The following is a 57,671-nucleotide window of genomic DNA, read 5'->3' as shown; positions in this document are numbered from 1 at the left end:
GGTGGCGTCCAGGACGACCATCAACTGGGCGAGGCCGATGATCGCCAGGACCCACCATCGGTGGCGGGGGCCCTCGTCGGCGGGCGCGGACCCGACGGCGCGGAGGTCGGTGGCGGTTCCAGACATGGGGACGACTCCCTCGATACGAAACGGTTTCGTACTCGCGGCGAGCCTAGACCTCCGCTGAACGAAACGCAAACGTTTCGATGGGGCTCGCGGGAGCGGGAGGCGCGGCCGCGGGTGCGGCGGCGCGGAAACCCCGGAGGGGAGCGCGGCGGGGGAGTGCCCGCCGCTCAGCCCTCGACGCCGAGCGCGGGCAGCACCACCGCGTCGAAGTAGGCCAGCAGGTACGGCTCGTCGGCGTGCCGGTCCTCCAGCATCGGCCGGGTCAGCAGCGCGCCGGTGATCATCTCCGACAGGAAGCCGGCCGCGGGCCGGTCCGGGGCCAGCTCGCCGCGCTCCACGGCCCGGTCCAGCATCCGGTACAGCGCGTCCATCTCCGGCTGGATCAGCGTCTCGCGCATCGCCCGGCCGAGTTCGGGGTTGCGCTCGGCCGCGTGGGTGATGCCCCGCATCAGCGCGGTGTCGTCGGCCTTCTTGCACAGCCTGCGGGCGACCTCGCGCAGGTCCCCGGCGAGCGAGCCGGTGTCCACGTCCCCCGCCCGCACCGGGTGGTTGTCCCGCAGCGCGGCCACCACCAGCTCCGGCTTGCCCTTCCACTGCCGGTAGAGCGTGGCCTTGCTCGAGCGGGTGCGGGCCGCCACGGCGTCCATGGTCAGCGCGTCGTACCCCACCTCGCGCAGCAGCTCGAGCACCGCGGCGTACAGCTCCCGCTCCCGCTCGGGGGTGAGGCGTGTGCGGCGCGCCGGCCGTGCGGCGTCCGTGGTCATGGTGCGGCTCCCTGTTTGCGAAACGGTTCCGTACACTTAACGTCTCTATCGACCATAGACCACCGACGGCACACCGCGCCCGGACCGGACCGGCCACCCTCCGGCCGCCCCGGGCCGCGCCCGCCGCGCCCAGGGAGGAGACACCGTGGCACGCGGTCCGGCAGCGGGTGAACCGGCGCGCCTCCTGCGCGCCGCGGTGCGCGGAGAGGTGGACGACTCGCCGCGCCGGCGGGCCGAGTACTCCACCGACGCGTCCAACTACCGGGTGGTGCCGCGCGTGGTGGTGGCGCCGCGCGACGAGGACGACGTGCTGGCCGCGCTCGACGTCGCCCGGCGCACCGGGACGCCGGTGACCTGCCGGGGCGGCGGCACGTCGATCGCCGGGAACGCGATCGGGCCCGGGATCGTCCTGGACTTCTCCCGCCACATGAACGCCGTCCTCGCCCTGGACCCGCGCGAGCGCACCGCCCGCGTCCAGCCCGGCGTTGTGCTCGCCGACCTCCAGCGGGCCGCCGCCCCGCACGGGCTGCGGTTCGGGCCCGACCCGTCCACCCAGTCCAGGGCCACCCTCGGCGGCATGATCGGCAACAACGCGTGCGGGCCGCACGCGGTCGCCCACGGGCGCACCGCCGACAACGTCGAGTCGCTCACCGTCGCCGACGGCACCGGGCGGGTGTTCACCGCGGCCAGGGGCCTGGACCCGGTGCCGGGCCTGGACGCGCTGGTCGGCGGGGCGCTCCGGGTGCTGCGCACCGAGTTCGGGCGCTTCTCCCGGCAGGGGTCCGGCTACGGCCTGGAGCACCTGCTGCCGGAGCGCGGCCGGGACCTGGCCAAGGCCCTGGTGGGCACCGAGGGCACCGCGGGCATCGTGCTCGGCGCCACCGTGCGGCTGGTCGAGGAGGCCCCCGCCCGGGCGCTGCTGGTCCTCGGCTACCCCGACATGGCGAGCGCCGCCGACGCCGTGCCCGCGCTGCTGCGGCACCGCCCGCTCGCGGTGGAGGGCCTCGACGCGAGGCTGGTGGACGTGGTGCGGCGGCACCGCGGCGCGAACCGGGTGCCGGGGCTGCCCCGGGGCGGCGGCTGGCTGATGGTGGAGGCCGGCGGGGCCGACGCCGGCGAGGCCGCCGCCGCGGCGCTGGCCATGGCCGCGGACGCGGACGCGCTGGAGCACCGCCTCCTCCCGGCGGGCGAGCAGGCCACCGCGATGTGGCGGATCAGGGAGGACGGGGCGGGGCTCGCCGGGCGCACCGCGCGCGGCCGGCAGGCGTGGCCCGGCTGGGAGGACGCCGCGGTCCCGCCCGAGCACCTGGGCGCCTACCTGCGCCGGTTCGACGCGCTGCTGGCCGCCCACGACGTGACGGGCGTGCCGTACGGGCACTTCGGCGACGGCTGCGTCCATGTGCGGATCGACCTGCCGCTGGAGGCGGACGGGGCGGCCCTGCGGGCGTTCCTGCGGGACGCCGCCGCCCTGGTGTCCGAGTACGGCGGGTCGCTGTCCGGCGAGCACGGCGACGGGCGCGCCCGCGGCGAGCTGCTGCCCCTGATGTACTCCCCGGGCGCCCTGGCCCTGTTCGGCCGCTTCAAGGCGCTGCTCGACCCGGACGGGCTGCTCAACCCCGGGGTGCTGGTGGACCCCCGGCCGGTGGACGCCGACCTCAGGCGCCCGGCCGCCGCCCCGCTGCCCCAGCCGCACCGCCTCGGGCTGCGCGCCGACGACGGCAACCTCACCAGGGCCGTCCACCGCTGCACCGGCGTGGCCAAGTGCCGGGCCGACACGACGGCGGCGGGCGGCTTCATGTGCCCGTCCTACCTGGCCACCCGGGACGAGAAGGACTCCACCCGGGGCCGCGCCCGGGTGCTCCAGGAGCTGGCGAACGGCACGCTGGTGCGCGGCTGGCGGGCGCCGGAGGTCCGCGAGTCGCTCGACCTGTGCCTGTCGTGCCGGGCGTGCGGCAGCGACTGCCCGGCCGGGGTGGACATGGCGGCGTACAAGTCGCTGGTGCTGCACCGGGCGTACGCCGGGCGCCCGCGGCCGGTCAGCCACTACACGCTGGGCCGGCTGCCGCGGTGGACGCGCCTGCTCGGCCGGGTCCCCGGGGCGGTGCCCGCGGCCAACGCGGTGCTGGGCCGCCGGGGCGCGGCCCGGGTGCTGCTGCCCCTCGCGGGCGTGGACGGGCGGCGCCGGGTGCCGCGCCTCGCGGCGGAGCCGTTCACCCGGTGGTGGCGGCGGGAGGGGGGCGGCGACGGCGGGGCGGGCGCCCCCGTGGTGCTGTGGGCCGACACCTTCTGCGACGCCTTCGCCCCGGGGGTGCCCCGGGCCGCGGCGAGGGTGCTGCGGGACGCGGGCTTCGCCGTCACCGTGCCCGACCGGACCGCCTGCTGCGGCCTGACCTGGATCACCACCGGCCAGTTGGACGCGGCGCGCCGGCGGCTGGCCCGGCTGGTGGACGTGCTGGCGCCGCACGTCGCGGCGGGCGCGCGGATCGTGGGCCTGGAACCGTCCTGCACCGCCGTGCTCCGCTCCGACCTGCCCGACCTGCTCGGCGACGACCCCCGGGCCCGCGCCGTCGCCGGGGCCACCCGCACCCTCGCCGAGCTGCTCACCGAGGCCGGGGACGCCTGGCCCCGCCCCGACCTGACCGGGACGCGGGTGCTCGCCCAGCCGCACTGCCACCAGCACGCCGTCATGGGCTTCACCGCCGACCGGGAGCTGCTCACCGCGCTCGGCGCACAGGTCACCACCCTGGCGGGCTGCTGCGGCCTCGCCGGGAACTTCGGCATGGAGCGCGGCCACTACGAGCTGTCCGTGGCCGTGGCGGGCAACGCCCTGCTGCCCGCGCTGCGCTCGGCCGCCCCCGGCACCGTCCTGCTCGCCGACGGCTTCTCCTGCCGCACCCAGGCCGCCGACCTGGCCGGGGCGCACGGCGTGCACCTGGCGGAGCTGCTCGCGGGGGAGCGCGGCTGAGGGCGGGCCGGAGCCGCCCCGGCGCGGCTGGCGGGCCGTCCGGGGGCGGCGGCGGGCGCGCGCCGGGTCCCGGCGGCCGACACGGACCGGCCCCGGTTGTCAGTGGGGAGTCGTACCGTGGTGGCGTGCGACCCACCACAGACATCGAACGCAAGGTGGCGCCCTTCCAGGTCGTCAGCCCCTACCAGCCCTCCGGCGACCAGCCGCAGGCCATCGACGAGCTGGAGCGCAGGATCCGCGCCGGCGAGAAGGACGTGGTCCTGCTCGGCGCCACCGGCACCGGCAAGTCCGCGACCACGGCCTGGATGGTCGAGCGGCTCCAGCGCCCCACCCTGGTGATGGCGCCGAACAAGACGCTGGCCGCCCAGTTGGCCAACGAGTTCCGCGAGCTGCTCCCGCACAACGCCGTGGAGTACTTCGTCTCCTACTACGACTACTACCAGCCCGAGGCGTACGTCCCGCAGACGGACACCTACATCGAGAAGGACTCCTCCATCAACGAGGAGGTGGAGCGGCTGCGCCACTCCACGACGAACTCCCTGCTCACCAGGCGCGACGTGATCGTGGTGGCGTCCGTGTCCTGCATCTACGGCCTGGGCACCCCCCAGGAGTACGTGGACCGGATGGTCCCGCTGCGCGTCGGCCAGGAGATCGACCGGGACGCGCTGCTGCGCCGCTTCGTCGACGTCCAGTACACGCGCAACGACCTGGCGTTCACCCGGGGCACCTTCCGCGTCCGCGGCGACACCATCGAGATCCTCCCGGTCTACGAGGAGCTCGCCGTCCGCATCGAGATGTTCGGCGACGAGATCGAGGCGCTGTCCACGCTGCACCCCCTCACCGGCGAGATCGTCACCGAGGACGAGCAGCTCTACGTCTTCCCCGCCTCCCACTACGTGGCGGGCCCCGAGCGCATGGAGCGGGCGGTCTCCGGCATCGAGCGGGAGCTGGAGGAGCAGCTCGCCCGCATGGAGAAGCAGGGCAAGCTGCTGGAGGCGCAGCGGCTGCGCATGCGCACCACCTACGACATCGAGATGATGCGGCAGATCGGCACCTGCTCCGGCATCGAGAACTACTCGCGGCACATCGACGGCCGCGACCCCGGCACCGCCCCGCACACGCTGCTCGACTACTTCCCCGAGGACTTCCTCCTCGTCATCGACGAGTCCCATGTCACCGTGCCGCAGATCGGCGCCATGTACGAGGGCGACGCCTCCCGCAAGCGGACCCTGGTGGACCACGGGTTCCGGCTGCCGTCCGCCATGGACAACCGGCCGCTGAAGTGGGAGGAGTTCCTGGAGCGCATCGGGCAGACGGTCTACCTGTCCGCCACGCCCGGCGCCTACGAGCTGTCCCGCTCGGACCGGCCGGTGGAGCAGATCATCCGCCCCACCGGCCTGGTCGACCCCCAGGTGATCGTCAAGCCCACCGAGGGCCAGATCGACGACCTGGTGCACGAGGTGCGGGTGCGGGCCGAGAAGGACGAGCGGGCGCTGGTCACCACCCTCACCAAGAAGATGGCCGAGGACCTCACCGACTACATGCTGGAACTCGGCATCCGGGTGCGGTACCTGCACAGCGACATCGACACGCTGCGCCGGGTGGAGCTGCTGCGGGAGCTGCGCGCGGGCGAGTACGACGTCCTGGTCGGCATCAACCTGCTGCGCGAGGGCCTGGACCTGCCGGAGGTGTCGCTGGTCGCCATCCTCGACGCGGACAAGGAGGGCTTCCTGCGCTCGGGCACCTCGCTGATCCAGACGATCGGCCGCGCGGCGCGCAACGTCTCCGGCCAGGTCCACATGTACGCGGACCGGATCACGCCCGCGATGGAGAAGGCCATCGAGGAGACCAACCGCCGCCGCGAGAAGCAGATCGCGTACAACACCGCGCACGGCATCGACCCGCAGCCGCTGCGCAAGAAGATCGGCGACATCCTGGACTCCATCGCCCGCGAGGACGCGGACACCGGCGAGCTGCTCGGCAGCGGGCGCCAGCAGTCGCGGGGCAAGGCACCGGTGCCCGGCCTGTCGGCGAAGGCGGGCGCGAAGCGCAAGGACGCCAAGGGCCTGCCCGCGGAGGAGCTGACCGAGCTGATCGAGGAGCTCACCGCGCGGATGCACACCGCGGCGTCCGAGCTCCAGTTCGAGGTCGCGGCCCGGCTGCGGGACGAGGTGGGCGAGCTGAAGAAGGAGCTGCGCCAGATGAAGGAGGCGGGAGTCGCCTAGCGGCGGCCCGCCGGGGACGGGGGCGGCCGGGCCCGGACCGGCGCTCCCGCCCCCGGGCCGGATCGTTTCCGCGCCCGCGCCCCCGCCCGCCGCGGCGGGCGCTCCGCCGGCGGGTGAAACCTCGCGTGTCCGCTCCCGCGTGTGTCTCAACAGGGCCACAATGGCGACCCGACGCGACGCGTTGTCGGCGGCACTGCGTAGGGTGCCTTGCAACCGCAGTGGCGGGTCCGGCCGCGTGGCCGGTGGTGCACATCTCCATGGCGTGACAACGAACATGGCAGTTCTTCGAGGAGGGGACAGCGCGTGACGGTCAACCTGGCCAAGGGCCAGCAGATCAGCCTTCAGAAGTCCGACGGGGGCACGCTCAACGTCGTGCGGATGGGGCTGGGCTGGAAGGCCGCGCCCCGCCGCGGGCTGTTCGGCAGCCGGACCCGCGAGATCGACCTGGACGCCTCGGCGATCCTGTTCGCCGACGCCCAGCCGGTGGACGTCGTGTTCTTCCAGCACTTGGTGAGCGACGACGGCTCGGTGCGGCACACCGGCGACAACCTGGTGGGCGGCGCCGGCGGCGGCGGGGACGACGAGTCCATCCTGGTGGACCTCCAGCGCGTGCCCGTCCACATCACCCAGATCTTCTTCACGGTGAACTCCTTCACCGGGCAGACCTTCCAGGAGGTGCAGGACGCCTTCTGCCGCCTCATCGACGAGAGCAACGGCCAGGAGCTGGCCCGCTACACCCTCACCGGCGGCGGCCAGTACACCGCCCAGGTGATGGCGAAGGTGTTCCGCTCGGGCAACGGCTGGCAGATGGCGGCCATCGGCGCCCCGGCCAGCGGCCGCACCTTCCAGGACCTGATGCCGGCGATCGCCGCTCACCTGTAGGCCCGTCAGGGCCTCGGCAGGCGGCGGGCGGATCGGCCGGCGGTGCGCGGCCCCCACACCGGGGGCCGCGCACCGCCGCACCCGCACGCGACACGACGCAGCAGCTCACACGCAGAGCAGGAACGAACAGGGGGACCACGATGAGCGCCGAGTTGGCCCGGGGGCAGAACCATCCACTCCCGGACAACCGCCTGGAAGTGAGGATCTCGACCGGGCAGCCGGTCATCTCCGGGGTGACCCTCGGTGACGACCAGGGCAAGGTGCGGGGCGTGGAGTGGGTCGCGCACCCGGGCTCGCCCAAGCTGCCGGGCGTGGAGGTCTCCCGGCAGGCGGCGGCCGACCACCGGCTCGCCGTGGACCTCGGCGCGCTGCCCGACGGCGTGCACTGGGTCAACGTGCTGCTGGCCCTGCCGCCGGCGGAGGGCTCCCCGCTGCGCTTCGGCGCGGTGTCGGCGCCGTTCGTGGCGATCACCGGCCTGGACGGCGCCGAGATCGCCACGTACACCATGACGGACCTGGACCAGGAGTCCGCCGTCGTCGCGATCGAGCTGTATCTGCGCCGCGGCCAGTGGAAGGTGCGCGCGGTCGGCCAGGGCTACGCGGGCGGCCTCGAGGCCATGCTGCGCGACCAGGGCCTGCCGGAGGCGACGTCGCTCGCGGCCACGATCAACGACGCGATCGCCCGCGGCCTGGCCCGCTCGGTGGCGCCCCCGCCGCCGCAGGCCGAGGGCGACAGGGCGCGCAGGGCCGCCACGGTGGCCGGGAACGCCGCGGGCGGCGCGGGCGCGGCCGTCCCGCCGACGCCCCCCGCGACCCCGCCCGCCCCGCCGGTCCCGCCCGCCGCGGACCCGGCCGGCCGGCTCAACTACCAGCACCCGCGCCGCGCCTCCGTGGCGCCGCCCGCCCCGCCGGAGCCGGCCCCGGTGCCCGCCGACCCCTCCCAGCCCGTGGCGGGCAACGCCTCCGGCTGGACGATGGAGGAGCGCCTGTACAACCAGGTGTGGGGCATGTTCGAGGACATGGCCCGCACCACGGCCGCGTACCGCAGCGCCGTCGACTTCGCCCAGTCCCGGCTCGACCAGGAGCTGGACCGGGTGCTCGCCGACCCGGCGAGCCGGGTGGGCTCCGCCGCCGACACCGCCCGCGCCACCGCGCGGGCCAGGCACGACGAGCTGGTGGCGCAGGCCAAGGCGTCCCTGGACCGGGACGTGGCGCAGATCGCGGCGGAGGCGGCCGTGGTCGAGCCCGCGCTGCCGCCGCCGTTCGCCTCCTGGGACAGCGCCGTGTGGCGGAACTTCCAGGTGACCATGGAGACGCCCATGGCGGTGCGCCTGGGCGACCTGCACCTGCCCGAGCACCCGGAGCTGCGCATCCCCATGCTGGTGCGGCTGCCGCTGGAGCGCGGCCTGTGGATCGACAGCGGGCGCTCGCCGAACACACCGATGACGGTGGACTCCGAGCAGGCCAGGAGGCTGGCGATGGAGGTGGCGGTCGCGCTGGCCGTCCGCGTCATGGCGGCCTACCCGGCGGGCGAGTTCACGGTGCACGCCATCGACCCGGCGGGCACCGGCGCGCACGCGCTGGCGCCCCTGGTGAACAGCGGCGTGCTGAAGGAGCCGGTCGCGACCGGCGCCGCGGGCGTCACCGCGATGATCGCCAAGCTGGTGCAGCGGGTGGACCTGGTGCAGATGGCCGTGCGCGGCGGCGCCTCCGACGCGCTGCCGTCCCACCTGGACCTCAGCGAGCAGTTGCTGATCGTCAACGACTTCCCCTACGGCTTCGACGACCGCGTGGTCACCCAGCTCCGCTACCTCGCCGACGAGGGGCCCCGGGTGGGCGTGCACCTGATGATGGTGGCCGACCGGGAGGACGCGCGGGCGTACGGCCCGGTGCTGGATCCGCTGTGGCGGGCCCTCATGCGGCTGACCCCGACCCCGGACGACCACCTCGCCGACCCGTGGGTGGGCCACGCCTGGACGTTCTCCCCGCTGCTCCCGGCGCCGGGCAGCCAGGTGCTGCACCAGGTCGGCGCCCGGGTGGCGGCGGCGCGGCAGGCGTTCGGCAGGTAGGCGTCCGGCAGGCGGGCGCCGGGGCGTGTCCGGCGCCCGTGGGCACGACGGTGAGGGCGGCGGCCCGGCCCACGGCCCGCCGCCCGCAGCCGTTCCGCACGGACGGGGGCGCGGTGCCCGAGCGCGGCACCCCGACAGCGGCGCCCGATCGCACATCCGTTCGAAATGTGATCGAACCAGCCGCCCTGTCCTGCGCCACCTCTTTGCCATCTCTTGGTCTTCATATACAGTTCTTTACGCGGAGGGGAGTACTCCTTTAGCGGAGGACCCGTCATCACGGCTCCGGCGGCCCGCGAGGCCGCCCGGAGCCCGGGTTCCCGGCCCCATGCCCCATCGGCCCAGCGGGTGGAAGAGACCTCCGGCAGCGATCCCGGGCGGACACGACGTGTCCCCCGTGATCCCGCTGACGTTGCCAACGCCCGCAACTGCCGGAGGAGCAGTGGACGTTTCCCTGACTGTATGGATCGCGACCGTGGTCGGCCTGTGCGCGCTGATCGCCGTCGACTTCTTCATAGGACGCAAGCCGCACGAGGTCTCCATCAAGGAGGCCGGTATCTGGACGGGCGTGTGGGTGGCGCTCGCCGTGCTGTTCGGCATCGGGCTCGCCGTGTTCGCCGGCGGCCAGCCCTCGGGTGAGTTCTTCGCCGGCTTCATCACCGAGAAGTCGCTCAGCGTGGACAACCTGTTCGTCTTCGTGCTGATCATGGCGAAGTTCTCGGTGCCCACCATCTACCAGCAGCGGGTGCTGCTGATCGGCGTGCTGATCGCGCTGGTGCTGCGGGCGGGCTTCATCGCCGCGGGCGCCGCCATCGTCAGCAACTTCGCCTGGGTCTTCTACATCTTCGGCGCGTTCCTGATCTACACCGCCTGGAAGCTGATCCAGGAGGCGCGCGCGGACGAGGAGGACGAGGCCTACGAGGAGAACCGCCTGCTGAAGGCGATCGAGAAGCGCGTTCCGGCCACGGACCAGTACCACGGCACCAAGCTGTTCATCAAGAAGAACGGCAAGCGGCTGATCACGCCGATGATGATCGTGATGCTGGCGATCGGCACCACCGACGTGCTGTTCGCGCTGGACTCCATCCCGGCGATCTTCGGTCTCACCCAGGACCCGTACATCGTCTTCACCGCCAACGCCTTCGCGCTGATGGGTCTGCGGCAGCTCTACTTCCTCATCGGCGGGCTGCTGAAGAAGCTGGTCCACCTCTCCTACGGCCTGTCGGTGATCCTCGGCTTCATCGGCGTGAAGCTGGTGCTGCACGCCCTGCACGAGTCCGGGGTGCACGTGCCGGAGATCAGCATCCCCGTCTCGCTCGGCGTCATCTGCACCGTCCTGGCCGTCACCACGGTGACGAGCCTGCGGGCCACCCGCCGCGCCGAGGCCCAGCAGGCCGTCGAGGCCGCGCCGGAGCCGGGCGCGGACGAGGGCGAGAAGGAGCCCGCCGCGCGGTAGCCGCGGCGGCCGGGGAAGCGACCCCCGCGAAGAGAGGGGCCCGCACGGGAGCGCCACCCCGTGCGGGCCCCGCCGCGTGCCCGGCCGTCACCAGCCCCGGGCGCGCCACTCGGGCAGATGGGGCCGCTCGGCGCCCAGGGTGGTGTCGTGGCCGTGGCCCGGGTACACCCACGCCTCGTCCGGCAGCACGTCGAACAGCTTGGTCTCCACGTCCTGGATGAGCTGCGCGAACGCCTTCGGGTCGCGGTGGGTGTTGCCGACTCCGCCGGGGAACAGGCAGTCCCCGGTGAACACGTGCGGGTGGCCCTGCGGGTCGTCGTAGACGAGCACGACGCTGCCGGGGGTGTGGCCCGCCAGGTGCCGCGCGGTGAGCTCGGCCCGGCCGACCCGCACGGTGTCCCCGTCCTCCAGCGGCACGTCCGTCGGCACCGGGATGCCCTCGGCGTCGAAGCGCCCGGCCAGGGTGCGGGCGCCGGTGGCCTCCACCACCTCCGCCAGCGCCTGCCAGTGGTCGCCGTGCCGGTGCGTGGTGACCACCGAGGCCAACCCGTCGGGGCCGATGACCCGCAGCAGCGTCTGCGGCTCGTTGGCCGCGTCCACCAGCATCTGCTCGCCCGTCTCCCGGCAGCGCAGCAGATAGGCGTTGTTGTCCATCGGACCCACCGCGACCTTGGTGATGATCAGATGGGCCAGCTCGCGGACGTCGGGTGGCCCGCCGACTCTCACCTGTCCGTGGTACGCCATCGCGGTGTCCCTTCGTGGTCGTCGTCGCCGGCTGCCGCCGGCCGGTGCCGGATCGTTCAGTGGGTCGCGCGTGGTGATCGTAGACGGCGGCGGGCCCCTGCGGGCCGTACGGGCGGCGCGGGTCGGCCGGGCGGCGGCAGCGCCGGGACGCGGCCCCCGGGGGAGCTCCCGCCGCGAAGTCCGCCGCCTCGGCGCTCCCGCTCGCGTACTGTGGAGTCTTCTCGCCGGCCCCGGCCCGGGTGGGCGTATCGAACAGGGGTCCGGCGCTCCGGGTGACACGGGTGGGCGGGTGGCCGCGCGCCGGCCGGCGCCGGGCCGAAGCGCCGTCCCGGCCCTCTGCACAGGGTTGCCGTGTGCCGTTCCGTGCCCAGTGCCGCTCAGCGGCGCCGGGGCGGGGTGGCCGGCCGGGGAGCCCGCGCATGCACGCCCGCGCCGGGCCGCCCGGCGCGGTGCGCCGAACCCCTGCCGCGCACGGCCGGACCGGGCGGCCGCCTCATTCACACGTGCGAGTGAACATGGGGGAAGCGCTTCGCTATTCGAATGTACGTGCTATACGCTCGTGACTCCGAGGCTGCCCAGGGCGGCAGTGCTCCGACCCGGCGCGCTCACAGCCGGGGCCGGCGCCCACCTTCCGAACGCTCCCCGGCCCGCCGCGTCACCGGGCCCACCGCACACGCCGCCGCCCGGCCCGCGACCCCGGCGGTGGCCGGGCCGGGTTCGGGGCAGGTTCCGGAGCAGGAAGAAAAGCCGGACAGACCCCGTTTAGCATGGCTGGGGGCCCTGCCCCCTGCCGTTGTCAGAAAGGCGCATCAGCGTGGCCGACCGCCTCACCGTCCGTGGCGCTCGCGAGCACAATCTGAAGAACGTCTCGCTGGACCTCCCTCGCGACTCCCTCATCGTCTTCACGGGTCTGTCCGGGTCGGGCAAGTCCTCCCTGGCCTTCGACACCATCTTCGCCGAGGGGCAGCGCCGCTACGTCGAGTCGCTGTCGTCCTACGCGCGGCAGTTCCTCGGCCAGATGGACAAGCCGGACGTGGACTTCATCGAGGGCCTGTCGCCCGCGGTCTCCATCGACCAGAAGTCCACCTCCCGCAACCCGCGCTCCACCGTCGGCACCATCACCGAGGTGTACGACTACCTGCGGCTGCTGTTCGCCCGCATCGGCAGGCCGCACTGCCCCGAGTGCCGCCGCCCCATCGCCCGGCAGAGCCCCCAGGCGATCGTGGACCGGGTGCTCGAGCTCACCGAGGGCACCCGCTTCCAGGTGCTCAGCCCGCTGGTGCGCGCCCGCAAGGGCGAGTTCGTCGACCTGTTCGCCGACCTCCAGACCAAGGGCTACAGCCGCGCCCGGGTGGACGGCGTCACCGTGCAGCTCACCGACCCGCCGAAGCTGAAGAAGCAGGAGAAGCACACCATCGAGGTGGTCGTGGACCGCCTGACGGTCAAGGAGTCCGCCAAGCGGCGCCTGACCGACTCGGTGGAGACGGCGCTGTCCCTGTCCGGCGGCATGGTCATCCTCGACTTCGTCGACCTGCCCGAGGACGACCCGCAGCGCGAGCGGATGTTCTCCGAGCACCTGTACTGCCCGTACGACGACCTGTCGTTCGAGGAGCTGGAGCCCAGGTCCTTCTCCTTCAACTCGCCGTTCGGCGCCTGCCCGGACTGCACCGGCATCGGCACCCGCATGGAGGTCGACCCGGAGCTGATCGTCACCGACGAGGAGAAGTCCCTGGAGGACGGCGCGATCGGCCCCTGGTCGCTCGGCCACACCAAGGACTACTTCTCCCGGCTGGTCGGCGCCCTCGCCGCCGAGCTGGGCTTCCGCACCGACATCCCCTGGGCCGGGCTGCCCGCCCGCGCCAAGAAGGCCCTGCTGTACGGGCACAACACCCAGATCGAGGTCCGCTACCGCAACCGCTACGGCCGCGAGCGGGCCTACACCACCTCGTTCGAGGGCGCCGTCCCCTACGTCAAGCGGCGGCACGCCGAGGCGGAGAGCGACGCCAGCCGCGAGCGCTTCGAGGGCTATATGCGCGAGGTGCCCTGCCCGACCTGCCAGGGCACCCGGCTGAAGCCGATCGTGCTGGCGGTCACCGTCCAGGGCAAGTCCATCGCCGAGGTCGCGGGGATGTCGATCAGCGACTGCGCGGAGTTCCTGCGCGCCCTGACGCTCACCGACCGCGACAAGGCCATCGCCGAGCGCGTGCTCAAGGAGGTCAACGAGCGGCTGCGCTTCCTGGTCGACGTCGGCCTGGACTACCTCTCGCTCGACCGCGCCGCGGGCACCCTCTCCGGCGGCGAGGCGCAGCGCATCCGTCTGGCCACCCAGATCGGCTCTGGCCTGGTGGGCGTGCTCTACGTGCTGGACGAGCCGTCCATCGGCCTGCACCAGCGCGACAACCACCGGCTGATCGAGACCCTGGTGCGGCTGCGCGACATGGGCAACACCCTCATCGTCGTCGAGCACGACGAGGACACCATCCGCACCTCCGACTGGGTGGTGGACATCGGCCCGGGCGCGGGCGAGCACGGCGGCGAGGTCGTCCACTCCGGGCCGCTGAAGGAGCTGCTGGCCAACGAGAAGTCGCTCACGGGCGGCTATCTGGCGGGGCGCAGGTCCATCCCGGTCCCGCAGGTCCGCCGCCCGCGCGACCCCAAGCGCAGGATCACCGTGCGCGGCGCCCGCCAGCACAACCTCAAGGACGTGACGGTCTCCTTCCCGCTCGGGGTGCTCACCGCCGTCACCGGCGTGTCCGGCTCCGGGAAGTCCACGCTGGTCAACGACATCCTGTACACCCACCTGGCCCGTGAGCTGAACGGCGCCCGCGGCGTGCCCGGGCGGCACACCCGGGTGGACGGCGACGACCTGGTGGACAAGGTCGTCCACGTCGACCAGTCGCCGATCGGCCGCACCCCGCGGTCCAACCCGGCCACCTACACCGGCGTCTTCGACCACATCCGCAGGCTGTTCGCCGAGACCACCGAGGCCAAGGTCCGCGGCTACCTGCCGGGCCGGTTCTCCTTCAACGTCAAGGGCGGGCGCTGCGAGAACTGCTCGGGCGACGGCACCATCAAGATCGAGATGAACTTCCTGCCGGACGTCTACGTGCCGTGCGAGGTCTGCCACGGCGCCCGGTACAACCGGGAGACGCTGGAGGTCCACTACAAGGGCAAGTCCATCGCCGAGGTGCTGGACATGCCGATCGAGGAGGCGCTCGGCTTCTTCGAGGCCGTGCCCGCGATCGCCCGCCACCTGCGCACGCTCAACGACGTCGGGCTCGGCTACGTCCGCCTCGGGCAGTCGGCGCCCACCCTCTCCGGCGGCGAGGCCCAGCGGGTCAAGCTGGCCTCCGAGCTCCAGAAGCGTTCCACCGGACGCACCGTGTACGTGCTGGACGAGCCGACCACCGGTCTGCACTTCGAGGACATCAGCAAGCTGATCCAGGTGCTCACCGGACTGGTCGACAAGGGCAACACGGTGATCGTCATCGAGCACAACCTCGATGTGATCAAGACCGCCGACTGGGTCGTGGACATGGGCCCCGAGGGCGGCAGCGGCGGCGGCCTGGTGGTCGCCGAGGGGACGCCCGAGCAGGTCGCGGGGGTCCCGGAGAGCCACACCGGCAAGTTCCTGCGGGACATCCTGCCGGTGGACAGCATCGACGCGGCCCCGGCGCGCAAGCGGGCCGGCAAGGTGCCGGGCCAGTCCCCCGCGGACAAGGCCGCGGGCAACGGCGGCACCGCCCGCAGGACCGCGCCGCGCAAGGCGGCCGCGGGCGCCAAGTAGCCGCACCCCGACCCTCCCGCCGGGCGCGGGCCGCCGAGACGCGGCCCGCGCCCGGCTGTCGGTGCCACTCAGTAGGGTGGAGCCATGGCCGACCCGTCCACCTACCGCCCCAAGCCGGGCGACATCCCCGACTCCCCCGGCGTGTACCGGTTCCGCGACGCCCATGGCCGGGTCGTCTACGTGGGCAAGGCCAAGAGCCTGCGCCAGCGCCTGTCCAGCTACTTCCAGGACGTGGCCAACCTCCACCCGCGCACCCGCACCATGGTCACCACCGCGGCGTCCGTGGAGTGGACCGTGGTCGGCACCGAGGTCGAGGCGCTCCAGCTCGAGTACTCCTGGATCAAGGAGTTCGACCCCCGGTTCAACGTCAAGTACCGGGACGACAAGAGCTACCCCTCCCTCGCCGTCACCCTCGGCGAGGAGTTCCCGCGCGTGCAGGTGATGCGCGGGCCGAAGAAGAAGGGCGTGCGCTACTTCGGCCCCTACGCCCACGCCTGGGCGATCCGCGAGACCGTGGACCTGCTGCTGCGCGTCTTCCCCGTGCGCACCTGCTCCTCCGGGGTGTTCAAGCGCTCCGCCCGGGTCGGCCGCCCCTGCCTGCTCGGCTACATCGGCAAGTGCTCCGCCCCCTGCGTCGGCCGGGTCAGCGTCGAGGAGCACCGGGAGCTCGCCGAGGAGTTCTGCGACTTCATGGCCGGCCGCACCGGCGCCCACCTGCGCCGCCTGGAGCAGCAGATGAAGGCCGCGGCGGCCGAGATGGAGTACGAGCGCGCCGCCCGCCTGCGCGACGACATCGAGGCGCTCAAGCGCGCCATGGAGAAGAACGCGGTGGTGTTCACCGACGCCACCGACGCCGACGTGATCGCCGTCGCCGAGGACGAGCTGGAGGCGGCCGTCCAGATCTTCCACGTCCGCGGCGGCCGGGTGCGCGGCCAGCGCGGCTGGGTCACCGACAAGGTCGAGGCCGTGGACACCGCGGGCCTGGTCGAGCACGCCCTCACCCAGTTGTACGGCGACGAGAGCGGCGACGCCGTGCCGCGCGAGGTGCTGGTGCCCGCGCTGCCCGAGGTGGCGGAGCCGCTGGTGGAGTGGCTCTCCGGGCGGCGCGGCTCCCGGGTGGACCTGCGGGTGCCCCGCCGCGGGGACAAACGGGCCCTGATGGAGACCGTCGAGCGCAACGCCAAGCAGGCCCTGGCCCTGCACAAGACCAGGCGCGCCTCCGACCTGACCACCCGCTCCCGCGCCCTGGAGGAGATCGCCGAGGCCCTGGGCCTGGACAGCGCCCCGCTGCGCATCGAGTGCTTCGACATCTCCCACCTCCAGGGGGAGGACGTGGTCGCCTCCATGGTGGTCTTCGAGGACGGCCTGGCTCGCAAGAGCGAGTACCGGCGCTTCCAGATCAAGGGCTTCACCGGGCAGAACGACGTGCGGGCCATGCACGAGGTGGTCAGCCGCCGCTTCCGGCGCCACCTGGCGGAGCAGCAGCGCACCGACCAGTGGACCGGCGGGGTGAACGGCGCGGACGAGCCCGGGGCCGGCCCCGACGGCGGCCCGGCCGCCCCGCCGGTGGACGGCATCGCGGCGGTGGACGGCCTCGCTTCGGTGGACGGCGCGGCCCCCGCGGCGGGCCCGATCGACCCCGACACCGGCCGCCCCCGCAAGTTCGCCTACCCCCCGCAACTGGTCGTGGTCGACGGCGGACAGCCCCAGGTCGCCGCCGCCAGGGCCGCCCTCGACGAGCTGGGCATCGACGACGTCGCCCTGTGCGGCCTGGCCAAGCGCCTGGAGGAGGTGTGGCTGCCCGGGCAGGACGACCCGGTGGTGCTGCCCCGCACGAGCGAGGGACTGTACCTTCTTCAGCGAGTGCGCGACGAGGCGCACCGCTTCGCCATCGCCTACCAGCGGGGCAAGCGGTCGAAGTCCATGACCGCGGGCGCGCTGGACAACGTCCCCGGCCTGGGCGAGACCCGCCGCCAGGCGCTCCTGAAGCACTTCGGATCGCTGAAGAGGCTGCGCGCCGCCACGGTCGAGGAGATCTGCGCGGTGCCCGGCATAGGCCGCCGCACCGCGGAGGCGGTCGCGGTCGCGCTCGCCCAGGCCGCGCCGGCGGCCCCGGCGGTGAACACCGCCACGGGCGAGATCATCGAGGACGCCCCCGCCGCAGGCGGCGCGGGCGAGTCGACAGGACGGGGGAGCCGGACGTGAGCACAGTCAAGGACTCAGGAGGAGAAGTGAGCACGCCCGAGGCGGGAAGCGAGGCCATCCCCGAACTGGTGGTGATCTCCGGCATGTCCGGGGCCGGGCGCAGCACGGCCGCCAAGTGCCTGGAGGACCTCGGCTGGTTCGTGGTCGACAACCTGCCGCCGGCCCTGATCCCCACCATGGTGGATCTCGGCGCCCGCTCCCAGGGGGCGGTGCCGCGCATAGCGGTCGTGGTGGACGTGCGCGGCCGGCGCTTCTTCGACAACCTGCGGCAGTCCCTCGCCGACCTCGCCACCGGCGGGGTGCGGCACCGGGTGCTGTTCCTGGAGGCTTCGGACGAGGCCCTGGTGCGCCGCTTCGAGAGCGTGCGCCGCCCGCACCCGCTCCAGGGCGACGGCCGGATCGTGGACGGCATCGCCAAGGAGCGGGACCTGCTGCGCGAACTGCGCGGCGAGGCCGACCTGGTGATAGACACCTCCGCCCTCAACGTCCACGAGCTGCGCGCCAAGATGGACGCCCAGTTCGCGGGCGAGGAGGAGCCCGAGCTGCGGGCCACCGTGATGTCCTTCGGCTACAAGTACGGCCTGCCGGTGGACGCCGACCTGGTGGTGGACTGCCGCTTCCTGCCCAACCCGCACTGGGTGCCCGAGCTGCGCCCCCGCACCGGCCTGGACGACGAGGTCTCCCGCTACGTCTTCGACCAGGTGGGCGCCAAGGAGTTCCTCGACCGGTACGCGGAGCTGCTGCGCATCGTCGCCACCGGGTACCGGCGCGAGGGCAAGCGGTACGTGACCATCGCGGTGGGCTGCACCGGCGGCAAGCACCGCAGCGTCGCCATGTCCGCGGGCCTGGCCCGCAGGCTCACGGCGGACGGGGTGGAGACCGTCCTCGTCCACCGCGACATGGGGCGCGAGTGATCCGCGCCACCAAAGGGGCCCGCCAGGGGCGGGACGAGAGCGCAGGAGGTGGGGCGGGCGGCGGACGGGGCGCCGTCGGCCGGGGCGGCGGCGCGGCGCCCGTCCGCGGCCGCATCCCCAGCCTCATGGGCCGCCGCCGGGGCATGCAGCCCAAGGTGGTGGCCCTCGGCGGCGGGCACGGCCTGTCCGCCTCGCTGGCCGCGCTGCGCCGGATCACCGGCGACCTGACCGCCGTGGTCACCGTCGCCGACGACGGCGGCTCCAGCGGCCGGCTGCGCGACGAACTCGGCGTGCTGCCCCCCGGGGACCTGCGCAAGGCCCTCGCCGCGCTGTGCGGTGACGACGAATGGGGCCGCACCTGGTCGGAGGTGATCCAGCACAGGTTCACCAGCAAGGGTGAACTTCACGGGCACGCCGTCGGGAACCTGCTGATCGTGGCCCTGTGGGAGCAACTGGACGACCACGTGGCCGCGCTCGACCTCGTCGGGCGGCTGCTGCGCGCCCACGGCCGGGTGCTGCCGATGTCCGCGGTACCGCTGGCGCTGGAGGCCACCGTGCGCGGCCACGACCCTGAGCGCCCGGAGGCGGTCACCACCGTGCGCGGCCAGGCCACGGTGGCCCTCACCCCCGGTGAAGTGCAGGAAGTGCGGCTGGACCCGCCGGACCCGCCGGCCGTCCCGGAGGCCGTCGCCGCCGTGATGGACGCCGACTGGGTGGTGCTCGGGCCCGGTTCCTGGTTCAGCAGCGTCATGCCGCACCTGCTGGTCCCGCAGCTCGCCGACGCGCTCATACGCACCAAGGCCCGCAAGGTGCTGGCGCTCAATCTCGCCCCCCAACCGGGGGAGACCGACGGGTTCTCCCCGCAGCGCCACTTGGAGGTCCTGGCCGGACACGCCCCTAAACTCGCCATCGACGTGGTCCTGGCCGACGAGGCGGCCGTGCACGACCGCGCCAGCCTGATCCGGGCGGCGCGGCGGCTGCACGGCGCCGTCGAGCTGGCCCCGGTCGCCGCGCGCCCCCGCGAGGGCGAGGCCGTCAGCTCGCGACACGACCCGGAGCTGTTGGCCGCCGCGTACGACCGGATTTTTCGGATGCATGGAAGGATCGGCCCATGGCGATGACGGCAGCGGTGAAGGACGAGATCAGCCGGCTCCCCGTCACCCGGACCTGCTGCCGCAAGGCGGAGGTCTCGGCGATCCTGCGCTTCGCGGGCGGACTGCACCTGGTGAGCGGACGCATCGTGATCGAGGCGGAGCTGGACACCGGTATCGCGGCGCGCCGCCTGCGCAAGGACATCCTCGAGGTGTTCGGGCACGCATCGGACCTCGTGGTGATGGCGCCGGGCGGGCTGCGGCGCGGCAGCAGGTACGTGGTGCGGGTCGTGGCCGGAGGCGACCAGCTCGCCCGGCAGACCGGCCTGGTCGACGGGCGGGGACGCCCGATCCGCGGGCTGCCGCCGCAGGTGGTGTCCGGCGCCACCTGCGACGCCGAGGCGGCGTGGCGCGGCGCGTTCCTCGCCCACGGCTCGCTGACGGAGCCGGGCCGCTCGTCCTCCCTCGAGGTCACCTGCCCGGGCCCGGAGGCGGCGCTCGCCCTGGTCGGCGCGGCCCGCCGGCTCGGCATCGCGGCCAAGGCCCGCGAGGTCCGCGGGGTGGACCGGGTCGTGGTGCGCGACGGCGACGCGATCGGCGCGCTGCTGACCCGGCTCGGCGCGCACGAGTCGGTGCTGGCCTGGGAGGAGCGGCGGATGCGCCGCGAGGTGCGGGCCACGGCCAACCGCCTGGCCAACTTCGACGACGCCAACCTGCGCCGCTCGGCCCGCGCCGCGGTGGCCGCGGGCGCCCGGGTGGCCAGGGCCCTGGAGATCCTCGGCGACGACGTGCCCGAGCACCTCGCCGCGGCCGGCCGCCTGCGCATGGAGCACAAGCAGGCGTCGCTGGAGGAGCTGGGCTCCCTGGCCGACCCGCCGCTGACGAAGGACGCGGTCGCGGGCCGCATCCGCCGCCTGCTGGCCATGGCCGACAAGCGGGCGTCGGAGCTCGGCCTGCCGGGCACCGAGTCCAACCTGACGGAGGAAATGGTCGGCTGAGGGCGGGCCTCCCGCCCCGCCCCCACCGGGATCCGCCCCGTCGGTCCGCGACAATTGCCCCGTGGACGACACCGCCTTCCTCGATCACGTCGCCGACCGCCTCGCCGCGCTGCCCGCCGTGCGGGCCGTCTCGCTCGGCGGGTCGCGGGCCCGGGGCAACCACCGCCCCGACAGCGACTGGGACTTCGCCCTCTACTACCGCGGCGCCTTCCGGCCCCGGGACCTGCGCGACCTCGGCTGGCCCGGCGAGGTGTCCGAGATCGGCGGCTGGGGCGGCGGCGTGTTCAACGGCGGGGCCTGGCTGCGCGTCGACGGCCGCCGGGTGGACGTGCACTACCGCGACCTGGACAGCGTCGAGCACGAACTCGCCGAGGCCCGGCGGGGTAGGTTCCGGGTCGAACCTCTGCTCTTCCACCTCGCGGGGATCCCGAGCTACCTCGTCGTCGGAGAGCTCGCCCTGCACACCGTGCTGCGCGGCACCCTGCCCGCGCCGGAGTACCCGGCCGCGCTGCGGGAGGCCGCGCCGCGGGTGTGGTGGGGGATGGCGGAGCACACCTTCGCCTACGCCCGGGCGGGCCACGCGGCGCACGGCCGGACCGCCCAGTGCGCCGGGCTGGTCGTCCAGGCCGCCGCGTACGCGGCGCACGCGGTGCTGGCCGCCCGCGGCGTGTGGGTGACCAACGAGAAGGAACTGCTCGCCGGGGCGGGCCTGCGCGAGATCGACGACCTGATCACCGCCCCGCCGCGCGAGGGCCTCACCGCCCTGGTGGACGCGGCGCGGGAGCGCTGCGAGCGGGCTGTGCGCGAGGCGGCCGGTCCCGGCGCGCCGTCACCCGTGTAACCGCTTCCCGCCCACCCGTTACAGCCGGGTGACCGCGCCCCTTCCGCGTCCCTCCCACGAGGCGCCCCGGGCCGGGGCGCCGGCGCCGCCCCACGCAGCCGCTCGGCCCCGCGCCGGAGCGGAACGTACACATCCATCTGGCGCCAACAGAGTTCTGCCATTGACAGGCTCATGATCCACCTTCAAGGCTGTCCTCCGTGCATGACCATCACACCAGTCGGATCATCAGTCGGATGGTCCGTCTTGTTCCTGTCGTTCGATCCGGGGGAAGTTCATGAGGCGAAGAGCCACCGCCTTCCTGGCCGCGACCGCGCTCGTGCTCGGCGTGACCGCTGCCATACCGTCCGCCCAGGCCGAGGGCGTCTCCGAGGCCGGGGGCGACGGCCTGTCCGTGTGGACCGCCCAGGTCTCCCGGGCCCAGATGCCCACGCTGCTCGAAGCCGGTGTGGACGGCCTTGAGTTGAGCGAGCAGGTGCCGGCCAAGGGCAAGGCCACTGTCGAGGTCTACCTGACCGAGAAGCAGGCGGCCGAGGTCGAGGCCAAGGGCATCGAGCTGGAGGAGCGGACCCTGTCCTCCGCCGCGGCCAAGCGGGTGGAGCGGGCCGGCGACGGCGTTTTCCGCCCCTACAGCGGCGCCGGCGGCCTGAAGGAGGAGATCGTCCGCACCGGGCAGGCGCACCCGGAGCTCACCAAGGTCGTGAGCATCGGCAAGAGCCTGAAGGGGCAGGACATCCTGGCCGTCAAGGTCAGCAAGAACGCCCGCACCGTCAAGGACGGCAAGAAGCCCTCCGTGCTGTACCTGTCCACCCAGCACGCCCGTGAGTGGATCACCCCGGAGATGACCCGCCGGCTGCTCCACCACTACCTGGACAACTACGGCAAGGACAAGGAGATCACGAAGCTCGTGGACTCCACCGAGCTGTGGTTCGTCCTGGTCGCCAACCCCGACGGCTACGACTTCACCCACGCCGACCCGGACAACCGCATGTGGCGCAAGACCCTGCGCGACAACAACGGCGACGGCAGGATCACCGCGGGTGACGGCGTGGACCCGAACCGGAACTTCGCCTACCGGTGGGGGTACGACAACGAGGGCTCCTCGCCCGACCCGGCGGACGAGACCTACCGCGGCCCCGGGCCCATGTCCGAGCCGGAGACCCGGGCGCTGGACGCCTTCCAGAAGCGGATCGGCTTCGAGTACGGCGTCAACTACCACTCCGCCGCGCAGTTGATCCTGTACGGCATCGGCTGGCAGGTGGCCACGTCCTCGCCGGACGACGTGATCCTCAGGGCCCTGGCCGGGACTCCGGAGAAGTCCGCCGTCCCCGGCTACCGCCCGCAGTTGTCCTCCGAGCTGTACGTGACCAACGGCGAGACCGACGGCCACGCGGCGAACGTCAACGGCGTGCTGATGTTCACCCCGGAGATGTCCACCTGCTCCGTCGCCTCCCGGGTCGACCCGAACGACGAGTGGCGGCCCGAGGACTGCGAGAGCGGCTTCCACTTCCCCGACGACGAGAAGCTGATCCAGCAGGAGTTCGCCAAGAACATCCCCTTCGCGCTGTCCGTCGCCAAGACGGCGCTGACTCCGGACCGGCCGGCCTCGTCGGTCGGCATCGAGGCGCCCGACTTCACGCCGCACGCCTTCACCACCTCCTACGCGGCCGGCGCCGCCCAGCAGGTCGCCGTCACCGCCCGCAAGAGCGTGCGCGACAAGCGGCTGCACTACCGGATCGACGGCGGTCCCGCGCGCACCTCGTTCCCGAAGGCGTGGGCCGGCGGCGAGCGGTTCGGCGGTGAGGACAACCACTACTTCGACGAGTACCGGGCCAAGGTGTACGGCGCCGAGCCCGGCTCGAAGGTCACCGCCTGGTTCACCGGCAGGACGGCGGACGGCAAGCGCACCACCAGCGAGCGGTTCACCTACACCGTCGCCGAGCGGCCCAAGGCCGACACCCTGGTGATCGCCGACGAGGGCGGCTCCGCCGCGGCCGTGCACGCCCGCACCTACGTCCAGGCGCTGCGCGACGCCGGCCACTCCGCCGCCGTGTGGGACGTGGCCACGCAGGGCGCCCCGGACGCGCTGGGGGTGCTCAGCCACTTCAAGGCCGCCGTCTGGTACACCGGGGACAACCGGCCGGGCGGTGACACGCTGCTGGCGGTGCGCTCCTTCGTCAACGAGGGCGGCAAGCTGATCTCCGCCGGTGAGCGCGCGGGCGGCACCTCCACGGTGGGCCCGGCCGAAACCGACGACTTCAGCCAGTACTACCTGGGCGCCGACAGCCGCGCCTCGCTGCGGGACACCACCGCCTTCCAGGCGCTCGGCAGGCTGGACGGGGCGAACGCCGCGCTCGGCGACGCCGAGGGCAACCCGCTGGACGCGGCCGGGGCGTACACCGTCACCTCCGACAGCCTCCCGCCGGAGGAGTTCCCGCAGTTCGCCAGTGCGGCCGCGGGCGACTACCCCGGGGTGAAGACGCCGTTCGAGCCGTACGAGGGCGAGTGGTTCGCCGCGGCCCGGCACTCGGACGACGCCTGGAACCGGCTGACCCGCACGGTGGACCTCACCTCGGTGACCGCCGCCGACGCGCCGAAGCTGAACTTCCGGCTCAGCTACGACATCGAGCCCGGCTACGACAACGTGCTCCTCGAGGCGCACACCGAGGGCGCCGACGACTGGACCACGCTGCCCGAGGCGAACGGCGCCACCGACTCCGAGGTGCCCACCCAGTGCGAGGAGGGCTTCTACGTCAGCGGCCACCCGTTCCTGCGGCACTACCTGACCGTGAACGCCGACGGCTGCACCGCCACCGGCTCCACCGGCGCCTGGCACCGGCTCACCGGCTCCTCCGACGGCTGGCGCGACGTGACGTACGACCTGAGCGCCTACGCGGGCAAGAAGGTCGTGCTGTCCCTGGCCTACGTCACCGACGGCGGCACCGGCGGCCGCGGCGTCTTCACCGACGCCACCCGCCTGGTGATCGGCGGCACCGACTCCGGCACCGAGGGCTTCGAGACCTCCCTCGGCCCGTGGACCACGCCCGGCGCGCCCGAGGGCAGCCCCGGCAACGCGGTGGAGTGGACCCGCTCCCAGGCGCTGTTCCACTCCTCGGCCGCGGTCGTCACCGACGACACGGTCCTGCTGGGCTTCGGCCTGGAGCACGTCACCGACAAGGGCGAGCGGGCCCGCCTGGTCCGCACCGCGCTCGGGCAACTGCTGAAGAAGCAGTGACCTGAGCGGAGGGTGACGCGCGCCCGTGCGCGTCCCTGATCGAACAGGGCCCCGTCCGGACACCGGACGGGGCCCTGCCGCGTCACCCACCCTCTCCCCGCCGGCCTCACGGCGCCCCGCCCACCCCGCCGTTCACACCCCGGCCGGCCCCGCGCGGGGCCGTTGTCCACAGGCGGGGAGTCCAATGCCACCCCGGAAGGTCCGGCGAGGTAGGGTCGTACGTGGTCGGGGACGTCCCATCCATTCGCCGGACGTGGATCCGGCGCGTCAACGAGGAGATCGGTTCGTGACGATCCGCGTAGGCATCAACGGCTTTGGTCGTATTGGCCGCAACTTCTTCCGCGCCGCACTGGCGCAGGGAGCGGACATCGAGATCGTCGGTGTCAACGACCTGACCGACAACGCGACCCTGGCGCACCTGCTGAAGTACGACACCATCCTGGGCCGCCTCGACGCGGAGGTCACCCACTCGGGTGACTCCATCTCCGTCGGCGGCAAGTCGTTCAAGGCTCTCGCCGAGCGCGACCCGGCCGCGCTGCCCTGGGGTGAGCTCGGCGCGGACATCGTGATCGAGTCCACCGGCCGCTTCACCAAGGCCGCGGACGCCAAGAAGCACGTCGAGGCCGGCGCCAAGAAGGTCATCATCTCGGCGCCCGCCAAGGACGAGGACATCACGGTCGTGATGGGCGTCAACGAGGACAAGTACGACCCGGCGAAGCACACGGTCATCTCCAACGCCTCCTGCACCACCAACTGCGTGGCGCCCATGGCCAAGGTGCTGCTGGAGAGCTTCGGCATCGTCAAGGGCCTGATGACCACGGTCCACGCCTACACCAACGACCAGGTCATCCTGGACTTCCCGCACAAGGACCTGCGCCGGGCCCGCGCCGCCGCGCAGAACATCATCCCGACCACCACGGGCGCCGCCAAGGCGACGTCGCTGGTCATCCCCGAGCTCAAGGGCAAGCTCGACGGCATCGCGATGCGCGTGCCGGTGCCCACCGGCTCGGTCACCGACCTCGTGGTCACCCTGGAGCGCGAGGTCACCAAGGAGGAGGTCAACGAGGCCTTCCAGAAGGCGGCCGAGGGGCAGCTCAAGGGCATCCTCTCCTACAGCGAGGACCCGATCGTCTCCTCCGACATCGTCAACTGGCCCGCCTCCTGCACCTTCGACTCCCCGCTGACCATGGCCCAGGGCAGCCAGGTCAAGGTCGTCGGCTGGTACGACAACGAGTGGGGCTACTCCAACCGTCTGGTGGACCTCACCGCCTTCATCGGCGACAAGCTCTGAGCGAGGCGGCCTCACTCCGGCCGCGGTGAGGCAGGGGCTCGTACGGCGGCACCCGCCGTGCGAGCCCTGGCCTGTGCGCGGGCCCGTTCTCCGGGCCCGCCGTCATCCGGGGCCCGCCCGCGCAAGGGCGGTCCCCTCTCCTCCGCCGACGCTTCCGTGAAGGTGTGACCCACGCATGAAGACCATCGACGACCTGGACGTGAGGGGCAAGCGCGTCTTCGTCCGCGCCGACCTCAACGTCCCGCTCGCCGGCTCCCCGGAGTCCGGTGACGTCCGGATCACCGACGACGGCCGGATCCGGGCCGCCGTCCCCACCATCGCCGCCCTCGCCGAGCGCGGCGCCAAGGTGATCGTCGCCTCCCACCTCGGCCGCCCCAAGGGCGAGCCCGACCCCAGGTTCTCCCTGGCGCCGGTCGCCGCCCGCCTGGGCGAACTGCTCGGCAAGCCGGTCGCGTTCGCCGGCGACACCATCGGCTCCGAGGCCGACAAGGCGGTGGCGAACCTCGCCGACGGCGCCGTCGCCCTGCTGGAGAACCTGCGCTTCAACCCCGGCGAGACCGCCAAGGACGACGCCGAGCGCGGCGCCTTCGCCGACAGCCTCGCCCGCCTGGCCGACCTGTACGTGGGCGACGGCTTCGGCGCCGTGCACCGCAAGCACGCCTCCGTCTACGACCTGCCGGCGCGCCTGCCGCACGCCGCGGGCGGCCTGATCGCCACCGAGGTCGACGTCCTCAAGCGCCTCACCGAGGACGTGGCCCGCCCCTACGCCGTGGTGCTCGGCGGCGCCAAGGTCTCCGACAAGCTCGGCGTGATCGACCACCTGCTGGAGCGCGCCGACCGCATCCTGGTCGGCGGCGGCATGAGCTACACCTTCCTCGCCGCCACCGGCAAGGAGGTCGGCGGCAGCCTGCTCCAGGAGGACCAGATCCCGGCCGTGCGGGAGTACCTGGCCCGCGCCGAGGCCAAGGGCGTGGAGTTCGTGCTGCCGGTGGACGTCGTGGCCGCCCCCGAGTTCCCCGACCTGAAGGAGCAGGCCCCCACCAGCCCCGAGACGGTCGACGCGGACGCGATCCCGGCGGACCGGATGGGCCTGGACATCGGCCCGCGCAGCCAGGAGCTGTTCGCCGCCAAGCTCGCCGACGCCGCCACCGTCTTCTGGAACGGCCCCATGGGCGTCTTCGAGCACCCGGACTACGCCGAGGGCACCCGCGCCGTCGCCCGGGCGCTCGCGGACAGCTCCGCGTTCACCGTCGTCGGCGGCGGCGACTCCGCCGCGGCGGTGCGCACCCTCGGCTTCGACGAGGCCGCGTTCGGACACATCTCGACCGGCGGCGGCGCCAGCCTCGAGTACCTCGAGGGCAAGACGCTCCCCGGCCTCGCCGCACTGGAGGACTGACCATGGCGACCCGCACCCCGTTGATGGCGGGCAACTGGAAGATGAACCTCAACCACCTCGAGGCCATCGCCCACGTCCAGAAGCTCGCGTTCGCGCTGAACGAGAAGGACCACGAGGCCGTCGAGGTCGCGGTCCTGCCCCCCTTCGTCGACCTGCGCTCCGTGCAGACCCTGGTGGACGGCGACAAGCTGAGCATCAGGTACGGCGCCCAGGACATCTCCGCGCACGACGGCGGGGCCTACACCGGCGAGATCTCCGGCGCCATGCTCGCCAAGCTGAACTGCGCCTACGCGGTGATCGGCCACTCCGAGCGGCGGCAGTACCACGCGGAGACCGATGAGCTGATCAACGCCAAGGTCAAGGCCGCCTACCGGCACGGCGTCACCCCGATCCTGTGCGTCGGCGAGGGCCTGGACGTGCGCAAGGCCGGCAACCAGGTCGCGCACACCCTCGCCCAGCTCGACGGCGCGCTGAAGGACGTCCCCGCCAAGGACGCGGAGTCGATCGTGATCGCCTACGAGCCGGTGTGGGCCATCGGCACCGGCGAGGTGGCCACGCCCGAGGACGCGCAGGAGGTCTGCGGAGCGATCCGCGCCCGCCTCGCCGAGCTGTACGACCAGGAGCTGGCCGACAAGGTGCGGATCCAGTACGGCGGCTCGGTCAAGTCCGGGAACGTCGCCTCGATCATGGCCCAGCCCGACGTGGACGGGGCCCTGATCGGCGGGGCGTCGCTGGACGCGGAGGAGTTCGTCAGGATCGTCCGGTACCGGGAGCAGTCCGTCGGTTCCTGAGCGGCCCGGGACACGGCCGGGCGGGTGCCTCCGCCCGGCCGGGGCTCGCCGTACACCGGAGTGCAGTCGTACGCTGTCGGGGGCCGGGATCCGCGTCAGGCGGGGGTTCCGGCCCCTACTTCTCCCGCGCGCACGAGCGCATCACACGAAAGAGTTGGTCCAGCCGTGATTATGGGGTTCTCGATCGCCCTCATCGTTCTCAGCCTGCTCATGATGCTGCTGGTGCTCATGCAGAAGGGCAAGGGAGGCGGCCTGTCCGACATGTTCGGTGGCGGCATGCAGGCCTCCGTCGGCGGCTCGTCGGTGGCCGAGAGCAACCTGCGCCGGATCACCGTGGTGACGGGCCTGACGTGGTTCGCGGTCATCGTGATCCTCGGCCTGCTGCTGAAGTTCGAGTAGGAGCGGGGCGGGCTCAGGGCGCGTCCGGGGCCCGGGACGGGACGGTCCCGGGCCGTGGAAGTCGCTCCCGTCCGCCGAAAACTGAAAGCCCGTAGTTGACGCGGCTTATCATGAGGCAACGAGGCGCGCCGCGTCGGCGTAAGCGGGCGGACGCCCTCCGTACACTGGGACGTTCTCACGCAGGTGCCGACCCTGAGGGATCCGGCGGCGCAGCACCATCACGCAGGGAGTTACGACCGTGGCAAGTGGCAACGCGATCCGTGGCAGTCGGGTCGGTGCGGGGCCGATGGGGGAGGCGGAGCGCGGCGAGTCAGCCCCGCGGCTGCGCGTCTCCTTCTGGTGCTCGAACGGGCACGAGACCCGACCGAGCTTCGCCAGTGATGCGCAGATCCCGGACACCTGGGACTGCCCACGCTGCGGATTCCCGGCCGGGCAGGACCGGGAGAGCCCGCCGGACCCGCCGCGCACCGAGCCCTACAAGACGCACCTGGCGTATGTGCGCGAACGGCGCAGCGACGCCGACGGCGAGGCGATCCTCGCCGAGGCCCTGGCCAAGCTCCGCGGCGAGATCTAGCCCTTCCCGGGCGAGGCTTCCTCGTCGTCCTGTGGGTGCCCGTCCCGCTGCGCGGGGCGGGCACTCGCGTGTTTCCGGGGTGGGCCGGGGGAGTGGCGGTGGGGGTCCGGGGGCGCAGCCCTCCGGCCGCCGGAGGCGTCCCCCACCGCACCCCGGCCCCTACGGCGACGCCGGAGGGTACAACTGGGGCGGCAGCTTCCCCGCGGCCGAGCGGTCCAGGAGCCACAGGGTGCGGACGGTGCCCCGGGCCCCCGCCGCGGGCGCGGCCAGTTCGCCGGCCCCGCTGAGCGCTACGGCCACGGCCTCCGCCTTGTCCTCGCCCGCCGCGAGCAGCCACACCTCGCGGGCCGCCCGGATCGCCGGAAGGGTCAGCGAGACACGGGTCGGCGGCGGCTTGGGCGCCCCGCGCACGGCGACCACCGTGCTCTCGGTCTCCCGCACCCCCGGGTGCTCCGGGAACAGGGAGGCCACATGGGTGTCCGGGCCGACCCCGAGCAGCAGCACGTCGAAGGGCGGCACCCCGCCGTGGCCGGGCCGCCCGTGCTCGGCCAGCCGGCGCGCGTACGCCTCGGCCGCCACCTCCGGGTCGTCGCCGTCCCGCCCGCCCGGCGCGGGCACGGTGTGCACCCGCGCCGGATCGACCGGCACCGCGTCCAGCAGCGCCCGGCGGGCCTGCGTGTCGTTGCGGTCCTGGTGCCCCTCGGGCAGGAACCGCTCGTCGCCCCACCACAGGTGCAGCCGCGCCCAGTCCACCGCGTCCCTGGCCGGGGAGCCGGCGATGGCCGCGAGCAGCGCGTTGCCGTTGCGGCCGCCGGTCAGCACCACGTGCGCCGTCCCGGTGGCCGCCTGGGCGTCCACGATCCTGGTGATCAGCCGCGCCGCCGCGGCCTTGGCCATCAGGTCGGGGTCGCGGTGGACGACCACCTGGGGAGCGGTCACCGCCGGGTCCTGCGGCGGGACGCGGCCGGCTTCAGCGGCAGCCGGGCGGTGACGCCGCGCCTGGTGGACGAGGCGGCGGCCGAGGTCCGGCCCGCACCCGCGGTCGCGGCCTCCTCCGCCTTCTCCTCCCCGGCGCCCTCGGCCGGCCCGCCGTCCCCGGCGGGCTCCACCACGGCCTGCGCGGAGCCTCCGCGCCGCCTGAGCTGGTCGAGGCCGAACCGGATCGCGGCGGCGTAGCTGTCGTCCGGGTCCAGGCGCCGCAGCTCCTCGGCGATCAGCTCGCTGGTGCCGCGCCGCTTCAGCGCCACGTGCCGGTCCGGCTGGCCGGGCATGGCCAGCTCCGCCAGCCGCCCGTCCGACCGGTCCAGGCAGATCTGGCCGTCCGCGGTCCGGAGCCGCACCGCGGTCAGGCCGGGGCCCTCGGAGACGTTGCGCTCCACCGGCACCCCGAGCCGCTCCGCCAGCCACAGCGCCAGCAGCTCGGCGCTCGGGTTGTACGCCTCGCCCTCCACGACCGCGGCGGCGATCGCCGAGTGCTTCTGGTCCAGCGCCGCGGCCAGCACGCTGCGCCACGGGGTGAGCCGGGTCCAGGCCAGGTCGGTGTCGCCCGGCGTGTAGGTCTCGGCCCGCCGCAGCAGCGCGCCCACCGGGTCCTCGTTGGCCGCGGCGTCGGTGACCCGGCGCTGCGCGAGGGCGCCCAGCGGGTCCTCGGCCGGGTGGTCCGGCGCCTCGTCCGGCCACCAGACCACGACGGGCGCGTCCGGCAGCAGCAGCGGCAGCACCACGGACTGGGCGTGGCCCGCCAGCTCCCCGTGCAGCCGCAGCAGCACCGTCTCGCCGGTGCCGGTCTCGCCGCCGACCCGGACCTCGGCGTCCAGGCGGGCCTCGGCCCTGGCCCGCGGGGAGCGGCCCGGCCGCTTGATGACCACGAGGATCCGGGACGGGTGCTCCCGGGACGCCTCGCTCGCCGCCTTGAGGGCGTCGTAGTGGTTGCCCTCATCGGTGACGATCACCAGCGTGAGGACCATCCCGACGGCGGGCGACCCCAGGGCCCTGCGGGCCTTGATCAGGGCGGCGTTGATCTGGCTCGAAGTGGTGTTCGTCAGGTCGATGTTCATGGCCGGCGCCAGCTCCGTCCGTCTCGTGCGAGCATCTCGTCGGCGGCGGCCGGACCCCAGGTGCCCGAGGTGTAGGGCTCGGGCCTGCCGTGCTGCTCCCAGTGCTGCTCGATGGGGTCGAGGATCTGCCAGGACAGCTCGACCTCCTGGTGCCGCGGGAAGAGGTTGGCGTCGCCGAGCAGCACGTCGAGCAGCAGCCGCTCGTACGCCTCCGGGCTGGACTCGGTGAACGACTCGCCGTAGGCGAAGTCCATCGACACGTCCCGCACCTCCATGGCGGTGCCCGGGACCTTCGAGCCGAACCGCACGGTCACGCCCTCGTCCGGCTGCACCCGGATCACCAGGGCGTTCTGCCCCAGTTCCTCGGTGGCGGTGGTGTCGAACGGCAGGTGCGGGGCGCGCTGGAAGACCACCGCGACCTCGGTGACCCGCCGGCCGAGCCGCTTGCCGGTGCGCAGGTAGAACGGCACCCCGGCCCAGCGGCGGTTGTCGATCTCCAGCTTGATGGCGGCGTAGGTGTCGGTCTTGGAGTCGGGGGATATGCCCTCCTCCTCCAGGTAGCCCGCCACCTCCTCGCCGCCCTGCCAGCCGTGGGCGTACTGGCCGCGCACGGTGAACGCGCCCAGGTCCTCGGGCAGCTTGACCGACGACAGCACCTTGATCTTCTCGGTGACCAGCGCGTCGGCGTCGAAGGAGACCGGCTCCTCCATCGCGGTCAGCGCCAGCAGTTGCAGCAGGTGGTTCTGGATGACGTCGCGGGCCGCGCCGATGCCGTCGTAGTAGCCCGCGCGGCCGCCGATCCCGATGTCCTCGGCCATGGTGATCTGCACGTGGTCGACGTACGACCGGTTCCAGATCGGCTCGAACATGGTGTTGGCGAACCGCAGGGCCAGGATGTTCTGGACGGTCTCCTTGCCCAGGTAGTGGTCGATCCGGAACACCTCGTGCGGCGGGAAGACCTCGTGCACGATCCGGTTGAGCTCGCGCGCGCTCTCCAGGTCGTGCCCGAACGGCTTCTCGATGACGGCGCGCCGCCACGAGCCGTTCTGGCCCTCGGACAGCCGGTGCTCCCGCAACTGCCGCACGACCTGCGGGAAGAACTTCGGCGGCACCGAGAGGTAGAACGCGAAGTTGCCGCCCGTGCCGCGCTCCTTGTCCAGCTCCTCGATGGTGGTGCGGAGCTTTTCGAACGCGTCGTCGTCGTCGAACTCGCCCGGCACGAAGCGGAAGCCCTCGGCGAGCTGCGCCCACACCTCCTCGCGGAACGGGGTGCGGGCGTGCTGCTTGACCGAGTCGTGCACGACCTGGGAGAAGTCCTCCTGCCCCCACTCGCGGCGGGCGAACCCGACGAGCGAGAAGCCGGGCGGCAGCAGACCGCGGTTGGCCAGGTCGTAGACGGCGGGCATGAGCTTCTTGCGGGACAGGTCGCCGGTGACACCGAAGATCACCAGGCCGGACGGGCCCGCGATGCGTGGCAGCCGCTTGTCCTGGCGGCTGCGCAGGGGATTGGTCGTCACGGTTCACACCCCCGCGGCGGCGCGGGCGCCGGAGCGCCGCGCCGCCTGTCCGGTGAGGTCCGTCATCGTCGCTCAGCCTTTCTTCGGGTTGTGTTCCGAAAGGGCCGCCTCCACGGACTTCAGCAGGTCGTTCCAGGACGTCTCGAACTTCTCCACGCCCTCCTCCTCGAGCCTGGCCACGACGTCGTCGTAGGAGACGCCGAGCCGCTCCAGGGCGTCCAGGTCGGCGCGGGCCTGCTCGTAGGTGCCGTGCACCGTGTCGCCGGTGATCCCGCCGTGGTCGGCGGTGGCGCCGAGCGTGGCCTCCGGCATGGTGTTGACGGTGCCGGCGACGACCAGGTCGTCCACGTAGAGGGTGTCCTTGTACGCGGGGTCCTTCACACCGGTGGACGCCCACAGCGGGCGCTGCCGGTTGGCGCCGGCCCGCTCCAGCGCGGCCCACCGCTCCGACGGCGGGACCGTGCCGTCCAGGGAGCCGAAGACCTCCTCGTACGCCTGGTAGGCGAGGCGGGCGTTGGCCACGGCCGCCTTGCCGCGCAGCTCCTTGGCCTCGGGGGTGCCCAGGGCGTCGAGCCGCTTGTCGATCTCGGTGTCCACCCGGGAGACGAAGAAGGAGGCCACCGACTCGATCGTGGCCAGGTCCAGGCCGGCGGCCTGCGCCTTCTCCAGGCCCTCCAGGTAGGCGTCCATCACCTGGCGGTAGCGCTCCAGGGAGAAGATCAGCGTGACGTTGACGCTGATGCCGCGGCCGATCACCTCGCTGATCGCGGGCAGGCCGGCGAGCGTGGCCGGGATCTTGATGAACAGGTTGGGCCGGTCCACCAGCCACCACAGTTGCTTGGCCTCGGCGACGGTGGCGTCGGTGCGGTGGGCCAGGCGCGGGTCGACCTCGATGGACACCCGGCCGTCGTGGCGGTCGGTGGCCTCGTACACCGGCCGCAGCACGTCGGCCGCGTCCCGTACGTCGGAGGTGGTGATCATGCGCACCGCCTCCTCCACGGTGACCTCGCGCACGGCGAGGTCGCGAAGCTGGGTGTGGTAGCCCTCACCCTCGCCGATCGCCTTCTGGAAGATCGTCGGGTTGGTGGTGACGCCCACGACATGCTGGTTCTCGACGAGCTCGGCGAGGTTGCCGGAGCTGATCCTGGTGCGGCTCAGGTCGTCCAGCCAGATCGCCACGCCCGCGTCGCTGAGGCGCTTGAGTGCGTCCGTCATATGACCTACATCTCCTCGTTGTGTGGTATCGCGCGGCGTTGTGTCGGATCGCGTGGCGTCACTCGGCGGTGGAGACCGCGGCGAGCGACTCGCGGGCGGCCTTCACCACCGCCTCGGTGGTCAGCCCGAACTCCTCGTACAGCACCTTGTAGTCGGCGGAGGCGCCGAAGTGCTCGAGGCTCACCACACGCCCCGCCTCGCCGACGAACTCGCGCCAGCCGAGGCCCACACCGGCCTCCACGGAGACGCGCGCCCGGACGTTCGGCGGCAGCACCGTCTCGCGGTAGGCCTGGTCCTGCTCGCGGAACCACTCCTGGCAGGGCATGGACACCACCCGGGTGGGGATGCCCTCGGCCTCCAGGCGCTCCCTGGCCTCCAGGGCGATCTGCACCTCGGAGCCGGTGCCCATGAGGATCAGGTGCGGCGCGCCGGAGGACGCCTCGGCCAGCACGTAGCCGCCCTTGGCGGTCAGCTCGGCGGAGCCGTAGGTGTCCCGGTCGAAGGTGGGCACGCCCTGGCGGGTCAGCGCGAGGCCGTGCGGGCCGGTGCCGGGGACGTGGTGGCGCTCCAGGATGGTCCGCCAGGCCACGGCCGTCTCGTTGGCGTCCGCGGGGCGCACCATGTTCAGGCCGGGGATGGCGCGCAGGGCCGCGAGGTGCTCGATGGGCTGGTGGGTGGGGCCGTCCTCGCCCAGGCCGATGGAGTCGTGCGTCCACACGTAGGTGACGGGCAGCTTCATCAGCGCGGCCAGGCGGACCGCCGGGCGCATGTAGTCGGAGAAGACCAGGAAGGTGCCGCCGTAGACACGGGTGTTGCCGTGCAGGGCGATGCCGTTCATGGTCGAGCCCATGGCGTGCTCGCGGATGCCGAAGTGCACGGTGCGGCCGTAGGGGTCGGCCTCGGGCAGCGGGTTGTCCGCGGGCAGGAACGACGAGTTCTTGTCGATGGTGGTGTTGTTCGACCCGGCCAGGTCGGCGGAGCCGCCCCACAGCTCGGGCACCACCGCGCCGAGGGCCTTGAGGGTCTCGCCGGACGCCTTGCGCGTGGCCACCGACTTGCCGGCGGGGAAGACCGGCACGGCCTTCTCCCAGCCGTCGGGCAGCCTGCCCGCGGCGATCCGGTCGTACTCGGCCGCCCGGTCCGGGTTGGCCTGGCGCCACGCCCGGAACTGCTTCTCCCAGGCGGCGTGCGCCTCGCGGCCCCGGTCCAGCACCGCGCGGGCGTGCTCGAGGACCTCGGGCTCCACCTGGAAGTGCTTGGCCGGGTCGAACCCGAGCACCTGCTTGGTGGCCGCGACCTCCTCCTCGCCGAGGGCCGAGCCGTGGGCGGCCTCGGTGTTCTGGGCGTTGGGCGCGGGCCAGGCGATGATCGTGCGGGCGATGACCAGCGACGGACGGTCGGTGACCGCCTGCGCCTCGGTGAGCGCGGCGTGCAGCGCGGCCACGTCGATGTCGCCGTCACCGGACTGCTCGATGCGCTGCACGTGCCAGCCGTAGGCCTCGTAGCGCTTGCCGACGTCCTCGGACAGGGCGGTGGCGGTGTCGCCCTCGATCGAGATGTGGTTGTCGTCGTAGACCGCGATCAGGTTGCCGAGCTTCTGGTGGCCCGCCAGCGAGGACGCCTCGGCCGACACGCCCTCCTCCAGGTCGCCGTCGGAGACGATGGCCCAGATGGTGTGGTCGAACGGGGACTCGCCCGCGGGCGCGTCCGGGTCGAACAGGCCGCGCTCGAAGCGGGCGGCCATGGCCATGCCCACCGCGTTGGCGATGCCCTGGCCCAGCGGCCCCGTGGTGGTCTCCACCCCGACGGTGTGGCCGTGCTCCGGGTGGCCCGGCGTGCGGCTGCCCCAGGTGCGGAACGCCTTGAGGTCGTCCAGCTCCAGGCCGTAGCCGGACAGGTAGAGCTGGATGTAGAGGGTCAGGCTGGTGTGGCCGGGGGACAGGACGAACCGGTCGCGGCCCACCCAGTCGGGGGTCGTCGGGTCGTGCCGCATCATCCGCTGGAACAGCAGGTACGCGGCGGGCGCCAGGCTCATCGCCGTGCCCGGATGGCCGTTGCCGACCTTCTGCACGGCGTCCATGGCCAACACGCGGGCGGTGTCCACGGCCCGCCGGTCCAGATCGGTCCACTCGAAGGCTGTGGGGGTCGACTTGGTGCTCACCCTGAGTCAGGGCTCCTCTCACTGTCGAACGCCGCTGACGGCGTGCAATCCGGGCGCTGCCGAGCCTACCGCTGGGGGGTGGGCATCCTTTCGATACTCAGGGCAACCGGCGGGTAGGGGGCTTGATTCCCGGGGCCCGGTACCCGGTTCGTCCCCCGGGGGCCGGCCCGCCGCCCTCCGCGGGGCCCGGCCGGGCCGGGGCGGGGCCCGCCCACGGCCCGCCTCCCGTCGTCCCCCGCGCCCGCTCCCCTCGCGCCCGGAGCGCGTGCCGTCCGGTCACTTGCTCCAGCCTGCCGCCTGCCCAGCCGGGCGGGGTCACGAACACCTCGGATGCCGCGAGGCCCCCGCACGGGGGATCCTCCGGCCCGCGCGCGGGGGCTTCTTCGGTCCGCCCGCGGCGGCGGACGGCGCGCGCGAAACGGGCGACCCCCGGCGCGGGCGCTGGTCGGCGTGCGTCTAAAGTGGCGTGGTACGCGCAGCGAGCGCCCCCGGCCGCACACCGATGTGCCCGGGGCCCGCATGTCTTCAACTCAGGGGTGTTCGTGACGGCCGTCGAGTCCCGGCCCGCAGGGGTCATCGGAGCAAGCCCCCGTAGCCGGCCACTCGGCGCCCGGCTGAAAGCCTTCGTGGCGCTGACCAAGCCCCGCATCATCGAGCTGCTGCTGATGTCCACGGTCCCGGTGATGTTCTTCGCCGCGGACGGCGTTCCCGACCTGCTGCTGGTCCTGGCCACCGTGGTCGGCGGCTATCTGTCCGCGGGCGGCGCGAACGCGCTGAACATGTACATCGACCGCGACATCGACCGGCTGATGAGCCGCACCGAGCGGCGGCCCATCGTCACCGGCATGGTCGCGCCGCGGGAGGCGCTGGTCTTCGGGATCGCGCTCGCGGTGGTGTCCACGGTCTGGTTCGCCGCGCTGGTGAACCTTCTGTCCGCGGCGCTGTCGTTGGCCGCGGTCCTGTTCTACGTCTTCGTCTACACGCTGGGCCTCAAGCGCCGCACCTCGCAGAACATCGTGTGGGGCGGCATCGCCGGCTGCATGCCGGTGCTCATCGGCTGGACCGCGGTGCGCGACTCGCTCGACTGGGCGCCGGTGGTCCTCTTCCTCGTCGTCTTCTTCTGGACGCCGCCGCACACCTGGCCGCTGTCGATGAAGGTCAAGGAGGACTACATCAAGGCGGGCGTGCCGATGCTGCCCGCGCTGGCGTCCAACACCGTGGTCGCCCGGCAGATCGTCGTCTATAGCTGGGTGATGGTGGCCGTGTCGCTGGCGCTGTGGCCGGTGGCGGACACCTCCCTGGTCTACCCGGCCGTCGCCGTGGCGCTGGGCGGGCTGTGGCTGTGGGAGGCGCACGCCCTCCAGCGGCGGGCGCGGGCCGGGGTGGTCGGGGCGAAGCTCCAGGAGATGCGGCTGTTCCACTGGTCGATCACCTATCTGACCCTGCTGTTCCTGGCCGTGGCGATCGACCCGTTCCTGCGCTGATCCCCCCGGCGGGGCGATCACCCTGGCAGCCCCTGTTACCGGCGAGTAGTATCGAGGGCATGGCCGCCACCTCGACCTCCGACGACACGCGCGACGACAGCACCCGCGACGGCGCCGCCCGCGCCGAGCGGCGCGCCGCCCGCCGCGCCGAGAAGCTCGCCAGGGCCGCCCGCCGCTTCGCCGCCGAGCACGGCGGCTCCGCCGAGGGCACCTTGGAGTACCTCGGGCAGCGCGGCACCCGGATCGTGCTGGTGGCGGCGGACGGCGCCTGGGGCGACCTGATCGCCCCCGACCAGGGCACCGCCCGCCGCGCCGCCGAGCTCGCCGGGATCACCGTCCGCGACGCCCTCGACGGCGAGACCGCCGCCAGGCTGCGCACGGGCCCCTACGAGTGGAAGCGCATGGCGGGCATCCAGGGCCCGCGCAAGGCCGAGCCGTACGCGCCCGGCGGCAGCGGCTGACCGGGCCGCGGCCGTCCGGCGGCTAGTCGCCCAGCAGCCGCCACACCCGGGTGGCGATCGCGTGCGGGTCGCCCACGGGGCGGGTCGGATACGTGTCGCGGCGCCGGGTCCAGGCGTCCTCCAGGGCGAACCAGTCCACCGGCTCCGGCTCCCCGCCGTCCGCCAGCGCCTTGCCGAGCGTGTCGAAGAAGGTGCGCCACCGCGGCAGGTAGAACCCGCCCACCAGGCCCGCCCACTCCCGGTTGGCGTAGTCCCGCAGCCCGCCCTCGTCGGCGGCCCTGCGCGGACCCCACACGGTGACGATGGTCCGCGCGTCGAACTCCAGGCGCGCCGCCTCGCGCTCGTCCGCCGCCCAGCGCCTGGCGTCCTCCAGCCAGCGGCCGAGCAGGAACCGCCGGTCGCTGGCGAGCAGCTCCTCCAGCAGCTCCATCGCCGCCAGCCACCGCCCGGTCAGCCGGTCGAGCTCCGCCCGGTCCCGCTCCCCGAAGGCGGCGGCGATTCGCGGCAGCAGCTCCCGGCTGTGGTTGGCCAGCACCTGCCGGGCCACGTCCACCACGTCGAACCGGTACGCGTCGGTGCCGCGCAGCGCCGGGGCGACCCGCAGCAGCTCCCCGAGCGAGCGGGCGAAGCGCCGCCCGTCGTAGCGCATCTCCTGCGGCGACCAGGACGCCGCCGACCGCGTGGTCAGGCTCGGCCGGGCCGCGAACAGGCTGTCCTGCGCCTCGCTCCACTCGCCCTCGGGCAGCGCGTACGCGGTGCTCCTGATCAGCTCCCAGGCGGCGCGGGCGTGCCGGTCCGGGCGGCCGTAGCGGCGGTCGGCCCAGTCCGCGAACCAGCCCTTGTGGTCGATCTCCCCGGGCGTCCACGCCAGCTCCGCGAACAGGTCGTTCGCCGCCGGGTTGGTGCCCATCCCCTCCGGCATCAGCGCGATGCCGTCCAGGGTGCTGCGCGGCTTGGTGCGCCACCGGGTGAACCGCGTGGTCCAGATCCTGGCGTTGGCGCCGATCGTGGTGTGCCCGCCGAAGTTGTAGATGGTGCCGAAGGCGTACGGCGCGCCCAGCCACTGCTTCTCGCGGTCCAGGTCGGGGAACCGGTCCGACAGGCCGTCCACCACCAGCACCCGGCTGCGGTCCACCGCCTCCAGCACGTCCCGCCTGGGGTTGTTCTGCCAGCCCAGCAGCACCCACACCGCGCCGGGCCGGGCCCGCTGGAGCGCGGCCATCACCCCGCGCGCCGCCGGGCCCACCGGCACGTCCCCGGGGGTGCCGCCCTCGTGCAGCAGGTCCATCTTGTAGTGGCCGCTCGAACCGAACAGCTCGCCCTGGTGCCGGTAGAACGCCTCACCCACCCGGGCGAAGTGCGCGCCGGTCGGGTCCAGCCAGTCCGGGCGGGTGAACGCCTTTATCCAGTCGCCCTGCGGCACCGTGTGCGCGCCCGGGTTGCGCCGCGCGAAGTCCGTCGGCACCGTGCCGAACCAGCCCGGCAGCACCGGCTCCATGCCCAGCGACCGCAGCCGCTCGACCACCCGCCGGCCCAGCGAGGTGCGCGCTCGCAGCAGTTGCTTGGACATCGGGCCGCCGAACTCCGACATGTTTTGGAGCAGCCACCACGGCTGGTGCGCCGGCCCCGGGATCCAGCGGCGCGCCTCCTCCTCGGAGTACCCGAAGTCCTGGAGGACGCGGTGGTAGACGGCCTCCTGGCCCGCGGTGACCAGCACCTGGTTGACGCCGTTCAGCGCCAGCAGGTCGATCTCGCGCTCCCAGTCCCGCCAGTCCCGGTACGGGCCGGTGTAGCCCTCGTGGGTGTCGTTGAACGCGAACCGACGCCGCGCCACCGCGGTGCGCCGCAGCTCCCTGGCCGGGGCGGGCAGCCGGTGCGGCAGCATGCCCAGGCTGCTGCCGGGCCAGGAGACGTCCACCCCGGCGGAGTACTTCAGGTACCAGTGGAACCCGGTCAGCACAACGGCCGGCGAGGTCCCGTCCACCGTGACACTCCCGGCCGCGCCGCTCACCCGGAACCAGTCTGCCCCGCCCTCGGCCCGCTGCGCCGCCCGCAGTCGCACCTGCTCCGCGTGGCGGGGCAGCAGCCTGGCCAGCGCCGCCCGCGCGGGCCCGGTATCGAACGGGCCCTCGCCCGCGTCCCCCGGCGGCGCCCCGTCCTCCCGGGGGGCTTCGGACGCCGAGGCAGGGGAGGCGCCCTTGACCGTGGTGGCCGCGGTGATGCCCGCCGCTGTGCCGAGGATGCTGCGCCGTCGGATCACGTTGCCACGCCCCTTCGGTAGGTGACCTCTGCAACGAGTAGGCACGGCGATAAATACCCCGCGCCGGCACCCGAGTCACCAGCCGGACACGCACTGCGTTCCCCTGGCGCAACGCGCGCGCGAACGGGTGGGGGCCGGGTGGCCCGCGGGACCGGGCGGGGCGGGGGAGACGCGGGCCGGCGGGCGGCGCCCAGAGGGGGGCGGCGGCTAGCGGGCGGCCGCCACCGCGGGGTCGGGGGCCGTCGCGCCGCGGTCGGGGGCGGGGACCGCGGCGGGCGGGGCGGCGGGGCGCTCGCGCAGGGACAGGGCGACGCGCAGGACCGCCACCCACACCAGGGCGGCGCCCAGCATGTGGGTGCCGACCAGGACCTCGGGCAGGTGGGTGAAGTACTGGACGAAGCCCACCGCGCCCTGCGCCAGCAGCACCACCGCCAGGTCCCTGGTCCTGGCCCGGGCGGCCGCGGGCGCGCCCACCGCGCGCAGCGTGAACAGCAGCGCCACGGTCAGGCCCACCACCAGGAACGCCAGGTCCACGTGCAGTTGGGTGACGCGCTCCCAGTCCACCCCGATCCGGTGCACCTCCCGCGCGTCGCCCGCGTGCGGGCCCGCGCCCGTCACCACGGTGCCGACGACGATGAGCGCGGCCGTCGCCCCGACCAGGGACCAGGTCAGGTGGCGCACCGGCGCGGGCACCAGCGGCCTGGCCGGCCCCTCGCCCTCGCGGGTGCGCTGCCACATCAGCACGGCCACCGTCAGCAGTCCGACCGCGGCCACGAAGTGCCCGGCGACGATGTACGGGTTCAGGCCGGTCAGCACGGTGATGCCGCCGATCACGGCGTTGGCCACCACCAGCCAGAACTGGCCCCAGCCGAGCCGGGTGAGGTCGTGCCGCCACGGCGAGCGCGACCGGGCGGCGAGGATGGCCAGGCCGACCGCGGCGCTCAGCACGTAGGTGAGCATCCGGTTGCCGAACTCCACCGCGCCGTGCAGGCCCATCTCACTGGTGGGGGTGAGGGACTCCTCGGTGCAGGTGGGCCAGGTGGGGCAGCCGAGCCCGGACTCGGTGAGCCGGACGGCCCCGCCGGTGACGATGATGACGACGGCCATCACCACCGTGGCCAGGGCCGACAGCTCCACGAAACGGGCGGAGGGCTGCCAGCGGCGGGCGAGGTACGCCAGGGGATTCAACGCGGATCGCACCCCGCCATGGTAGGCGCCCGCTTGTGAACGCATTCACGCGCCCCCGCCACCGGGCCGCGCCCCCGGCTCACTCCCACCGGAAGAACCGCCCCGCCGCCGCGATCCCGGCCACCGCCCACACCGCGAGCACCCCCAGGTGGCCCCACGGCATCCCGGCGCCGTCCCGCAGCACCTCCCGCAGCCCCTCGGCGAGCGCGGTGATCGGCAGCGCCTCCAGCACCGGCCGCACCCCCTCGGGGAACTTGTCCACCGGCACCAGCACCCCGCCGGCGAGCAGCAGCAGCACGAACACCAGGTTGGCCGCCGCCAGCGTGGCCTCCGCCCGCAGCGTCCCGGCCATCAGCAGCCCGAGCCCGGAGAACGCGGCCGTGCCCAGCACCAGCAGCCCGGCCACCGCCAGCGGGCTGCCGTGCGGCGACCAGCCGAGCGCCAGCGCGATCACCACCAGCAGCGCCACCTGGAGCGCCTCCACCACCAGCACCGACGCGGTCTTGGCCGCCATCAGCCCCCACCGCGGCAGCGGGCTCGCGCCGAGCCGTTTGAGCACCCCGTAGCGCCGCTCGAACCCGGTGGCGATGGCCTGCCCGGTGAACGCCGTGGACATCACCGCCAGCGCCAGCAGCCCCGGCGCGAGGAAGTCCACCCGCTCGCCGGGCCCGGTGTCCACGATGTCCACGGCGCTGAAGAGCACCAGCAGCACCGTGGGGATGATCACGGTCAGCAGCAACTGCTCGCCGTTGCGCAGCAGCAGCCTGGTCTCCAGGGCGGCCTGCGCCCTGATCATCCGGGACACCGGGGCCGCCCCCGGCGCCGGTGCGAACGTGCCTGTCGCCCGAGTCACCGCAGCTCCCGTCCGGTCAGTTCCAGGAAGACGTCCTCCAGGGTGCGCCGCTCCACCGCGATCCGGTCGGGCATGACGCCGTTCTGCGCGCACCAGGAGGTGACGGTGGCCAGAAGCTGCGGGTCCACCTTGCCCTCGATGCGGTAGCTGCCGGGGGTGACCTCGGCGGCCGCGGTGCCGTCGGGCAGCGCCTTGAGCAGCGACGGCAGGTCGAGCCCCGGGCGGCCGGTGAACCGCAGGGTGTTCTCGGCGCCGCCCTGGCACAGCTCCTCGGGGCTGCCGCGGGCGATCACCCGCCCGGAGTCGACGATGGCCACGTCGTCGGCGAGCTGCTCGGCCTCGTCCATGAAGTGCGTCGTGAGCACGACCGTCGCCCCGTCGGCGCGCAGCTCCCGGACCAGCTCCCAGGTGGCGTGCCTGGCCTGCGGGTCCAGGCCCGCGGTCGGCTCGTCCAGGAACAGCAGCTCCGGCCGGCCCACCACGGCCATGGCCAGCGCGAGGCGCTGCCGCTGGCCGCCGGACAGCCGCCGGTACGGGGTCCGGCCGCAGTTGCCGAGGCCGAGCCGCTCCACCAGCAGGTCCACGTCCACCGGGTGGGCGTGCAGCCGCGCGGTGTGCCGCAGCATCTCCTCGGCGCGCGCCCCGGGGTAGACGCCGCCGGACTGGAGCATCACCCCGATCCTGGGCCGCAGCCGCGCGCTTTCGGCGACGGGGTCCAGGCCCAGCACCCGCACGGTGCCCCCGTCGGGGCGGCGGTAGCCCTCGCAGGTCTCGATGGTGGTGGTCTTGCCGGCCCCGTTCGGGCCGAGGACGGCGGTGAGGCCGCCCTGCCGCACGGTGAGGTCGAGACCGTCAACGGCGGTCTTCGAGCCGTACCGCTTGACCAGCCCGGCGACCTCCACGGCGGCGTGTTCGCGCATGGCACGCAGTCTACGAACCCGGCCGACCGCTCGCGGCCGGGGTCGGGGCGGCGGGCGGTCGCGAGGCCGTCACCGCAGGTCAGCGCGGACTTTCGGTAAGGGTGCCCTTAGTGATGAGGGACACCCGCCCGTCCGGAGGGACGCGGCTTGTCCACGGGAAGAGAATTAAGCAACAATGGCGTTGTGAAATACGTGCGCGAGACGACCAGGGACAGGCAGGCGGCCACCACGGCCGCCCGGCCGGCCCTGGACGCGGCCGCCAGGCCCCAGGCGTCCGCGCCGGACGGCCACGAGGCGCACGGCACCCGCGACCGGGTGGTGCGCTCCATCCTGGACCACGGCCCGTCCACCGCCGCCGACCTCGCCGGGCGCCTCGCGCTCACCCCGGCCGCCGTGCGCCGCCACCTGGACGCGCTGGTGGCCGAGGGCCTGGTCGAGGCCCGCGAGCAGCGCGTCCACGGCGGGCGCGGCCGGGGCAGGCCGGCCCGGGTGTTCGCGCTCACCGACGCCGGGCGCGACGCGTTCCACCAGGCGTACGACCAGCTCGCCGCCGACGCCATCCGCTGGATCGCCCGCACCGCGGGCGGCGGCGAGGCCGGCGAGGCGGCCGTGGCGGCTTTCGCCAGGGCGCGGTTCGCCGCGCAGGCGGAGCGGTACCGGTCCGCCGTGGAGGCCGCGGCGCCGCACGAGCGGGCCAAGGCCCTCGCCGAGGCGCTGACCGCGGACGGGTACGCTGCCACGGCGCGCAGCGCTCCCGCGCCGCCGGTCCCCGGCCGCGGGCCGCGCCCCGCGGGCGAGCAGCTCTGTCAGCACCACTGCCCGGTGGCGCACATCGCCGAGCAGTTCCCGCAGCTCTGCGAGGCGGAGACCGAGGTGTTCTCCCGCCTGCTCGGCACCCATGTGCAGCGCCTGGCGACCATCGCCCACGGCGACGGGGTGTGCACGACGTTCGTGCCGCCCCCCGTCACCGGCGTCCCCCGCCCGGCGGCGCGGGCGGCCCAGCCGTCCACCGGACCGCCCGCGGACCCCGCGTCCGCGAGCACCACGACCGCACCACAGCCACCAGCAAGCAAGACCGCATCTGCCAGCACGGCCGGGAGGAACCCCGCATGACCACGACCGCTCACCCGGAGCTCGAGGGTCTGGGCAAGTACGAGTACGGCTGGGCCGACTCCGACGCGGCGGGCGCCTCCGCCAAGCGCGGCCTGTCCGAGGACGTCGTCCGGGACATCTCGGCGAAGAAGAACGAGCCGGAGTGGATGCTCAAGCGGCGGCTGAAGGGCCTGGGGCTGTTCGCGAAGAAGCCCATGCCGACCTGGGGCTCGGACCTGTCCGGCATCGACTTCGACAACATCAAGTACTTCGTGCGCTCCACGGAGAAGCAGGCCGCCTCCTGGGAGGACCTGCCCGAGGACATCAAGAACACCTACGACCGGCTCGGCATCCCGGAGGCGGAGAAGCAGCGCCTGATCGCCGGTGTCGCGGCCCAGTACGAGTCCGAGGTCGTCTACCACAAGATCCGTGAGGACCTCGAGGAGCAGGGCGTCATCTTCCTCGACACCGACACGGGCCTGAAGGAGCACCCGGAGCTGTTCCAGGAGTACTTCGGCAGCGTGATCCCGGCCGGCGACAACAAGTTCGCCGCGCTGAACACGGCCGTGTGGTCCGGCGGCTCGTTCATCTACGTGCCGAAGGGCGTGCACGTGGAGATCCCGCTCCAGGCCTACTTCCGGATCAACACCGAGAACATGGGCCAGTTCGAGCGGACGCTGATCATCGTGGACGAGGACGCCTACGTCCACTACGTCGAGGGCTGCACCGCGCCGATCTACAAGTCGGACTCGCTGCACTCCGCGGTGGTGGAGATCATCGTCAAGAAGGGCGCCCGCTGCCGGTACACGACCATCCAGAACTGGTCGAACAACGTCTACAACCTGGTCACCAAGCGCGCCGTGGCCTACGAGGGCGCGACCATGGAGTGGATCGATGGCAACATCGGCTCCAAGGTGACGATGAAGTACCCGGCCGTCTACCTGATGGGCGAGCACGCCAAGGGCGAGACGCTGTCCATCGCCTTCGCGGGCGAGGGCCAGCACCAGGACGCCGGCGCCAAGATGGTCCACATGGCCCCCAACACCTCTTCGAACATCGTGTCGAAGTCGGTGGCGCGCGGCGGTGGCCGCACCTCCTACCGGGGCCTGATCGAGATCGGCGAGGGCGCCGCGGGCTCGAAGTCCAACGTGCTGTGCGACGCGCTGCTGGTCGACACGATCTCCCGCTCGGACACCTACCCCTACGTGGACGTGCGCGAGGACGACGTGTCCATGGGCCACGAGGCCACCGTCTCCAAGGTCAGCGACGACCAGTTGTTCTACCTGATGAGCCGCGGCCTGTCCGAGGACGAGGCGATGGCGATGATCGTGCGCGGCTTCGTCGAGCCGATCGCGCGGGAGCTGCCCATGGAGTACGCGCTGGAGCTGAACCGCCTGATCGAGCTCCAGATGGAGGGCGCGGTCGGCTGACCGGCCGTCACGCCGCGGCCCGCCCGGCCGACGGCCGATCCGCCGGCCCGCACGGGCCGGCGGATCCCGGACCCGGCGGGCCCTCCCCGCAAGTCGCCGCACCCCGGCTCCGGCCGGGCAGCTACAGAAAGCGAGCAGTTCACACAGCCATGGCTGACAACACCCCCGCCGGCAGCACCACAGCCGGGTCGATCGAGGTCGGCACCGCCGGCGCCGGTGCCCCGCTGGCCGGCCCCGGCACCGGCCGGGCCACCGCGGCGCATCCCGTCGACGCCCGGGTGAGCGCCACCGCGTCCTTCGACGTCGCGGACTTCGCGGTGCCCAGCGGACGCGAGGAGGAGTGGCGGTTCACCCCGCTGGAGCGGCTGCGCGGCCTGCACGACGGCACCGCCACCGCCGACGGCGGCGGCGTGTCCTTCAGCGTCGAGGCCCCCGAGGGCGTCGCCGTGGAGACCGTGGGCCGGGACGACGCGCGGCTCGGCCGGGCCGGCAAGCCCGTGGACCGGGTCGCCGCGCAGGCGTACTCCTCGTTCGAGAAGGCCACCGTCGTCTCCGTCCCCAAGGAGCGGGTGCTGGACCGGCCGGTGCGGGTGGCCGCGCACGGCGAGGGCGGCACCTCCTTCGGGCACCTGGTGGTCGAGGTCGGCGCGTTCGCCGAGGCGGTCGTGGTGATCGACCACACCGGCGACGGCACGTTCGCGGGCAACGTCGAGTACCTGCTGGGCGACGGCGCCAAGCTCACCGTCGTCTCCGTGCAGGACTGGGCGGACAGCGCCGTGCACGCCGGGCAGCACACCGCGCTGGTGGGCCGCGACGCCTCGTTCAAGTCCGTGATCATCACCTTCGGCGGCGACCTGGTGCGGCTGCACCCCCGGGTCGTCTACGGCGCCCCCGGCGGCGAGGCCGAGCTGTACGGCCTGTTCTTCACCGACGCCGGGCAGCACCAGGAGCACCGCCTGTTCGTGGACCACGACGTGCCGCACTGCCGGTCCAACGTGGCCTACAAGGGCGCCCTCCAGGGCGAGGGCGCGCACGCGGTGTGGATCGGCGACGTGCTCATCCGCGCCGAGGCCGAGGGCACCGACACCTACGAGCTGAACCGGAACCTGGTCCTCACCGACGGCGCCCGGGTCGACTCCGTGCCCAACCTGGAGATCGAGACCGGCGAGATCGTCGGCGCGGGGCACGCCTCGGCGACCGGCCGCTTCGACGACGAGCAGCTCTTCTACCTGATGGCCCGCGGCATCCCGGAGCCCGAGGCCCGCCGCCTGGTGGTGCGCGGCTTCTTCGCCGAGCTGGTGCAGCACATCGGCGTCGAGGACGTCGAGGAGCGCCTGCTCGCCAAGATCGACGCGGAACTGGAGGCGTCCGTAGCATGACCGCAGCCGAAGGCTTCGAGCGTGTCTGCGCCCTCAGCGAGCTGGAGGACGACACCCCCAAGCGGGTCGCGCTGGGCGGCACGCCCATTGCCGTGGTCCGCACCGAGGGCGAGGTGTTCGCGATCAACGACATCTGCTCGCACGCGAACGTCTCCCTCTCCGAGGGCGAGGTGGAGGACTGCGCCATCGAGTGCTGGCTGCACGGCTCCACCTTCGACCTGCGCACCGGCAAGCCGTCCGGCCTGCCCGCGACGCGCCCCGTCCCCGTGTACCCCGTAAAGATCGAAGGGGACGACGTGCTCGTCTCCGTCACCCAGGAGTCCTGAGTTCCCCATGGCAACCCTTGAGATCCACGACCTGCACGTCTCCGTCGAGGCCGAGAACGGCCCCCGGGAGATCCTGCGCGGCGTCGACCTGACCGTGAAGCAGGGCGAGACCCACGCCATCATGGGCCCCAACGGCTCCGGCAAGTCCACCCTCGCCTACTCGCTGGCCGGGCACCCCAAGTACACGGTCACCGGCGGCACCATCACCCTCGACGGCGAGGACGTCCTGGCGATGAGCGTGGACGAGCGGGCCAGGGCCGGCGTCTTCCTCGCCATGCAGTACCCGGTCGAGGTCCCGGGCGTGTCGGTGTCCAACTTCCTGCGCACCTCCGCCACGGCCGTGCGCGGCGAGGCCCCCAAGCTGCGCACCTGGGTCAAGGAGGTCAGGGCCGCCATGGAGCGGCTGAACATCGACCCCTCCTTCGCCGAGCGCAACGTCAACGAGGGCTTCTCCGGCGGTGAGAAGAAGCGGCACGAGATCCTCCAGCTCGAGCTGCTCAGGCCGCGGATCGCGATCCTGGACGAGACCGACTCCGGCCTCGACGTGGACGCGCTGCGCGTGGTGTCCGAGGGCGTGAACCGGGTGCGCGAGACCGGCGAGGTGGGCACGCTGCTGATCACGCACTACACGCGGATCCTGCGCTACATCAAGCCCGACCACGTGCATGTGTTCGCGGCCGGCCGCATCGCCGAGTCCGGCGGTCCCGAGCTCGCCGACAAGCTGGAGAACGAGGGTTACGAGGCCTACGCGAAGGGTGGCGCGTCAGCGTGAGGGAACTGCCGGGCCTGCTCGACGCCGAGGCGATCCGCAAGGACTTCCCGCTGCTGGACCGCACGGTGCACGACGGGAAGAAGATCGTGTACCTCGACAGCGCGGCGACGTCGCAGAAGCCCCGCCAGGTGCTCGACGCGATCACCGACTACTACGAGCGGCACAACGCCAACGTCCACCGCGGCGTGCACACCCTGGCCGAGGAGGCCACGGCGCTGTACGAGGGCGCCCGCGACAAGGTCGCCGCGTTCGTCAACGCCCCCAGCCGGGACGAGGTGGTCTTCACCAAGAACGCCTCCGAGTCGCTGAACCTGGTGGCGAACATGCTCGGCTGGGCCGACGAGCCGTACCGGGTGGACCGGGACACCGAGATCGTCATCACCGAGATGGAGCACCACTCCAACATCGTGCCGTGGCAGTTGCTGGCGCAGCGCACCGGCGCGAAGCTGAAGTGGTTCGGGCTCACCGACGACGGCCGTCTGGACATCTCGGACATCGACCGGGTCATCACCGAGCGGACCAAGGTCGTCTCCTTCGTCCTGGTCTCCAACATCCTGGGCACGGTCAACCCGGTGGACGCCATCGTCCGCCGCGCCCAGGAGGTCGGCGCCCTGGTCGTGGTGGACGCCTCGCAGGCCGCCCCGCACATGCCGCTGGACGTGCAGGCGCTGGGCGCGGACTTCGTGGCGTTCACCGGGCACAAGATGTGCGGCCCCACCGGCATCGGCGTGCTGTGGGGGCGCCAGGAGCTGCTGGAGGACCTGCCGCCGTTCCTCGGCGGCGGCGAGATGATCGAGACGGTCTCGATGAGCTCGTCCACCTACGCCCCGGCCCCGCACAAGTTCGAGGCGGGCACCCCGCCGATCGCCCAGGCCGTGGGCCTCGGCGCGGCCGTGGACTACCTCAACGCGATCGGGATGGACAAGATCGAGGCCCACGAGCACGCCATCGTCGCGTACGCGGTGGAGCGGCTGCTCGAGGTGCCGGATCTGCGGATCATCGGCCCGGTCACCGGCGAGGACCGCGGCGCCGCGATCTCCTTCACGCTCGGTGACATCCACCCGCACGACGTGGGCCAGGTGCTGGACGAGCAGGGCATCGCCGTCCGCGTCGGCCACCACTGCGCCCGGCCCGTCTGCCTGCGCTACGGAATTCCGGCGACCACGCGGGCGTCGTTCTATCTGTACTCCACCCCGGCCGAGGTCGACGCCTTGGTCGAGGGCCTGGAGCAGGTACGGAACTTCTTCGGCTGACGAGGGCGACGAGGGCGACGAGGCTGATGGTGAAGCTGGATTCCATGTACCAGGACGTGATCCTGGACCACTACAAGCACCCGCACGGCAAGGGGCTCAGGGACGGCGACGCGGAGGTGCACCACACCAATCCGACCTGCGGCGACGAGATCACCCTGCGGGTGCGCCTCGACGGCCCGGTGATCGCCGACGTCTCCTACGAGAGCCAGGGCTGTTCGATCAGCCAGGCGAGCGCCTCGGTGCTGAACGAGCTGCTGGTGGGCAAGCAGCTCGACGAGGCGCGCAGGATCCAGGAGACCTTCCTGGAACTGATGCAGTCCAAGGGCGGAGTCGAGCCCGACGACGCCATGGAGGACGTCCTGGAGGACGCGGTCGCGTTCGCCGGGGTGTCGAAGTACCCGGCACGAGTGAAATGCGCTCTGCTGAGCTGGATGGCCTGGAAGGACGCGACGGCCCAGGCGCTGTCCGCCGGGGGCCGGGAGGAAACCGCATGAGCGACAACCCCGTGATCGAGGGCACCTCGGCGGGCACCGCCTCGATCGAGGACCTCACCGAGGCCCTGATGGACGTCGTGGACCCGGAGCTGGGCATCGACGTGGTCAACCTCGGCCTGGTGTACGGCCTGCACGTGGACGAGGCCAATGTGGCCACGGTCGACATGACGCTGACGTCGGCGGCGTGCCCGCTGACGGACGTCATCGAGGACCAGGCCAAGTCCGCCACCGAGGGCCTGGTCTCCGACCTGCGCATCAACTGGGTCTGGATGCCGCCGTGGGGCCCCGACAAGATCACCGACGAGGGCCGCGAGCAGCTTCGGGCGCTGGGCTTCAACGTCTGAGACACGCCGCGCCGTACACGGGAAAGCCATGGGCAACGGTTCACACTGGTGCCCATGGCTCTTTCGCTCTATCAGATCATCGTGGACGCCCGTGACGTCGCGGGCCTGGCCCGCTGGTGGGCCAGGGTGCTGGACCACCGGATCCTGTTCGAGGCGGAGGACGAGGTGGTCATCGGGCGGGACGAGAACTCCTGGCCGGGGATCTGCTTCGTGCCGGTGGAGGAGCGCAAGACGGTCAAGAACCGCCTGCACCTCGACCTCTCGCCCGACGACCAGGCCGCCGAGGTGGCCAGGCTGGAGGGGCTCGGGGCGCGCCGGGTGGACGTCGGGCAGGGGCCGGACGTGACCTGGACGGTGCTGGCCGACCCCGAGGGCAACGAGTTCTGCGTGCTCAGCCCGAAGCGGTCCCTGTCGGGGTGACGCCCGGCGCCGTCCCGTCGTGCAGGATCTCGCGCAGCCACCGGCCGCGGGGCTGGGTGTGCAGGGTCCAGTAGTGCTCGGCGATGTCGTCCGGGTCGAACGGGGTGCCGGGCGCGACGGGGCCGTCCACGGTGACGGTGGCGACGTGGACGCCCGCCGGGCCGTACTCCGCGTCGAGCAGCTCCACCAGCGCCCGCACCCCGGCCTTGCCCAGTGACAGGCTCGTGTACGCCGGTTTCGCCTCGGGCATGCCGCCGGTGACGACGAACGTGCCGCCGCCCGCCCGCGCCATCGCGGGCAGGAGGTGGGCGGCGCAGGTCAGCGCGCCGCCGACGTTCACCGCCCAGGCGTCGAAGTGCTCGCGCAGCGACAGCTCGCCGGGGGAGTCGGGGCGGATCAGCGCCGCGTTGTAGACCACGGCGTCGGGCGGGCCCAGCTCGGCGCCCGCCGCGTCCAGGGCGGCCCGCAGGCCCGCCTCGTCGGTGCAGTCGGCGGTGAGCGCGAGCACCGGCACCCCGGAGGGCTCCACCGCCTCGGCCACGGCCCGCACCGTCCCCGGGGTGCGGGCCACCAGCGCCACCGGCAGGCCCTCCCGCGCGAACCTCAGCGCGACCGAGCGGCCGATCCCCGGCCCGGCTCCGACCACGACGACTCCCGGCATGCCCCGCTCCTCACCTCGTGCGCCACTGGCAGGAGGAGGGTAAGGCCCGACACCGGTGTCGGAGTCAAGATCGGCCGCGCCGGGGCCCGCCGCCCCGCGCCCGCTACCCCTGCCGCGTCCGGGCCCTCAGGGCCGCCTTGCGGGCTTCCTTCGCCACCGCGCCGTCCGGGTGCAGGCGGCCCAGCGCGTCCAGGACCTCGGCCGTCGCCGGGTGGTCCACCTTCCAGGCTGCGGAGAAGAAGGACTCCGGCTCCTCCCGGACGGGGATGCCCCGCACCAGCTCGGCCAGCAGCTCCTCGTCGTCCTCGGCGAGCTGCGCCGCCAGGGTGTCCACGGTCAGCCAGAACACCATGTCCTCCGGCGGCGGGGGCACGTCCGGCGCGCGGTGCTCGGTGAGGCGGACCCGGGCCAGGCCGCCGAGGTGGCGGTCGTCGAGCACCTCGCGCAGCGCGGGGTCGCCCTCCGGGCCCACCAGGGCCAGCGCCTGCTGGCAGTACAGACGGCGGCGCGGCGCCCACGGGTCGTCGCCGCGGGCCGCGTCCAGCAGCTCCCGGGCGGCGTCCACCGGCCGGCGGCGGCTGATCCACTCCTGCGCCTCCAGGCGGGCGGCGCCGTCCGGGTAGGCCGCCATGGCGTCGAGCAGCCGGTCCGCCCCGGCGCCGGCCAGGTCGCCGACGGCGGGTGCCGCCACCCCGGTCTCCAGCAGGCGGCGGCGCACCCCGTACACGCCCAGCGGGGTGAGCCGCACCACGCCGTAGCGGTCCACGTCGTCGTCCCCCTCGGGGCCGAACCGCCCGGCGTCGTCCGCCTCGTCGTCCTCCTCGACCAGCGCGGGGTCCACCGGCAGGTAGTCCACGATCCCGATCCCGGTGATCCGGCGCAGCACCGTGTCCAGCCGCATCATCACCGACGAGACCTCCTCCAGCGCCTCGTCGGTGGGGGAGTCCATGTCGTCGGGCACCACCATGGACGCGGCCAGCACCGGCAGCGGCACGTCGTGGCCCCCGGCTCCGGGCGCCGCGGCGGGGTCGGCCTCCAGCGCGGAGATCAGGTACAGGTTCTCCAGCGCGGCGTAGCACAGCTCGGCGTCGGCCTCGAGGTCGAAGTCCTCCTCGCCGTCCTCCGCCGCCGCCAGCATCACGTCCACGTCCGGCAGGCTCGCCTCGGCGACCACCGTCTCGGCCGCCTCCCACCACAGGTCGAGCAGTTCCTCGGGCTCGCCCGAGTCGACCACGGACAACTGCGCGCCCGGGGTCGCCACGTCCTCGTCCACGTCGATCAGGCCCAGTTCCTCGGCGACCGACCAGGGCAGGTACAGCTCGTCCAGCTCCTCGGCGTCGCTGAGCGCGCCCAGCACCTGCTCGCGGCCCGCCTCGGGGAGCAGGTCGAGCTCGCGGGCCGCGCGGCGGGCGTCGCCCAGGTGCGGCAGGCCGTCCCGGGTGACGGGCAGGCGGGGGGCGGTCCAGCGCGCCAGGCGAACGGCGGCGTCGAAGGTGGGTGTCCGGAGGGCGAGGTGCGCCAGTTGCGGCGGGGGCGGCAGGGCGACGGGCGGCATCGCCGTCTCGGGGTCGGTGAAGGCGTCCGTCTCGGGCCCGTGGACGTCACTGTCGGCGGGGCTGCGTCCGGCCATGCGGGGGTTCTCCTCGATGGGTGGGTGACCGCGGTCCACCCTAGTGCGCCGGTGCGCGCCCCTGCCGGGAACCGTACGCATCGCGCCGTCCTGTGAGGCCGGCCCGCGGGCGGCCCTTGACAGGAACACCGCCACGGCAGGAGATTGACGCGCGTAGAAACCCGGTGGCCACCCGCCGGTCACCTCCGTGCGCTACAACTCCCCTCCATCGACGGTGTCCCGGCCCGCCGTGGCGGGTGCCCGCGCGGCGGCGGGGGCGCGCCGCCGGCGGGTGGGACCGCCCGCCGGCGCCGCCGCCCGTCCGAAATCCGTCCACCGTGCCCGCACACCGCCTCCTGGGGGGAACCGACATGCCGCACGACCCGATACCCGTCCCGCCCCGTACCGCGCGCCGCTCCGCGCCGCCGCGCAGAACCCTGTCCGTCGCCGCCCTGTCCGCCGCGGCGCTCGCCGCGGGCCTGCTGGCCGCGCCGCACACCGCCGCCGCCGACGGGGTGCGCGTCCACGACATCCAGGGCGACACCCGCGTGTCCCCGCTGGCCGGCAAGCGGGTGGCGGACGTGCCCGGCACGGTCACCGCGGTGCGGGCCTTCGGCTCGGCGCGCGGCTTCTGGATCCAGGACACCGCCCCGGACGCCGACCCGGCCACCAGCGAGGGCGTGTTCGTCTTCACCGGCTCCACCACCCCGGCGGTGGCCGTCGGCGACGAGGTGCTGGTCTCCGGCACCGTCACCGAGTACTACCCGGGCGGCGCCTCCTCCGGCGTGCAGTCCCTCACCGAGCTGACCGGCGCCACCTGGACCGTCCGCTCCACCGGCAACCCCCTGCCCGCCGCGTTCGCCCTGGACCGGCGCACCGTGCCGGACCGCTACGCCCCCGAGGCGGGCGGCGGCACCGTCGAGCCGCTGACGCTGCGCCCCGGCACCTTCGCGCTGGACCGGTACGAGTCGCTGGAGGGCATGCGGGTGCGCGTCGGCGACAGCCCCGTCATCGGCCCGTCCACCGAGTTCGGCGAGCTGTGGGTGACCGTGGAGCCGCGCGAGGTCCGCACCGCGCACGGCGGCGCCCTGTACGACTCCTACACCGCGCAGAACCCCGGCCGGATCAAGGTCACCTCCCTGATCCCGTTCGCGCAGCGCCCCTTCCCGCAGGCGAACGTGGGCGACGAGCTGACCGGCACCACCGAGGGCCCGCTGGACTACGACCAGTTCGGCGGCTACGAGCCCCAGGCGACCGCGCTCGGCGAGCTGTCCTCCGGCGGCCTGGCCCCGGAGCGCACCCGCCCGCAGAAGCGCTCCGAGCTGGCGATCGCCACCTACAACGTGGAGAACCTCTCCCCGCGCGACCCCCAGGCCAAGTTCGACCGCCTGGCCGGGGCCGTGGTGGAGAACCTGGCCTCGCCCGACATCCTCACCCTGGAGGAGATCCAGGACGACAACGGCCCCACCAACGACGCGGTGGTCTCCGCCGAGGCCACCCTGCGGCGGTTCGCCGACGCGGTCCGCGCGGCGGGCGGCCCCGACTACCAGTGGCGGCAGATCGACCCGGTGGACGACCGGGACGGCGGGCAGCCCGGCGGCAACATCCGCGTGGCGTTCCTCTACAACCCCGAGCGGGTCTCCTTCACCGACCGGCCCGGTGGCGACGCGACCACCCCGGTCGCCGCGGTGGAGCGGGACGGCGAGGCCGCGCTGTCGGCCTCCCCGGGCCGCATCGCGCCCGCCGACCCGGCGTGGCAGGCCAGCCGCAAGCCGCTGGTCGGCGAGTTCGTCTTCCAGGGCCGCACGGTGTTCGTGATCGCCAACCACTTCAACTCCAAGGGCGGCGACCAGGGCCTGGACAGCCGCTTCCAGCCGCCGACCCGCTCCACGGAGACCCAGCGGATCCAGCAGGCCGCGCTGGTGAACGCGTTCGTCAAGGACCTGCTGGCCATCGACCCGAGGGCGAACGTGGTGGCCGCGGGCGACTTCAACGACTTCCCGTTCTCCCCGGCGATGCGGACCCTCACCGCGGACGGCGCGCTGAAGGACCTGGTGGAGAAGCTGCCGCGCGGCGAGCGGTACTCCTACGTCTTCAACGGCAACTCGCAGACGCTGGACCACATCCTCACCAGCCGCGGCATCAAGGACCACGACTACGACATCGTCCACATCAACGCCGAGTTCGCCGACCAGGCGAGCGACCACGACCCGCAGGTCGTCCGGATCCGGCCCCGGGGCTGACCCCATCGCGCCGCCGCCCCTCCCGGGGCGGCGGCGCCGCCGGTGACGGCACCGCCCCGGGCGGGCCCCAGGGACGCGCCCCTACGGGCGGAACGCCCGCAGCGCCGCGGCCACCAGGCTGTCGGCGTACTCGGGGGTCAGCGGCCCGGTGCGCAGCAGCCACCGCTGGTACAGCGGGGCGTACAGCACCTCCAGGAACAGGTCGAGGTCGGCGTCGGCGGCCAACTGGCCGGCGTGCTGGGCCGAGCGCAGCCGGGCCTTCTTCGCCTCCTCCAGCGGCGCGGCGAGCCGCTCGCGGTAGGCGGCGGCGAGCTCCGGGTCGTGGATGATCTCGGTGTTGAGCGCGCGGACGGGGGCGTCGAACGCCGGGTCGGCGAACTCCGCGACCGTCGCCCGCAACACGGTTCTCAGGTCGGCCTCGATGTCGCCGGTGTCGGGGAGGGTGATCTCCCCGGTGTCCTCGGGGCTGCTCAGCGCGAGGAGGGCGTCGAAGACCACCGCGCCCTTGGAGGGCCACCAGCGGTAGATGGTCTGCTTGCCGACGCCCGCGCGGGCGGCGATGGACTCGATGGTCAGCCTCCGGTAGCCGGCCTCGGCCAGCAGGTCGCGGGTGGCGGCGAGGATCGCGCGGCGCGACCGCTCGCTGCGGCGCGCCGGGTCGGGGGTGCGGGTGCTGTCCGGCATGCCTCACCCTACCACAGAAACGAGACGAGACGTTCCGTCTTGACAGGGCGGCGTCGTCCGTCTAGCGTTCCGTTGCAACGAGACGGAACGATCCGTCTCGCCTCATCGAAGCGAAGCTGGAGCGACGCATGGTCCACGACCCCCGCCCCGACGCCCGCGTCTGGTTCGTCACCGGCGCCTCCCGCGGCCTGGGCCGCGCCTTCACCGAGGCCGCGCTCGCGGCGGGCGACCGCGTCGTCGCCGCCGCCCGCGACGTCGGCCCGCTCGACGCCCTGGTGGCCGCCTCGGGGGGACGGCTGCTCGCCCTGTCCCTCGACGTCTCCGACCGGGCCGCGGTGTTCGCCGCGGTGGACCGCGCCCAGGCCGCGTTCGGCAGGCTGGACGTGGTCGTCAACAACGCCGGCGGGCTGCTCCTCGGCATGCTGGAGGAGACCACCGAGGAGCAGGCCCGCGCTCACCTGGACACCAACTTCTTCGGGGCGCTGTGGGTCGCCCAGGCCGTCGTCCCGAAACTGCGCGAGCAGGGCTCCGGGCACCTGCTCCAGGTGTCGTCGATGGGGTCGAGCGGCGGCTTCGCCTCCGTCGGCCTGTACGGCGCGGGCAAGGCGGCGCTGGACTCCATGAGCGAGGCGCTCGCGATGGAGGTCGAGCCCTTCGGGGTGAAGGTGACCATCCTCCAGATGGGCGGCTACGACACCGGCCTGTTCACCCTGGGCACCACGTTCACCGCCGAGAACGAGGCCTACGCGCCGCTGCGCGCCAAGCTCGCCGAGATCTGGGGCGACGACGCCGGGCCCGGCCCCGAGGCGGCCGCGCCCGTGGTGCTGGAGATCGCCGGCATGGCCGAACCGCCCCGGCGGGTGGTGCTCGGCGGCGCCTCGTACGACATGGTGCTCGACATGCACCGGCGGCACCTGGCGGAGCTGGAGAAGTGGGAGCACCTCAGCCGCCGCGCCGGGTGACGGGGGAACGCCCGGACGGCCCCGGACGGCGCGGCGCTAGGCTGCGCCCCATGGGGGAGACCGTCCTGATGTGCGCCGACCCGCTCGCGCCGCGCCGCCCCGACCCGGCGTTCGCCGCGGAGGCCGCCGCCGTCCGGGAGCTCGGCGGGCGCGTCGTGCTGCTGGACCACGAAGCGCTGCTCGCCGGGGACGCGGACGGCGCCGTGGCGCGGGTGCCGCGCGGGAGCGGGCCGCTGTGGTACCGGGGGTGGATGATCCCGGCGGACCGGTACGCCGCGCTCGCCGGGGCGCTGGCCGGGCGCGGCAGCCCCCCGGCCACCTCCGCCGAGCGGTACCGGGCCGCCCACGAGCTGCCGGGCTGGTACGACGTGTTCGAGGAGGCCACGCCGCGCAGCGCCTGGCTGACCGCGGCGCCCGGCGCGGTACCCGGCGCCGCCGAGCTGGCCCGGCTCGCCGCCGCGGTCGGCCCCGGGGCCGCCGTCGTCAAGGACTGGGTCAAGTCGCGCAAGCACGAGTGGGCCGAGGCGTGCCACGTCCCGGACACCGCGGACGCGGCACGACTGGCCGCCGTGGTGCGGCGGTTCGTGGAGCTCCAGGGCGAGTTCCTGACGGGCGGCGTGGTGCTGCGGGCGTTCGAGTACTTCACCGGCGAGGAGGCCAGGGTGTGGTGGCTGGACGGCGCGCCGCTGCTGGTCACCGCGCACCCCGACACCCCGGGGGCCTGCCCCGAACCGGAGTTGGCGCACGTCGCGCCGCTGGTGCGGGCGCTCGGCTGCCGCTTCGTCACCACCGATGTGGCGCTGCGCTCGGACGGGGTGTGGCGGGTGGTGGAGGTGGGCGACGGCCAGGTGAGCGGGCTGCCGGAGGGGCAGGACCCGCGGCCGCTGGCGGCGGGGCTGCTCGCGGCGGCCGGCTGACGGCGCGCGGGCGGGGGAGGCGCGCTGCGGAAGGGGCACGCGGCCGGGGCGCACGCGCTGCCCGGGGGAGCGCGTCCTGTCCGCCGCCCGCCGTTCACCCGGAGTTCGCCCGCGCCCGCGATGGTATGGCCGCGCCGTCGGACGGCGGACGCGACGGGTCGGCTCTGGGGCAGGGGAGAAGCCATGCCGCTCACTCGTAGGGACTTTGTGCAGCGTTCGGCG

At 73.5% G+C, this 57,671-nt stretch carries 47 protein-coding genes (2 of these 47 cut by a window edge); 32 read left to right on the top strand and 15 right to left on the bottom strand.

Going from position 1 to position 57,671, the window contains the following annotated elements:
* Positions 1-126, bottom strand: partial view of an MFS transporter gene (locus ACYVO2_RS20370; protein WP_461009334.1) — the 5' end (the start) only. 1,371 nt of this gene lie to the left of the window's left edge; 126 of the gene's 1,497 nt are visible here — the first part of the coding sequence; its start codon is at positions 124-126; the stop codon falls past the left edge of the window.
* Positions 127-293: 167 nt separating this feature from the next.
* Entirely contained in the window at positions 294-890 is a 597-nt protein-coding gene (locus ACYVO2_RS20365; protein WP_461009333.1) for a TetR/AcrR family transcriptional regulator, read from the bottom strand.
* Positions 891-1,035: 145 nt separating this feature from the next.
* Between ACYVO2_RS20365 and ACYVO2_RS20360 the strand changes: the two genes are divergently transcribed.
* The 5 genes from ACYVO2_RS20360 (at position 1,036) to ACYVO2_RS20340 (ending at position 10,484) form a co-directional block, all read left to right on the top strand.
* Positions 1,036-3,855 carry an FAD-binding and (Fe-S)-binding domain-containing protein gene (locus tag ACYVO2_RS20360; RefSeq protein WP_461009332.1) on the top strand — a complete coding sequence of 940 codons (2,820 nt, stop codon included), beginning with the start codon at positions 1,036-1,038 and terminating at the stop codon, positions 3,853-3,855.
* A 125-nt stretch (positions 3,856-3,980) separates the two neighbouring features.
* Positions 3,981-6,080: an excinuclease ABC subunit UvrB gene (gene uvrB / locus ACYVO2_RS20355; protein ID WP_461009331.1), complete on the top strand. Its 2,100-nt coding sequence runs from the start codon at positions 3,981-3,983 to the stop codon at positions 6,078-6,080.
* Between the two features lie 303 nt (positions 6,081-6,383).
* A complete protein-coding gene (locus ACYVO2_RS20350) occupies positions 6,384-6,962 on the top strand; it encodes a TerD family protein (RefSeq protein ID WP_461009330.1) in 579 nt (192 codons plus the stop codon).
* Positions 6,963-7,102: 140 nt separating this feature from the next.
* Positions 7,103-9,031 (top strand): TerD family protein, encoded by a 1,929-nt coding sequence (locus ACYVO2_RS20345; protein ID WP_461009329.1) that lies wholly within the window; start codon positions 7,103-7,105, stop codon positions 9,029-9,031.
* Positions 9,032-9,470: 439 nt separating this feature from the next.
* Positions 9,471-10,484, top strand: coding sequence for a TerC family protein (locus ACYVO2_RS20340; RefSeq protein WP_461009328.1), 1,014 nt, complete (start codon positions 9,471-9,473; stop codon positions 10,482-10,484).
* Positions 10,485-10,571: 87 nt separating this feature from the next.
* Here the strand turns inward: ACYVO2_RS20340 and ACYVO2_RS20335 are convergent, their stop codons facing one another.
* The gene (locus tag ACYVO2_RS20335; RefSeq protein WP_461009327.1) at positions 10,572-11,228 is read right to left on the bottom strand and encodes an MBL fold metallo-hydrolase; all 657 of its coding nucleotides are present in this window, start codon (positions 11,226-11,228) and stop codon (positions 10,572-10,574) included.
* Positions 11,229-12,042: 814 nt separating this feature from the next.
* Between ACYVO2_RS20335 and uvrA the strand changes: the two genes are divergently transcribed.
* The 12 genes from uvrA to ACYVO2_RS20275 all read left to right on the top strand — a co-directional run bounded on the left by uvrA (position 12,043) and on the right by ACYVO2_RS20275 (position 28,747).
* Positions 12,043-15,015, top strand: a complete 2,973-nt coding sequence (gene uvrA / locus ACYVO2_RS20330) for an excinuclease ABC subunit UvrA (protein WP_461009326.1) — start codon at positions 12,043-12,045, stop codon at positions 15,013-15,015.
* An 84-nt stretch (positions 15,016-15,099) separates the two neighbouring features.
* Positions 15,100-17,220 carry an excinuclease ABC subunit UvrC gene (uvrC, locus tag ACYVO2_RS20325; protein ID WP_461009325.1) on the top strand — a complete coding sequence of 707 codons (2,121 nt, stop codon included), beginning with the start codon at positions 15,100-15,102 and terminating at the stop codon, positions 17,218-17,220.
* Between the two features lie 83 nt (positions 17,221-17,303).
* Entirely contained in the window at positions 17,304-18,134 is an 831-nt protein-coding gene (gene rapZ / locus ACYVO2_RS20320; RefSeq protein ID WP_461009351.1) for an RNase adapter RapZ, read from the top strand.
* Positions 18,135-18,259: 125 nt separating this feature from the next.
* The gene (locus ACYVO2_RS20315; RefSeq protein WP_461009324.1) at positions 18,260-19,255 is read left to right on the top strand and encodes a gluconeogenesis factor YvcK family protein; all 996 of its coding nucleotides are present in this window, start codon (positions 18,260-18,262) and stop codon (positions 19,253-19,255) included.
* Positions 19,246-20,223, top strand: a complete 978-nt coding sequence (gene whiA, locus ACYVO2_RS20310; protein WP_461009323.1) for a DNA-binding protein WhiA — start codon at positions 19,246-19,248, stop codon at positions 20,221-20,223. Before ACYVO2_RS20315 ends, whiA begins: the two co-directional genes overlap by 10 nt.
* A gap of 61 nt (positions 20,224-20,284) precedes the next feature.
* A complete protein-coding gene (locus ACYVO2_RS20305; RefSeq protein ID WP_461009322.1) occupies positions 20,285-21,064 on the top strand; it encodes a nucleotidyltransferase domain-containing protein in 780 nt (259 codons plus the stop codon).
* A 274-nt stretch (positions 21,065-21,338) separates the two neighbouring features.
* Positions 21,339-24,296, top strand: coding sequence for a M14 family metallopeptidase (locus ACYVO2_RS20300; protein WP_461009321.1), 2,958 nt, complete (start codon positions 21,339-21,341; stop codon positions 24,294-24,296).
* Positions 24,297-24,582: 286 nt separating this feature from the next.
* Positions 24,583-25,587 (top strand): type I glyceraldehyde-3-phosphate dehydrogenase, encoded by a 1,005-nt coding sequence (gap, locus tag ACYVO2_RS20295; RefSeq protein ID WP_461009320.1) that lies wholly within the window; start codon positions 24,583-24,585, stop codon positions 25,585-25,587.
* 175 nt (positions 25,588-25,762) lie between these two features.
* Complete coding sequence (locus tag ACYVO2_RS20290; protein WP_461009319.1) at positions 25,763-26,983, top strand: phosphoglycerate kinase; 1,221 nt, start codon at positions 25,763-25,765, stop codon at positions 26,981-26,983.
* Between the two features lie 2 nt (positions 26,984-26,985).
* On the top strand, positions 26,986-27,774 hold the full coding sequence (tpiA, locus tag ACYVO2_RS20285) for a triose-phosphate isomerase (RefSeq protein ID WP_461009318.1): 789 nt from the start codon (positions 26,986-26,988) through the stop codon (positions 27,772-27,774).
* 165 nt (positions 27,775-27,939) lie between these two features.
* A complete protein-coding gene (secG, locus tag ACYVO2_RS20280) occupies positions 27,940-28,173 on the top strand; it encodes a preprotein translocase subunit SecG (RefSeq protein ID WP_461009317.1) in 234 nt (77 codons plus the stop codon).
* 238 nt (positions 28,174-28,411) lie between these two features.
* Positions 28,412-28,747, top strand: coding sequence for an RNA polymerase-binding protein RbpA (locus tag ACYVO2_RS20275; RefSeq protein WP_461009316.1), 336 nt, complete (start codon positions 28,412-28,414; stop codon positions 28,745-28,747).
* Between the two features lie 159 nt (positions 28,748-28,906).
* Here the strand turns inward: ACYVO2_RS20275 and pgl are convergent, their stop codons facing one another.
* From pgl to tkt, 5 genes are all read right to left on the bottom strand, one after another.
* Entirely contained in the window at positions 28,907-29,686 is a 780-nt protein-coding gene (gene pgl / locus ACYVO2_RS20270; protein ID WP_461009315.1) for a 6-phosphogluconolactonase, read from the bottom strand.
* On the bottom strand, positions 29,683-30,804 hold the full coding sequence (opcA, locus tag ACYVO2_RS20265; protein ID WP_461009314.1) for a glucose-6-phosphate dehydrogenase assembly protein OpcA: 1,122 nt from the start codon (positions 30,802-30,804) through the stop codon (positions 29,683-29,685). Before opcA ends, pgl begins: the two co-directional genes overlap by 4 nt.
* Entirely contained in the window at positions 30,801-32,321 is a 1,521-nt protein-coding gene (gene zwf, locus ACYVO2_RS20260; protein WP_461009313.1) for a glucose-6-phosphate dehydrogenase, read from the bottom strand. Before zwf ends, opcA begins: the two co-directional genes overlap by 4 nt.
* Before the next feature lie 72 nt (positions 32,322-32,393).
* Positions 32,394-33,536, bottom strand: coding sequence for a transaldolase (gene tal / locus ACYVO2_RS20255; protein WP_461009312.1), 1,143 nt, complete (start codon positions 33,534-33,536; stop codon positions 32,394-32,396).
* A gap of 58 nt (positions 33,537-33,594) precedes the next feature.
* Positions 33,595-35,697, bottom strand: coding sequence for a transketolase (gene tkt / locus ACYVO2_RS20250; protein ID WP_461009311.1), 2,103 nt, complete (start codon positions 35,695-35,697; stop codon positions 33,595-33,597).
* Positions 35,698-36,239: 542 nt separating this feature from the next.
* Here tkt and ACYVO2_RS20245 point away from each other — a divergent pair.
* Together ACYVO2_RS20245 and ACYVO2_RS20240 are read left to right on the top strand one after the other, a co-directional pair.
* Positions 36,240-37,181 (top strand): heme o synthase, encoded by a 942-nt coding sequence (locus ACYVO2_RS20245; RefSeq protein ID WP_461009310.1) that lies wholly within the window; start codon positions 36,240-36,242, stop codon positions 37,179-37,181.
* A gap of 59 nt (positions 37,182-37,240) precedes the next feature.
* A complete protein-coding gene (locus tag ACYVO2_RS20240) occupies positions 37,241-37,642 on the top strand; it encodes a hypothetical protein (RefSeq protein WP_461009309.1) in 402 nt (133 codons plus the stop codon).
* A gap of 22 nt (positions 37,643-37,664) precedes the next feature.
* Here ACYVO2_RS20240 and ACYVO2_RS20235 read toward each other — a convergent pair whose 3' ends face one another.
* From ACYVO2_RS20235 to ACYVO2_RS20220, 4 genes are all read right to left on the bottom strand, one after another.
* Positions 37,665-39,902, bottom strand: coding sequence for an alpha-N-acetylglucosaminidase (locus tag ACYVO2_RS20235; protein ID WP_461009308.1), 2,238 nt, complete (start codon positions 39,900-39,902; stop codon positions 37,665-37,667).
* 207 nt (positions 39,903-40,109) lie between these two features.
* Positions 40,110-41,135 (bottom strand): COX15/CtaA family protein, encoded by a 1,026-nt coding sequence (locus ACYVO2_RS20230; RefSeq protein WP_461009307.1) that lies wholly within the window; start codon positions 41,133-41,135, stop codon positions 40,110-40,112.
* Between the two features lie 34 nt (positions 41,136-41,169).
* Positions 41,170-41,886, bottom strand: coding sequence for an ABC transporter permease (locus ACYVO2_RS20225; RefSeq protein WP_461009306.1), 717 nt, complete (start codon positions 41,884-41,886; stop codon positions 41,170-41,172).
* 53 nt (positions 41,887-41,939) lie between these two features.
* The gene (locus ACYVO2_RS20220; protein WP_461009305.1) at positions 41,940-42,863 is read right to left on the bottom strand and encodes an ABC transporter ATP-binding protein; all 924 of its coding nucleotides are present in this window, start codon (positions 42,861-42,863) and stop codon (positions 41,940-41,942) included.
* A 183-nt stretch (positions 42,864-43,046) separates the two neighbouring features.
* Here ACYVO2_RS20220 and ACYVO2_RS20215 point away from each other — a divergent pair, with 183 nt between their 5' ends.
* From ACYVO2_RS20215 to ACYVO2_RS20175, 9 genes are all read left to right on the top strand, one after another.
* Complete coding sequence (locus ACYVO2_RS20215) at positions 43,047-43,976, top strand: helix-turn-helix transcriptional regulator (protein WP_461009304.1); 930 nt, start codon at positions 43,047-43,049, stop codon at positions 43,974-43,976.
* Positions 43,973-45,385, top strand: coding sequence for a Fe-S cluster assembly protein SufB (gene sufB / locus ACYVO2_RS20210; protein ID WP_461009303.1), 1,413 nt, complete (start codon positions 43,973-43,975; stop codon positions 45,383-45,385). Before ACYVO2_RS20215 ends, sufB begins: the two co-directional genes overlap by 4 nt.
* A 149-nt stretch (positions 45,386-45,534) precedes the next feature.
* Positions 45,535-46,764, top strand: coding sequence for a Fe-S cluster assembly protein SufD (sufD, locus tag ACYVO2_RS20205; protein WP_461009302.1), 1,230 nt, complete (start codon positions 45,535-45,537; stop codon positions 46,762-46,764).
* The gene (locus ACYVO2_RS20200; RefSeq protein ID WP_461009301.1) at positions 46,761-47,090 is read left to right on the top strand and encodes a non-heme iron oxygenase ferredoxin subunit; all 330 of its coding nucleotides are present in this window, start codon (positions 46,761-46,763) and stop codon (positions 47,088-47,090) included. The genes sufD and ACYVO2_RS20200 overlap by 4 nt, the downstream gene beginning before the upstream one ends.
* A gap of 7 nt (positions 47,091-47,097) precedes the next feature.
* Positions 47,098-47,862, top strand: a complete 765-nt coding sequence (gene sufC / locus ACYVO2_RS20195; RefSeq protein WP_461009300.1) for a Fe-S cluster assembly ATPase SufC — start codon at positions 47,098-47,100, stop codon at positions 47,860-47,862.
* Positions 47,859-49,115, top strand: coding sequence for a cysteine desulfurase (locus tag ACYVO2_RS20190; protein ID WP_461009299.1), 1,257 nt, complete (start codon positions 47,859-47,861; stop codon positions 49,113-49,115). The genes sufC and ACYVO2_RS20190 overlap by 4 nt, the downstream gene beginning before the upstream one ends.
* A gap of 29 nt (positions 49,116-49,144) precedes the next feature.
* Positions 49,145-49,609, top strand: a complete 465-nt coding sequence (sufU, locus tag ACYVO2_RS20185) for a Fe-S cluster assembly sulfur transfer protein SufU (protein ID WP_461009350.1) — start codon at positions 49,145-49,147, stop codon at positions 49,607-49,609.
* The gene (locus ACYVO2_RS20180; RefSeq protein ID WP_461009298.1) at positions 49,606-49,953 is read left to right on the top strand and encodes a metal-sulfur cluster assembly factor; all 348 of its coding nucleotides are present in this window, start codon (positions 49,606-49,608) and stop codon (positions 49,951-49,953) included. The genes sufU and ACYVO2_RS20180 overlap by 4 nt, the downstream gene beginning before the upstream one ends.
* Before the next feature lie 54 nt (positions 49,954-50,007).
* On the top strand, positions 50,008-50,373 hold the full coding sequence (locus tag ACYVO2_RS20175; protein WP_461009297.1) for a VOC family protein: 366 nt from the start codon (positions 50,008-50,010) through the stop codon (positions 50,371-50,373).
* Here ACYVO2_RS20175 and ACYVO2_RS20170 read toward each other — a convergent pair.
* Both ACYVO2_RS20170 and ACYVO2_RS20165 read right to left on the bottom strand, forming a co-directional pair.
* Positions 50,345-51,034, bottom strand: coding sequence for an SDR family NAD(P)-dependent oxidoreductase (locus ACYVO2_RS20170; protein WP_461009296.1), 690 nt, complete (start codon positions 51,032-51,034; stop codon positions 50,345-50,347). The two genes, ACYVO2_RS20175 and ACYVO2_RS20170, sit on opposite strands and share 29 nt — an antisense overlap.
* Positions 51,035-51,137: 103 nt before the next feature.
* Positions 51,138-52,664: a hypothetical protein gene (locus ACYVO2_RS20165; protein ID WP_461009295.1), complete on the bottom strand. Its 1,527-nt coding sequence runs from the start codon at positions 52,662-52,664 to the stop codon at positions 51,138-51,140.
* 350 nt (positions 52,665-53,014) lie between these two features.
* Between ACYVO2_RS20165 and ACYVO2_RS20160 the strand changes: the two genes are divergently transcribed.
* Positions 53,015-54,886 (top strand): endonuclease/exonuclease/phosphatase family protein, encoded by a 1,872-nt coding sequence (locus ACYVO2_RS20160; RefSeq protein ID WP_461009294.1) that lies wholly within the window; start codon positions 53,015-53,017, stop codon positions 54,884-54,886.
* An 81-nt stretch (positions 54,887-54,967) separates the two neighbouring features.
* Here the strand turns inward: ACYVO2_RS20160 and ACYVO2_RS20155 are convergent, their stop codons facing one another.
* Positions 54,968-55,570 (bottom strand): TetR/AcrR family transcriptional regulator, encoded by a 603-nt coding sequence (locus tag ACYVO2_RS20155; RefSeq protein ID WP_461009293.1) that lies wholly within the window; start codon positions 55,568-55,570, stop codon positions 54,968-54,970.
* A 128-nt stretch (positions 55,571-55,698) separates the two neighbouring features.
* On the opposite strand from ACYVO2_RS20155, the gene ACYVO2_RS20150 reads away from it, so the two are divergent.
* From ACYVO2_RS20150 to ACYVO2_RS20140, 3 genes are all read left to right on the top strand, one after another.
* Entirely contained in the window at positions 55,699-56,532 is an 834-nt protein-coding gene (locus tag ACYVO2_RS20150) for an SDR family NAD(P)-dependent oxidoreductase (protein WP_461009292.1), read from the top strand.
* A 50-nt stretch (positions 56,533-56,582) separates the two neighbouring features.
* Positions 56,583-57,449 (top strand): ATP-grasp domain-containing protein, encoded by an 867-nt coding sequence (locus tag ACYVO2_RS20145; RefSeq protein WP_461009291.1) that lies wholly within the window; start codon positions 56,583-56,585, stop codon positions 57,447-57,449.
* Between the two features lie 183 nt (positions 57,450-57,632).
* Positions 57,633-57,671: the 5' portion of an alkaline phosphatase PhoX gene (locus tag ACYVO2_RS20140; RefSeq protein ID WP_461009290.1), read on the top strand. Its footprint extends 1,368 nt past the window's final position; the window shows 39 of its 1,407 coding nt (coding positions 1-39); its start codon is at positions 57,633-57,635; its stop codon lies off the right edge, out of view.

This window comes from Streptomyces capparidis (assembly GCF_054782095.1).
Note: the sequence above shows the minus strand (reverse complement) of the source record. Positions and strands in the feature narration are given on the sequence as shown.

Coding starts and splice junctions, on each gene's coding strand:
- ACYVO2_RS20175 (WP_461009297.1), top strand. CDS start 50,008: ATGGCTCTTTCGCTCTATCAGATCATCGTGGACGCCCGTGACGTCGCG.
- whiA (WP_461009323.1), top strand. CDS start 19,246: ATGGCGATGACGGCAGCGGTGAAGGACGAGATCAGCCGGCTCCCCGTC.
- ACYVO2_RS20335 (WP_461009327.1), bottom strand. CDS start 11,228: ATGGCGTACCACGGACAGGTGAGAGTCGGCGGGCCACCCGACGTCCGC.
- ACYVO2_RS20170 (WP_461009296.1), bottom strand. CDS start 51,034: ATGCCGGGAGTCGTCGTGGTCGGAGCCGGGCCGGGGATCGGCCGCTCG.
- ACYVO2_RS20145 (WP_461009291.1), top strand. CDS start 56,583: ATGGGGGAGACCGTCCTGATGTGCGCCGACCCGCTCGCGCCGCGCCGC.
- ACYVO2_RS20240 (WP_461009309.1), top strand. CDS start 37,241: ATGGCCGCCACCTCGACCTCCGACGACACGCGCGACGACAGCACCCGC.
- sufB (WP_461009303.1), top strand. CDS start 43,973: ATGACCACGACCGCTCACCCGGAGCTCGAGGGTCTGGGCAAGTACGAG.
- uvrC (WP_461009325.1), top strand. CDS start 15,100: ATGGCCGACCCGTCCACCTACCGCCCCAAGCCGGGCGACATCCCCGAC.
- ACYVO2_RS20365 (WP_461009333.1), bottom strand. CDS start 890: ATGACCACGGACGCCGCACGGCCGGCGCGCCGCACACGCCTCACCCCC.
- ACYVO2_RS20345 (WP_461009329.1), top strand. CDS start 7,103: ATGAGCGCCGAGTTGGCCCGGGGGCAGAACCATCCACTCCCGGACAAC.
- ACYVO2_RS20300 (WP_461009321.1), top strand. CDS start 21,339: ATGAGGCGAAGAGCCACCGCCTTCCTGGCCGCGACCGCGCTCGTGCTC.
- ACYVO2_RS20180 (WP_461009298.1), top strand. CDS start 49,606: ATGAGCGACAACCCCGTGATCGAGGGCACCTCGGCGGGCACCGCCTCG.
- tal (WP_461009312.1), bottom strand. CDS start 33,536: ATGACGGACGCACTCAAGCGCCTCAGCGACGCGGGCGTGGCGATCTGG.
- ACYVO2_RS20150 (WP_461009292.1), top strand. CDS start 55,699: ATGGTCCACGACCCCCGCCCCGACGCCCGCGTCTGGTTCGTCACCGGC.
- tpiA (WP_461009318.1), top strand. CDS start 26,986: ATGGCGACCCGCACCCCGTTGATGGCGGGCAACTGGAAGATGAACCTC.
- ACYVO2_RS20225 (WP_461009306.1), bottom strand. CDS start 41,886: ATGATCAGGGCGCAGGCCGCCCTGGAGACCAGGCTGCTGCTGCGCAAC.
- ACYVO2_RS20160 (WP_461009294.1), top strand. CDS start 53,015: ATGCCGCACGACCCGATACCCGTCCCGCCCCGTACCGCGCGCCGCTCC.
- ACYVO2_RS20155 (WP_461009293.1), bottom strand. CDS start 55,570: ATGCCGGACAGCACCCGCACCCCCGACCCGGCGCGCCGCAGCGAGCGG.
- ACYVO2_RS20290 (WP_461009319.1), top strand. CDS start 25,763: ATGAAGACCATCGACGACCTGGACGTGAGGGGCAAGCGCGTCTTCGTC.
- opcA (WP_461009314.1), bottom strand. CDS start 30,804: ATGAACATCGACCTGACGAACACCACTTCGAGCCAGATCAACGCCGCC.
- sufC (WP_461009300.1), top strand. CDS start 47,098: ATGGCAACCCTTGAGATCCACGACCTGCACGTCTCCGTCGAGGCCGAG.
- ACYVO2_RS20230 (WP_461009307.1), bottom strand. CDS start 41,135: ATGCGTTCACAAGCGGGCGCCTACCATGGCGGGGTGCGATCCGCGTTG.
- ACYVO2_RS20220 (WP_461009305.1), bottom strand. CDS start 42,863: ATGCGCGAACACGCCGCCGTGGAGGTCGCCGGGCTGGTCAAGCGGTAC.
- rapZ (WP_461009351.1), top strand. CDS start 17,304: ATGTCCGGGGCCGGGCGCAGCACGGCCGCCAAGTGCCTGGAGGACCTC.
- sufD (WP_461009302.1), top strand. CDS start 45,535: ATGGCTGACAACACCCCCGCCGGCAGCACCACAGCCGGGTCGATCGAG.
- ACYVO2_RS20165 (WP_461009295.1), bottom strand. CDS start 52,664: ATGGCCGGACGCAGCCCCGCCGACAGTGACGTCCACGGGCCCGAGACG.
- ACYVO2_RS20200 (WP_461009301.1), top strand. CDS start 46,761: ATGACCGCAGCCGAAGGCTTCGAGCGTGTCTGCGCCCTCAGCGAGCTG.
- ACYVO2_RS20315 (WP_461009324.1), top strand. CDS start 18,260: ATGGGCCGCCGCCGGGGCATGCAGCCCAAGGTGGTGGCCCTCGGCGGC.